At 65.0% G+C, this 55,814-nt stretch carries 55 protein-coding genes, 2 tRNA genes, 1 pseudogene and 2 riboswitches (1 of these 60 running past the window's edge); of the genes and pseudogenes, 30 read left to right on the top strand and 28 right to left on the bottom strand.

What is annotated here, in order from left to right; translation table 11 throughout:
- The 4 genes from dnaA to mutM all read right to left on the bottom strand — a co-directional run.
- Positions 1-1,320, bottom strand: the 5' portion of a protein-coding gene (gene dnaA, locus ACN0V4_RS19695) for a chromosomal replication initiator protein DnaA (protein ID WP_417679305.1). The gene continues 87 nt to the left of window position 1, outside the view; only the first 1,320 of its 1,407 coding nucleotides appear in the window; it begins with the start codon at positions 1,318-1,320; the stop codon falls past the left edge of the window.
- A 553-nt stretch (positions 1,321-1,873) separates the two neighbouring features.
- Complete coding sequence (gene rpsT, locus ACN0V4_RS19690; protein ID WP_417679303.1) at positions 1,874-2,137, bottom strand: 30S ribosomal protein S20; 264 nt, start codon at positions 2,135-2,137, stop codon at positions 1,874-1,876.
- Between the two features lie 276 nt (positions 2,138-2,413).
- Entirely contained in the window at positions 2,414-3,190 is a 777-nt protein-coding gene (locus ACN0V4_RS19685; RefSeq protein WP_417679301.1) for an enoyl-CoA hydratase, read from the bottom strand.
- Positions 3,191-3,255: 65 nt separating this feature from the next.
- Positions 3,256-4,107 carry a bifunctional DNA-formamidopyrimidine glycosylase/DNA-(apurinic or apyrimidinic site) lyase gene (gene mutM, locus ACN0V4_RS19680; RefSeq protein WP_417679299.1) on the bottom strand — a complete coding sequence of 284 codons (852 nt, stop codon included), beginning with the start codon at positions 4,105-4,107 and terminating at the stop codon, positions 3,256-3,258.
- Between the two features lie 87 nt (positions 4,108-4,194).
- Here mutM and ubiE point away from each other — a divergent pair, with 87 nt between their 5' ends.
- Together ubiE and ubiB are read left to right on the top strand one after the other, a co-directional pair.
- Positions 4,195-4,947 (top strand): bifunctional demethylmenaquinone methyltransferase/2-methoxy-6-polyprenyl-1,4-benzoquinol methylase UbiE, encoded by a 753-nt coding sequence (gene ubiE / locus ACN0V4_RS19675; protein WP_417679297.1) that lies wholly within the window; start codon positions 4,195-4,197, stop codon positions 4,945-4,947.
- Positions 4,944-6,479 (top strand): 2-polyprenylphenol 6-hydroxylase, encoded by a 1,536-nt coding sequence (gene ubiB, locus ACN0V4_RS19670; protein WP_417679295.1) that lies wholly within the window; start codon positions 4,944-4,946, stop codon positions 6,477-6,479. Before ubiE ends, ubiB begins: the two co-directional genes overlap by 4 nt.
- Here ubiB and ACN0V4_RS19665 read toward each other — a convergent pair whose 3' ends face one another.
- Complete coding sequence (locus tag ACN0V4_RS19665) at positions 6,480-7,115, bottom strand: LysE family translocator (RefSeq protein ID WP_417679293.1); 636 nt, start codon at positions 7,113-7,115, stop codon at positions 6,480-6,482. It lies immediately after the preceding gene.
- Between the two features lie 170 nt (positions 7,116-7,285).
- Complete coding sequence (locus tag ACN0V4_RS19660; protein WP_417679291.1) at positions 7,286-8,461, bottom strand: acetyl-CoA C-acyltransferase family protein; 1,176 nt, start codon at positions 8,459-8,461, stop codon at positions 7,286-7,288.
- Between the two features lie 320 nt (positions 8,462-8,781).
- Here ACN0V4_RS19660 and speB point away from each other — a divergent pair, with 320 nt between their 5' ends.
- The 7 genes from speB to ACN0V4_RS19625 all read left to right on the top strand — a co-directional run bounded on the left by speB (position 8,782) and on the right by ACN0V4_RS19625 (position 15,349).
- Positions 8,782-9,735 (top strand): agmatinase, encoded by a 954-nt coding sequence (gene speB / locus ACN0V4_RS19655; RefSeq protein WP_417679289.1) that lies wholly within the window; start codon positions 8,782-8,784, stop codon positions 9,733-9,735.
- A 97-nt stretch (positions 9,736-9,832) separates the two neighbouring features.
- Positions 9,833-10,879, top strand: a complete 1,047-nt coding sequence (locus ACN0V4_RS19650; RefSeq protein WP_417679287.1) for a polyamine ABC transporter substrate-binding protein — start codon at positions 9,833-9,835, stop codon at positions 10,877-10,879.
- A gap of 10 nt (positions 10,880-10,889) precedes the next feature.
- Positions 10,890-11,744 (top strand): ABC transporter permease, encoded by an 855-nt coding sequence (locus ACN0V4_RS19645; protein WP_417679285.1) that lies wholly within the window; start codon positions 10,890-10,892, stop codon positions 11,742-11,744.
- A complete protein-coding gene (locus ACN0V4_RS19640) occupies positions 11,744-12,517 on the top strand; it encodes an ABC transporter permease (RefSeq protein ID WP_417679283.1) in 774 nt (257 codons plus the stop codon). The genes ACN0V4_RS19645 and ACN0V4_RS19640 overlap by 1 nt, the downstream gene beginning before the upstream one ends.
- On the top strand, positions 12,514-13,542 hold the full coding sequence (locus ACN0V4_RS19635) for an ABC transporter ATP-binding protein (RefSeq protein ID WP_417679281.1): 1,029 nt from the start codon (positions 12,514-12,516) through the stop codon (positions 13,540-13,542). The genes ACN0V4_RS19640 and ACN0V4_RS19635 overlap by 4 nt, the downstream gene beginning before the upstream one ends.
- Positions 13,539-14,267 (top strand): MBL fold metallo-hydrolase, encoded by a 729-nt coding sequence (locus tag ACN0V4_RS19630; protein ID WP_417679279.1) that lies wholly within the window; start codon positions 13,539-13,541, stop codon positions 14,265-14,267. The genes ACN0V4_RS19635 and ACN0V4_RS19630 overlap by 4 nt, the downstream gene beginning before the upstream one ends.
- 140 nt (positions 14,268-14,407) lie before the next feature.
- On the top strand, positions 14,408-15,349 hold the full coding sequence (locus tag ACN0V4_RS19625) for a LysR family transcriptional regulator (protein WP_417679277.1): 942 nt from the start codon (positions 14,408-14,410) through the stop codon (positions 15,347-15,349).
- 169 nt (positions 15,350-15,518) lie between these two features.
- On the opposite strand, the gene ACN0V4_RS19620 is transcribed toward ACN0V4_RS19625, so the two are convergent.
- A tRNA-Lys gene (locus tag ACN0V4_RS19620) sits at positions 15,519-15,594 on the bottom strand.
- 38 nt (positions 15,595-15,632) lie between these two features.
- Positions 15,633-15,708: transfer RNA gene (locus tag ACN0V4_RS19615), tRNA-Lys, on the bottom strand.
- A 209-nt stretch (positions 15,709-15,917) separates the two neighbouring features.
- Between ACN0V4_RS19615 and dapF the strand changes: the two genes are divergently transcribed.
- The 3 genes from dapF to ACN0V4_RS19600 are packed head-to-tail and all read left to right on the top strand — an operon-like array spanning position 15,918 to position 18,216.
- Complete coding sequence (gene dapF / locus ACN0V4_RS19610; protein WP_417679275.1) at positions 15,918-16,766, top strand: diaminopimelate epimerase; 849 nt, start codon at positions 15,918-15,920, stop codon at positions 16,764-16,766.
- A complete protein-coding gene (gene mtaB / locus ACN0V4_RS19605) occupies positions 16,763-18,019 on the top strand; it encodes a tRNA (N(6)-L-threonylcarbamoyladenosine(37)-C(2))-methylthiotransferase MtaB (RefSeq protein WP_417679273.1) in 1,257 nt (418 codons plus the stop codon). Before dapF ends, mtaB begins: the two co-directional genes overlap by 4 nt.
- A 20-nt stretch (positions 18,020-18,039) precedes the next feature.
- Positions 18,040-18,216, top strand: coding sequence for a hypothetical protein (locus tag ACN0V4_RS19600; protein WP_417679271.1), 177 nt, complete (start codon positions 18,040-18,042; stop codon positions 18,214-18,216).
- A gap of 174 nt (positions 18,217-18,390) precedes the next feature.
- Here ACN0V4_RS19600 and ACN0V4_RS19595 read toward each other — a convergent pair whose 3' ends face one another.
- From ACN0V4_RS19595 to ACN0V4_RS19575, 5 genes are all read right to left on the bottom strand, one after another.
- The gene (locus ACN0V4_RS19595; protein WP_417679269.1) at positions 18,391-19,185 is read right to left on the bottom strand and encodes a cytochrome c1; all 795 of its coding nucleotides are present in this window, start codon (positions 19,183-19,185) and stop codon (positions 18,391-18,393) included.
- Between the two features lie 17 nt (positions 19,186-19,202).
- Positions 19,203-20,555 (bottom strand): cytochrome b, encoded by a 1,353-nt coding sequence (gene petB, locus ACN0V4_RS19590; protein WP_417679267.1) that lies wholly within the window; start codon positions 20,553-20,555, stop codon positions 19,203-19,205.
- Between the two features lie 15 nt (positions 20,556-20,570).
- On the bottom strand, positions 20,571-21,134 hold the full coding sequence (gene petA / locus ACN0V4_RS19585; protein ID WP_417679265.1) for a ubiquinol-cytochrome c reductase iron-sulfur subunit: 564 nt from the start codon (positions 21,132-21,134) through the stop codon (positions 20,571-20,573).
- 213 nt (positions 21,135-21,347) lie between these two features.
- Positions 21,348-21,947, bottom strand: coding sequence for a glutathione S-transferase (locus ACN0V4_RS19580; RefSeq protein WP_417679263.1), 600 nt, complete (start codon positions 21,945-21,947; stop codon positions 21,348-21,350).
- A 65-nt stretch (positions 21,948-22,012) separates the two neighbouring features.
- Positions 22,013-22,630 carry an FMN-binding negative transcriptional regulator gene (locus tag ACN0V4_RS19575; RefSeq protein WP_417679261.1) on the bottom strand — a complete coding sequence of 206 codons (618 nt, stop codon included), beginning with the start codon at positions 22,628-22,630 and terminating at the stop codon, positions 22,013-22,015.
- Positions 22,631-22,685: 55 nt separating this feature from the next.
- Positions 22,686-22,841: riboswitch (FMN riboswitch) on the top strand.
- A 76-nt stretch (positions 22,842-22,917) separates the two neighbouring features.
- Between ACN0V4_RS19575 and ACN0V4_RS19570 the strand changes: the two genes are divergently transcribed.
- The gene (locus ACN0V4_RS19570) at positions 22,918-23,364 is read left to right on the top strand and encodes a 6,7-dimethyl-8-ribityllumazine synthase (RefSeq protein WP_417679259.1); all 447 of its coding nucleotides are present in this window, start codon (positions 22,918-22,920) and stop codon (positions 23,362-23,364) included.
- Positions 23,365-23,592: 228 nt separating this feature from the next.
- Here the strand turns inward: ACN0V4_RS19570 and ACN0V4_RS19565 are convergent, their stop codons facing one another.
- The 3 genes from ACN0V4_RS19565 to thiB are packed head-to-tail and all read right to left on the bottom strand — an operon-like array spanning position 23,593 to position 26,799.
- Positions 23,593-24,291: an ATP-binding cassette domain-containing protein gene (locus tag ACN0V4_RS19565; RefSeq protein ID WP_417679257.1), complete on the bottom strand. Its 699-nt coding sequence runs from the start codon at positions 24,289-24,291 to the stop codon at positions 23,593-23,595.
- Positions 24,278-25,837 carry a thiamine/thiamine pyrophosphate ABC transporter permease ThiP gene (locus ACN0V4_RS19560; RefSeq protein ID WP_417679255.1) on the bottom strand — a complete coding sequence of 520 codons (1,560 nt, stop codon included), beginning with the start codon at positions 25,835-25,837 and terminating at the stop codon, positions 24,278-24,280. The genes ACN0V4_RS19565 and ACN0V4_RS19560 overlap by 14 nt, the downstream gene beginning before the upstream one ends.
- A complete protein-coding gene (gene thiB / locus ACN0V4_RS19555) occupies positions 25,813-26,799 on the bottom strand; it encodes a thiamine ABC transporter substrate binding subunit (RefSeq protein WP_417679253.1) in 987 nt (328 codons plus the stop codon). Before thiB ends, ACN0V4_RS19560 begins: the two co-directional genes overlap by 25 nt.
- 34 nt (positions 26,800-26,833) lie before the next feature.
- Positions 26,834-26,933: riboswitch (TPP riboswitch) on the bottom strand.
- A gap of 277 nt (positions 26,934-27,210) precedes the next feature.
- Between thiB and aroC the strand changes: the two genes are divergently transcribed.
- Genes aroC through ACN0V4_RS19540 form a run of 3 tightly spaced genes read left to right on the top strand, consistent with a single transcriptional unit; the run spans position 27,211 to position 29,922 of the window.
- Positions 27,211-28,326, top strand: a complete 1,116-nt coding sequence (aroC, locus tag ACN0V4_RS19550; RefSeq protein WP_417679251.1) for a chorismate synthase — start codon at positions 27,211-27,213, stop codon at positions 28,324-28,326.
- Entirely contained in the window at positions 28,319-28,981 is a 663-nt protein-coding gene (locus ACN0V4_RS19545; protein WP_417679249.1) for an HD domain-containing protein, read from the top strand. The genes aroC and ACN0V4_RS19545 overlap by 8 nt, the downstream gene beginning before the upstream one ends.
- Positions 28,978-29,922 (top strand): AEC family transporter, encoded by a 945-nt coding sequence (locus ACN0V4_RS19540; RefSeq protein WP_417679248.1) that lies wholly within the window; start codon positions 28,978-28,980, stop codon positions 29,920-29,922. The genes ACN0V4_RS19545 and ACN0V4_RS19540 overlap by 4 nt, the downstream gene beginning before the upstream one ends.
- 157 nt (positions 29,923-30,079) lie before the next feature.
- On the opposite strand, the gene ACN0V4_RS19535 is transcribed toward ACN0V4_RS19540, so the two are convergent.
- Positions 30,080-31,582: a malonate--CoA ligase gene (locus ACN0V4_RS19535; protein ID WP_417679246.1), complete on the bottom strand. Its 1,503-nt coding sequence runs from the start codon at positions 31,580-31,582 to the stop codon at positions 30,080-30,082.
- 95 nt (positions 31,583-31,677) lie between these two features.
- Here ACN0V4_RS19535 and ACN0V4_RS19530 point away from each other — a divergent pair, with 95 nt between their 5' ends.
- Both ACN0V4_RS19530 and cobO read left to right on the top strand, forming a co-directional pair.
- A complete protein-coding gene (locus tag ACN0V4_RS19530) occupies positions 31,678-32,613 on the top strand; it encodes a DMT family transporter (RefSeq protein ID WP_417679244.1) in 936 nt (311 codons plus the stop codon).
- 52 nt (positions 32,614-32,665) lie between these two features.
- Positions 32,666-33,271 carry a cob(I)yrinic acid a,c-diamide adenosyltransferase gene (gene cobO / locus ACN0V4_RS19525; protein WP_417679242.1) on the top strand — a complete coding sequence of 202 codons (606 nt, stop codon included), beginning with the start codon at positions 32,666-32,668 and terminating at the stop codon, positions 33,269-33,271.
- Positions 33,272-33,274: 3 nt separating this feature from the next.
- Here the strand turns inward: cobO and ACN0V4_RS19520 are convergent, their stop codons facing one another.
- From ACN0V4_RS19520 to ACN0V4_RS19505, 4 genes are all read right to left on the bottom strand, one after another.
- The gene (locus tag ACN0V4_RS19520; protein WP_417679240.1) at positions 33,275-33,517 is read right to left on the bottom strand and encodes a hypothetical protein; all 243 of its coding nucleotides are present in this window, start codon (positions 33,515-33,517) and stop codon (positions 33,275-33,277) included.
- 265 nt (positions 33,518-33,782) lie between these two features.
- The gene (locus ACN0V4_RS19515) at positions 33,783-35,354 is read right to left on the bottom strand and encodes an alkaline phosphatase D family protein (protein ID WP_417679238.1); all 1,572 of its coding nucleotides are present in this window, start codon (positions 35,352-35,354) and stop codon (positions 33,783-33,785) included.
- Between the two features lie 448 nt (positions 35,355-35,802).
- Positions 35,803-37,200: an aspartate aminotransferase family protein gene (locus ACN0V4_RS19510; protein ID WP_417679236.1), complete on the bottom strand. Its 1,398-nt coding sequence runs from the start codon at positions 37,198-37,200 to the stop codon at positions 35,803-35,805.
- Between the two features lie 67 nt (positions 37,201-37,267).
- On the bottom strand, positions 37,268-37,975 hold the full coding sequence (locus tag ACN0V4_RS19505) for a GntR family transcriptional regulator (RefSeq protein WP_417679234.1): 708 nt from the start codon (positions 37,973-37,975) through the stop codon (positions 37,268-37,270).
- A 141-nt stretch (positions 37,976-38,116) separates the two neighbouring features.
- Here ACN0V4_RS19505 and ACN0V4_RS19500 point away from each other — a divergent pair, with 141 nt between their 5' ends.
- From ACN0V4_RS19500 to ACN0V4_RS19480, 5 genes are all read left to right on the top strand, one after another.
- Complete coding sequence (locus ACN0V4_RS19500; protein ID WP_417679232.1) at positions 38,117-39,205, top strand: polyamine ABC transporter substrate-binding protein; 1,089 nt, start codon at positions 38,117-38,119, stop codon at positions 39,203-39,205.
- 76 nt (positions 39,206-39,281) lie between these two features.
- The gene (locus tag ACN0V4_RS19495) at positions 39,282-40,409 is read left to right on the top strand and encodes an ABC transporter ATP-binding protein (protein WP_417679230.1); all 1,128 of its coding nucleotides are present in this window, start codon (positions 39,282-39,284) and stop codon (positions 40,407-40,409) included.
- 4 nt (positions 40,410-40,413) lie between these two features.
- On the top strand, positions 40,414-41,304 hold the full coding sequence (locus ACN0V4_RS19490; protein ID WP_417679228.1) for an ABC transporter permease subunit: 891 nt from the start codon (positions 40,414-40,416) through the stop codon (positions 41,302-41,304).
- Positions 41,301-42,119: an ABC transporter permease subunit gene (locus tag ACN0V4_RS19485; protein WP_417679226.1), complete on the top strand. Its 819-nt coding sequence runs from the start codon at positions 41,301-41,303 to the stop codon at positions 42,117-42,119. The genes ACN0V4_RS19490 and ACN0V4_RS19485 overlap by 4 nt, the downstream gene beginning before the upstream one ends.
- Positions 42,119-43,447 carry an NAD(P)/FAD-dependent oxidoreductase gene (locus ACN0V4_RS19480; RefSeq protein WP_417679225.1) on the top strand — a complete coding sequence of 443 codons (1,329 nt, stop codon included), beginning with the start codon at positions 42,119-42,121 and terminating at the stop codon, positions 43,445-43,447. The genes ACN0V4_RS19485 and ACN0V4_RS19480 overlap by 1 nt, the downstream gene beginning before the upstream one ends.
- Here ACN0V4_RS19480 and ACN0V4_RS19475 read toward each other — a convergent pair.
- A complete protein-coding gene (locus ACN0V4_RS19475; RefSeq protein ID WP_417679223.1) occupies positions 43,426-44,304 on the bottom strand; it encodes a phosphotransferase family protein in 879 nt (292 codons plus the stop codon). The genes ACN0V4_RS19480 and ACN0V4_RS19475 overlap by 22 nt on opposite strands.
- A 140-nt stretch (positions 44,305-44,444) precedes the next feature.
- On the opposite strand from ACN0V4_RS19475, the gene ACN0V4_RS19470 reads away from it, so the two are divergent.
- From ACN0V4_RS19470 to ACN0V4_RS19440, 7 genes are all read left to right on the top strand, one after another.
- The gene (locus ACN0V4_RS19470) at positions 44,445-45,059 is read left to right on the top strand and encodes a ribonuclease D (RefSeq protein WP_417679221.1); all 615 of its coding nucleotides are present in this window, start codon (positions 44,445-44,447) and stop codon (positions 45,057-45,059) included.
- A complete protein-coding gene (locus ACN0V4_RS19465) occupies positions 45,056-46,024 on the top strand; it encodes a KpsF/GutQ family sugar-phosphate isomerase (protein ID WP_417679219.1) in 969 nt (322 codons plus the stop codon). Before ACN0V4_RS19470 ends, ACN0V4_RS19465 begins: the two co-directional genes overlap by 4 nt.
- An 18-nt stretch (positions 46,025-46,042) precedes the next feature.
- On the top strand, positions 46,043-46,645 hold the full coding sequence (lptC, locus tag ACN0V4_RS19460) for an LPS export ABC transporter periplasmic protein LptC (RefSeq protein WP_417679217.1): 603 nt from the start codon (positions 46,043-46,045) through the stop codon (positions 46,643-46,645).
- Between the two features lie 3 nt (positions 46,646-46,648).
- Complete coding sequence (locus tag ACN0V4_RS19455) at positions 46,649-47,143, top strand: LptA/OstA family protein (protein ID WP_417679215.1); 495 nt, start codon at positions 46,649-46,651, stop codon at positions 47,141-47,143.
- Positions 47,143-47,901 carry an LPS export ABC transporter ATP-binding protein gene (gene lptB, locus ACN0V4_RS19450; RefSeq protein ID WP_417679213.1) on the top strand — a complete coding sequence of 253 codons (759 nt, stop codon included), beginning with the start codon at positions 47,143-47,145 and terminating at the stop codon, positions 47,899-47,901. The genes ACN0V4_RS19455 and lptB overlap by 1 nt, the downstream gene beginning before the upstream one ends.
- 259 nt (positions 47,902-48,160) lie before the next feature.
- On the top strand, positions 48,161-48,736 hold the full coding sequence (gene hpf / locus ACN0V4_RS19445) for a ribosome hibernation-promoting factor, HPF/YfiA family (protein WP_417679211.1): 576 nt from the start codon (positions 48,161-48,163) through the stop codon (positions 48,734-48,736).
- Positions 48,737-48,782: 46 nt separating this feature from the next.
- Positions 48,783-49,244 (top strand): PTS sugar transporter subunit IIA, encoded by a 462-nt coding sequence (locus tag ACN0V4_RS19440; protein ID WP_417679209.1) that lies wholly within the window; start codon positions 48,783-48,785, stop codon positions 49,242-49,244.
- Between the two features lie 13 nt (positions 49,245-49,257).
- On the opposite strand, the gene ACN0V4_RS19435 is transcribed toward ACN0V4_RS19440, so the two are convergent.
- The 6 genes and pseudogenes from ACN0V4_RS19435 to ACN0V4_RS19410 form a co-directional block, all read right to left on the bottom strand.
- Entirely contained in the window at positions 49,258-50,697 is a 1,440-nt protein-coding gene (locus tag ACN0V4_RS19435) for a nodulation protein NodH (protein ID WP_417679207.1), read from the bottom strand.
- A 6-nt stretch (positions 50,698-50,703) separates the two neighbouring features.
- Positions 50,704-52,410, bottom strand: a complete 1,707-nt coding sequence (locus ACN0V4_RS19430) for a beta-1,6-N-acetylglucosaminyltransferase (RefSeq protein WP_417679205.1) — start codon at positions 52,408-52,410, stop codon at positions 50,704-50,706.
- Positions 52,407-53,417 (bottom strand): glycosyltransferase family 2 protein, encoded by a 1,011-nt coding sequence (locus tag ACN0V4_RS19425; protein WP_417679203.1) that lies wholly within the window; start codon positions 53,415-53,417, stop codon positions 52,407-52,409. Before ACN0V4_RS19425 ends, ACN0V4_RS19430 begins: the two co-directional genes overlap by 4 nt.
- 49 nt (positions 53,418-53,466) lie before the next feature.
- Positions 53,467-54,720, bottom strand: a complete 1,254-nt coding sequence (locus ACN0V4_RS19420) for a glycosyltransferase family 4 protein (RefSeq protein WP_417679201.1) — start codon at positions 54,718-54,720, stop codon at positions 53,467-53,469.
- Entirely contained in the window at positions 54,680-55,663 is a 984-nt protein-coding gene (gene galE / locus ACN0V4_RS19415; RefSeq protein WP_417679199.1) for a UDP-glucose 4-epimerase GalE, read from the bottom strand. The genes ACN0V4_RS19420 and galE overlap by 41 nt, the downstream gene beginning before the upstream one ends.
- Positions 55,664-55,687: 24 nt before the next feature.
- Positions 55,688-55,814, bottom strand: a pseudogene (locus ACN0V4_RS19410) (UTP--glucose-1-phosphate uridylyltransferase); the annotation flags it as partial.

Genomic DNA, 55,814 nt, shown 5'->3' with positions numbered 1-55,814 from the left:
ATGCATCACCGTGGTATGATCGCGTCCGCCAAAGCGGCGGCCAATCTCCGGCAGCGACCGGCTGGTCAACTGCTTGCACAGGTACATCGCCACCTGCCGCGGCCGAGCGTAGGAGCGCAGCCGCTTCGGCCCGATGATGTCCGAAAGCCGAATGTTGTAATAATCCGACACCTTGCGCTGAATCTCCTCGATGGTGATCTTGCGCTCGGAGGCGCGCAGCACATCGGCCAGACAATCCTGCGTCAGCTCCATGTCGATCTCGCGCCCGACCAGCGAGGCGAAGGCGAACAGCCGGGTCAGCGCCCCTTCCAGCACGCGCACGTTGGTGCTGATCCGCTGGGCGAGGAATTCCAGCACCCCGTCGGCGATCCTCAGATCCGGATAGCTGGCGCGATACTGCTGCACCTTGGTCTGCAGGATGCCGAGGCGCAGTTCGTAATCGGTGGGATGCAGATCGACCACCAGGCCACATTGCAGCCGCGACTTCACCCGGTCTTCCAGATCCTTGATCTCGCCCGGCGCGCGGTCGGCCGAAATGATGATCTGCTTGTTCTGATCCACCAGCGCGTTGAAGGTATGAAAGAACTCTTCCTGCGTGGAATCCTTGCCGGCGATGAACTGCACGTCATCCACCATCAGCACGTCGACCGAGCGGAACAGATGCTTGAAATCCATCATCTTGCGTTCGCGCAGCGCTTGAACGAAGCGGTACATGAACTGCTCCGCCGACAGATAGAGCACGTTCAGCTCGGGCCGTCTGGCGCGCAGCTCCCAGGCGATGGCGTGCATCAGGTGGGTTTTCCCCAGACCAACGCCACCATAGAGCACCAGCGGATTGAAGGTCACCGGGCCGCCCTCGCCAACCCGGCGGGCGGCAGCATGCGCCAATTCGTTCGGCTTGCCGACGACAAAGGTGTCAAAGGTGAACCGCGCGTCCAGCGGCGCCGCCTGCAGCGCCTCGACCACATTCTCGGGCTCCACCTCGGAAACGGAACCGGGATATTGCACTTCGGCCACCGCCGGCGCCGTGACGGCGGGCGCAGGCTGCGACGACGGCACCGCCGGACGAGCGCCGGAATTCGCCGCCACGCGGAAGGCCAGACGCTGCACCGAGGCGCCCGACATTGTCAGCTCGTAGAGAATCAGATCGGAAAAGTTCTGGTTGACATAATTGCCCATGAAACTGGTCGGGACAGTGAACACCGCGACCCCATCCTGAAGCTCTGCGAACTCCAGCGGCTCGATCCAGGTCTTATAGTTGTTCTGGCCGACCGTTTTCAGAAGCCGTTGTCTTAGCTGTCCCCATTTTTCTTGCGTCATCCAGCGCCTCATATCCCGAATTTCGGCCTTGCGACCTGTTCATATCATTGACCGGGTGCTCCCGGCGGGACTCACATCACAGGATAATCATGCACCTGCCACCTGAACGGCAGGCGTCATCCCCTAACGGGACAACATGGCAATATGACAGAATTCAGCAAACACGTTGCCCGACAGCGGGCAGGACACACCCCATCATACTGCTATGCACTCAATATCATGACAGGGCCGTGCAACCAGCGAGACACTGATACACAGCAGATCAAAGGGCCTCGGTTGAACCCGAAACCTCTTGAATGAATGTCTCATACCGTCCCGATGCCCGTCGGTCCGCCACGAAACCAGCCTGTCCCCCCAAGCGAGTGAATCGCACAGACAGGGATACCAACACCCGGCGGAGAGCGGCAATGAAACTATGATGTTGACTCCGCCTTTCACCCCAAAGAATCTCTCGCGCTTGAGGAAAGCTGCAACACCTGTCGGGCAACGAAAAAGGCGCTGCGAAACGCAACGCCTTTACACTAAATGCTTTCAGGTCGAACGCCGCGGGCGCTTAACCCAGGGCCTTCACCCGGGCCGACAGACGGGACATTTTCCGAGAAGCGGTGTTCTTGTGGAACACGCCCTTGGTGACGCCACGCATCAGTTCGGGTTGGGCAGCGCGCAGAGCGGCCAGAGCGACGTCCTTGTCGCCGGAAGCGATAGCTTCCTCGACCTTGCGCAGGAAGGTACGGATGCGCGAGCGGCGTGCTTTGTTGATGGTGAAGCGAGTCTCGTTCTGACGAGCGCGTTTCTTGGACTGGGGCGAGTTTGCCATGGGTTCGGACCTTTTCGGGTTCGGTTACGTCAAAAGCGCATGGGCCAAACCCGACCTCCGACCCCGGGCCTCAGCCCTCAGGATAGAGTGATTCTGGCCAGAGCGGGCCGCACACGCATGTATAGCGGCGCTGATTATTCCCTTTGCCCGGCTTTGCCAAGCCCAAAATCCCCACCCCCGCAAAGCAGCGGGGCGCCCGCCCATCGGCGCGCGCCCCAGCTTCGGTCTTGCAAAATGCTCTCGCCGAAGGCCGCGCGCCGCCTGGGCGCGCCCGCCTCACTTGTCGCGAAACTGCGGCTGGCGTTTTTCCAGGAAGGCGCCCATGCCCTCCTTCTGATCCTCGGTGGCGAACATCGAGTGGAACACCCGGCGTTCGAACAGCATGCCCTCGGCCAGGGTGGTCTCGAACGACCGGTTGACCGATTCCTTCGCCGCCATCAGCGAGGGCATGGATTTCTCGGCGATCTTCTGCGCCGCGCCCATCGCCTCTTCGATCAGCTTCTTGGCCGGCACCACGCGGCTCACCAGCCCGGCGCGTTCAGCCTCCTCGGCATCCATGAAGCGGCCGGTCAGGTTCATGTCCATCGCCTTGGCCTTGCCCACGGCGCGGGTCAGCCGCTGAGTGCCGCCCATGCCGGCGATCACACCCAGATTGATCTCCGGCTGGCCGAATTTGGCAGTCTCGGCGGCGATGATGAAATCGCAGGCCATCGCCAGTTCGCAGCCGCCCCCCAGCGCATAGCCCGCCACCGCGGCGATCACCGGCTTGCGGGTCGCAGCGATCCGCTCGATCGCCTCGGCGAAAAGGTTCTGGGTAAAGACCTCGACGAAGCTCTTTTCCGACATCTCCTTGATATCGGCACCGGCCGCAAAGGCCTTTTCCGATCCGGTGATGATGACGCAGCGCACCTTATCGTTGTCGTCCGCATCGGCCAGCGCCTGGCAGAGTTCCCCCAGAAGTTGGGAGTTCAGCGCGTTCAGAGCCTCGGGGCGGTTCAGCTTGATGAGGGCGACGTGGTCGTCCACTTCGACGTTGATCGTCTCAAAGGCCATGTGCTTTCGCTCTCGCTTGTTGCAGTTAGCTGCGATTCCTTACCATGCGGGCGCCGTGGTTCAAGCTATCTTTGGCAGGAGGGGCAGTAGAAGGTCGACCGTCCCGATTGCACCTTGCGGTTGATCACCTGATCGCATCCCGGCGTGTGACAGGGCTCGCCCTCGCGCCCGTAGACATCGAAAGAATGCTGAAAATATCCAAGCTCTCCATCGGCTTGGCGGAAATCCTTCAGCGATGATCCGCCCGCCAAAATGGCCCGTTCCAGCACATCGCGGATCGCCGGAACCAGGCTGGCAACCCGGGCCGCGGAAATCTGCCCGGCCTTGCGCAGGGGCGAGATGCCGCAACGGAACAGCGCCTCGCAGACATAGATATTGCCAAGCCCGGCGACGATTCCCTGATCCAGCAGCGCCGATTTGACCGGCGTGTTCTTGCCCCGGAAGGCCGCGATCAGATAGGCCTCGTCGAATTCGTTGCCCAGGGGTTCCGGCCCCAGCACCGACAGCAGCTTGTGCTGATCGGCCGTTGCCGTCTCCATCAGATCCATCGCTCCGAAGCGGCGCGGATCGTTGAAGGTAATGCGCGCGCCATTCTCCATGTGAAAGACCACGTGATCGTGCTTCTGCGCCGCCGGGTGGTCATGCACGAACCGCCCCAGCGGATCGCCCGAGACCGTCATCCGCCCCGACATGCCCAGATGCACCAACAGCGTCTCGCCCGACTCCAGATCGGCCAGCAGGTATTTCGACCGCCGCCGCAGCTGCAGCACCCGCTGCCCCGTCAGCCGTTCCGCCATCCGCTCGGGGAAGGGCCAGCGCAAATCCGGCCGGTTGACCTCGACCCGCGCCATCACCTGCCCCTCCATCACCGGGGCCAGACCGCGACGAACCGTCTCGACTTCGGGTAATTCCGGCATTCTGTCGCTCCTGATCCACCGGGCCGCATTGTGCCTGCCCGTGCGCGCCTTATAACAAGGGCGGATCGCAAGGAACGGCAAGACCCCATGGCAGACCAGACGGACAAGACAACCCACTTCGGATTTCAGACCGTGCCCGAGGCCGAAAAGGCCGGACGCGTGCAGGGCGTGTTCAACTCGGTCGCGTCGAAATACGACATCATGAACGATGTGATGAGCGTCGGCATCCACCGGGTCTGGAAGGATGCGATGATGGATTGGCTGGCGCCGCGCCCCGGCCAACGCCTGCTGGATGTGGCCGGCGGCACCGGCGACATCTCCTTCCGTTTCCTGAAACGCGCCGGCCACGGCCATGCCACCGTGCTCGATCTGACCGAACCCATGCTGGTCGAGGGCCGCAAGCGGGCCGAGGCGGCACAGATGGCCGACAGTCTCGACTGGGTGGTGGGCGACGCCATGGCGCTGCCCTTCGACGACAATACCTTTGACGTCTATACCATCTCCTTCGGCATCCGGAACGTGACCCGGCCGCAGGATGCGCTGGCCGAAGCCTACCGCGTTCTCAAGCCCGGCGGCCGGCTGATGGTGCTGGAGTTCAGCCAGCTTCCCAACCCGGGGCTGCAAAAGCTCTATGATCTCTACAGCTTCAACGTCATCCCGCGGATGGGCAAGCTGATCGCCAATGATTACGACAGCTATCAATATCTGGTCGAATCGATCCGCAAATTCCCCGATCAGGACACCTTCCTGTCGATGATCCGCGCCGCCGGCTTCGAGAACGCCAAATACCGCAACCTGTCGATGGGCATCGCGGCGCTGCATTCGGGCTGGAAACTGTGAGGGGTCCGCATAACCTCTGGCGCCTGATCCGCACCGGCGCCACCTTTGAGCGCACCGGCGCCATGAGCGTGGTGCTCGATGCCTTCGAGGCACCGCGTTCCCTGCGCATCCTCGCCCATGTTCTCGGCAAGCCCTTCATGTGGCTGGGCTACAAGGGCGACCCCGAGATGCCGCCCGCCACCCGCGCGCTCACCGCCCTCGGGCCGGCCTATATCAAGTTCGGCCAGGTGCTTTCGACCCGGCCCGACGTGGTCGGCGACGATCTGGCGCAACAGCTCCGGGTGCTGCAGGACCAGCTCCCGCCCTTTCCTCGCGCCGTCGCCAAGGCCGAGATCGAGAAAGAGCTGGGGATTTCGGTCGATGAGGCCTTCTCGGAGTTCTCCGACCCGATCGCGGCGGCCTCGATCGCCCAGGTGCACCGCGCCCGGCTGGCCGACACCGGCCAGGACGTGGCGGTCAAGGTGCTGCGCCCGGGCATCGAACGCGCCTTCCGCCGCGATGTCGACGCCTTCTATTTCGCCGCCCGGATCATCGAGCTGTTCGCGCCCGGCGCCCGCCGGCTGCGTCCGATGGACGTGATCACCCATTTCGACGGCGTGGTCCGGGGCGAGCTGGACCTCAGGCTCGAAAGCGCCTCCGCCTCGGAGTTCGCCGCCAATACCGCCGAGGATCCGGGCTTCCGGGTGCCGCGGATCCTCTGGCACCTGTCGGCGCGGCGGGTGATGACGCTGGGCTGGGCCGACGGCATCGCGCTTGGCGACAATGACGCGCTGGACGCCGCCGGGCTCGACCGCGCGGTGCTGGGGGAACGGGTGCTGACGCTGTTTCTCAGCCACGCCCTGCGCGACGGCTTCTTCCACGCCGACATGCACCAGGGCAACCTCAAGGTCGGCCGGGATGGCGATATCATCGCCTATGACTTCGGCATCATGGGCCATATCGACGAATACACCCGCCGGGTCTATGCCGAGATCCTCTATGGCTTCATCCGCCGCGACTACAAGCGTGTGGCCGAGGTGCATTTCGAGGCGGGCTATGTCCCCGCCAACCGTGACGTCGACGAATTCGCCCGCGCCCTGCGCGCCGTGGGCGAGCCGATCTTCGGCATGGACGCGACCCATATCTCGATGGGCCGGCTGCTGTCCTACCTCTTCGAGGTGACCGAACGCTTCGGCATGGAGACGCGGACCGAACTGATCCTGCTGCAACGCACCATGGTGGTGGTCGAAGGGGTGTCGCGCTCGCTCAACCCCCATATCAACATCTGGGAAGTCGCCAAGCCGGTGGTCGAGGATTACATCAAGCAATCCATCGGCCCGCGCGCGGTGCTGAACGATCTGGTCAAGACCGCCAAGGTCATGGGCCGCTTCGGCCCGCGCCTGCCCGGCCTGGTCGAATCAGCCCTGATCGCCCAGACCCACCCGGCGCCTGCGCCGGTGAAATCCCGTCGGGGCGCGATCGTTGCCGCCGGCCTGGCCGGCCTCGTCCTTGGCGCGGCGATTGCCACAGCGCTGGTCCTGATCCTCGACTGATCAGGCCCGGCGCAGCGCCGCCAGGGCCGCCTGCCCCAGAAACAACGCCCCGGCGCCGCCGATCACCCCGGCGGCGGCCCGATTCAGCCGGCGCAAGGCGGCAGGCTCGGCCATCAGCCGGCGCGCCCGGCCCGCGAGCAGCGCATAGGGCAAGAGCACGACATAGAGGATCACCAGCGTCAGCGCCGCGAGCCCGGCCCATTCGCCAAACCCCACCGCGTTCAGATCCAGAACCGTGGGCAGCAATGCCAGATAGAAAACGATCGTCTTCGGATTGCCCAACGTCACCATGAAACCGGCCAGCAACGCCCGCCCACCCCGCCGCGCCCCCAGCGCATGCACCTCGGTCAACCCGCCCCGGCTGGTCCAGAACGCCCAGGCGATATAGAGCAGATAGGCGCCGCCCAGGATCTCCACCAGCAGGAAGGCCCCGGCAAAGACCTGCGCCACCGCGGCGAGCCCGGCGACCGCCACGGTCAGATAGACCAGATCGCCCAGCGCAATTCCCGACAGGAAGAACAGCGACGCCCGCTGATCGCCACCCAGCGCCTGCCCCACCAGGGCCGCCACCCCGGGGCCCGGAATGACTGCGGCGATCGACAAGGCGGCCGCATAGGCCAGAAAGGGCGCGATCATGTCCTTCTTGCCTGTCTCCTCAAAGAAAAGGGGCGCGACCACCGCGCCCCTGTCCCTGTCCCGATCTTTTGCCCAGGTCTTTTTCTAGCTGAAAATATCCTCGGGGGGCCGGGGGCGAAGCCCCTGCCCGGACCGGGCAAACGGGGGGCAGACAGCCCCCCGTTCCGGCCTCAGATCATCTCGATCGCCAGGGCGATGCCCTGACCGCCGCCGATGCACATGGTAATCAGCGCCTTCGACCCGCCAGTCCGCTCCAGCGCATACATCGACTTCACCGTCAGGATCGCACCGGTGGCGCCGACCGGGTGACCCAGCGCGATGGCGCCGCCATAGGGGTTCACCTTGGCCGGATCGAACCCCAGCTCGTTGCCGACGGCGAGCGCCTGGGCGGCAAAGGCCTCGTTCGATTCGATCAGATCGAAATCGGCGACGCTCAGACCGGTCTTCTTCAGCAGGAGCTGCACGGCGGGGATCGGGCCGACGCCCATCACCTCGGGGCGCACGCCGGCGACGGCATAGCCCAGCACCCGCGCCTTCGGCTTCAGCCCGGCGCGATGGGCGGCGTCAGCGGTGGCCAGCACCACAGCGGCCGCACCGTCGTTGATGCCCGAGGCGTTGCCGGCGGTCACGGTGCCGTCCTTCTTGAACACGGTCTTCAGCCCGGCCAGCGCCTCAGCACTGGTTTGCTTGGGATGCTCGTCGACCTTGAAGTCGACCATGTCGCGCTTCACCTTCACCGGAACCGGCACGATTTCCTTTTCGAAATAGCCCGCCTCGATCGCCGCCGCCGCCCGCTTCTGGCTCTCGAGTGCAAAGGCATCCTGCGCTTCGCGGGTGATGCCATGCTCCTCGGCGACATTCTCGGCGGTCACCCCCATGTGGCCGGTGCCGAAGGGGCAGCTCAGCGCGCCCAGCATCATGTCGAGCGCCTTGATATCGCCCATCTTGGCGCCCCAGCGCGCCTGCGGCAGGATGTAGGGAGACCGCGACATCGCCTCGGCACCACCGGCGAGGGCGAAATCGGCATCGCCCAGCATCAAGGACTGCACCGCGCAGACGATCGCCTGCACGCCCGAGCCGCAGAGCCGGTTCACGTTCATCGCCGGCGTACCGTTCGGCACCCCCGCCTGAATCGAGGCCACCCGCGAAATATACATGTCGCGCGGCTCGGTATTGATGACATGGCCAAAGACCACATTGCCGATCTGCGCCGGCTCGACCCCGGCGCGCTCCATCGCCGCCTTCGACACGATGGTGGCGGTGTCGATCGGCGCGATGCCGGCGAGCGAACCGCCAAAGGTGCCAATAGCGGTGCGCGCGCCGTCCAGGATTACGATCTCGGTCATGACTTTACGTCTCCTCGTCCAGATTCGCGCGCATTATGGAGAGGTGGATCGGGAATGTCTGCCCATTACGTTGTGGCAAAATCACCCGGGCGATGCGATGGCGCCAACCGCTCAGGGGGGCGCTGCCCCCCGGCGCGGCCTGGCCGCGCCTCCCCCCGGAGTATTTCGGCAGAGAAGAAGCAGCGGGCGCCCCTGGTTATGCCGAAGAATGCGGCGCCGCGCGCAGGATACTTTGAAATTCATAGCTGCAAAGTTTTTAACTTCGTCATTTTTCCACCTGAGTGGTTTCGGCCATGCTGCCTCCGAATGGAGGCTCACTCATGACCAGAACACTCAACCAGCCGCTCGGCGGCGATACCATGCCGCGCACTGGCGGCCCCAACACGATGATGCGGCTGCCGATGGCCGACAGCGCCGCGGGGCTCGATGCCTGCTTCCTCGGGATTCCGATGGATATCGGCGCCTCGAACCGTTCGGGCACCCGGCTGGGACCGCGCCAGATCCGCGACGAGAGCCGGATGATCCGCCCCTATAACATGGCGACCGGCGCCGCGCCCTTCGAACATCTGCAGGTGGCCGATATCGGCGATGTGCCGATCAACCTCTATGATCTGAAGAAATCGGTCGAGATCATCGCCGCGCATTACCGCGACGTACTGGCCCATGACGTGATCCCGCTGACGCTGGGGGGCGATCATACGCTGACCTGGCCGATCCTGCGGGCGATCAAGGAAAGGCACGGGCCGGTGGCGCTGATCCATGTCGACGCCCATTCCGACACCAATGACACCATGTTCGGCGAGAAAGTCGCCCATGGCTGCCCGTTCCGCCGCGCCTGGGAAGAGGGCTGTCTGCAAAATGACAAGGTGTTCCAGATCGGGCTGCGCGGCACCGGCTATAGCCGCGAGGAATTCGACTGGGGCCGCAAGCAGGGCTGGACCTGTATCCAGGCCGAGGAGTGCTGGCACAAGTCGCTGACGCCCCTGATGGCCAAGATCCGCGAAAAGATCGGCGATGCGCCGGTCTACCTCAGCTATGACATCGACAGCCTCGATCCCGCCTTCGCGCCGGGGACCGGCACCGTCGAGGTCGGCGGGCTGACCACCATGCAGGGCTTGGAGATCATTCGCGGCACCGCCGGGCTGAACCTTGTGGGGGGCGATCTGGTCGAGGTGTCGCCGCCCTATGATCCGATGGGCAATACCGCGGTGATCGCCGCGAATTTCCTGTTCGAAATGCTCTGCGCCCTGCCGGGCGTGCCGCAGGGCCGCTGAGGACGGGGGGCGCAGCGCGCCCCTTTCCGCCGATCGCGGGGTTGGATCGCAAACACGGCATCGCAAGAACATGCCGATCACCCAAAGGGAGACTGAGATGAAGCTGAAATACACCACTGCCGCCGTGGCGCTGCTGGCCGGGATGGCGGGACCGGCGCTGGCCAAGGATCTGAACGCGCTGATCTGGTGCGACCACGCCGATCCGGCGCTGCTGGAGCCTTTCGAAAAGGCGCATGACGTTCGCGTCAACGTGAAGGAATACGAGGGCACCGCCGCCGGGCTGACCATTCTGGAACAATCCCGCCCCGGCGATTGGGACGTGATGGTGATCGACGCCGTCGATGTCGGCCGCGCGGTCGAACGCGATCTGCTGGCGCCGCTGCCCGATACCATGGCGCAGGCGGATTATTTCCCGCAGGTCGTGATGACGAACAACAACAGCGTCGATGGCGTCACCTATGCGGTGACCGAGAAGTTCGGCTATAACACCATCGCCTATAACAAGGCCAAGGTGGACCCGAAGGATATGCAAAGCCTCGCCTCGCTCTGGTCCGGCAAGTACGACGGTCGCATCGCGCTTTATGACTATTACCTGCCGGTCGAGGGGATCGTGGGCCTGGCGCAGGGCATCAAGACCTCCGAGCTTGACGCCGCCGCGCTGGGGCAGATCAGGGACCCGCTCTTCGCACTGAAGAAGGCCTCGAAACAGGTTTCCGACGTGGTGGCGAGCCAGACCGCATTGGCCACCGGAGAGGTCGACATCCTAGTCGGCGGCGGCGAATGGCTGACGGCGGTCCTGAACGCAGAGAACCCCGATCTGGACTGGACCATTCCCGACGAAGGTGGGCTCCTTTGGGCGCAGTCCATCGCGGTCCTGAAGGACAGCGCCGACCCCGAGCTGGCGCTGGAATTCGTCAAATACATCACCTCGCCCGAGGGTCAGGCACGGCTGGCGACATCGTCATGCTATTGGGGAATGCCGGCCAACAGGAAAGCGGGCGACTATCTGAGCGACGATCAGAAGGCGATCCTGCGCTGGGACGAACAGCCCGACTATCTGGCCCGCGCGCAGATCTATCCGGTTCCTGATGCCGAAACCGATGCGGCGATGCAGGATCTGTGGACCGACATGATCCAGAACTGAGACCAGCGTCATGAGCATCGAACGCATCGAAAAAGGTCAGGGGGCGGCGCTTGTCGCCCCGGCGCTCCTGTGGACGCTGGCGTTTTTCCTGCTGCCCTTCGCCGCGATGGTCTGGATGAGCCTGTCGCATCTTGAGGGGCGCACGGTCGTGCCGGGGCCGGACCTTGGCAATTACCTGCGGATCGCCACCGAACCCTCGCTCTGGCGCGGAGTGGTGGTGTCGCTGGAGATCACCGCGACCGTGACGGTGCTGTCGGTACTGCTGGCCTGGCCCTTGGCCTGGATCATCGCCACCAGGGTGCCGGCGCATTGGCGGCGGCTGGCGCTGCTGGTCGCGGTGCTACCGTTCTGGACCTCTTACGTGGTGCGCTCCTATTCCTGGGCGCTGGTGCTGGGGCAGAAGGGCGTCGTGATGAACGCGCTGATCTGGCTGGGGGTGCTGAACGAGCCGATCCAGATCATGGCCACCCGCAGCGCCACGGTGATCGGCTTCGTCCATTTCTTCGTCATGCTGCTGACGCTGACGATCTATTCCAATCTGGTGCAGCTCTCGCCCAACTATGCCCGCGCGGCCGAGGATCTGGGCGCTTCGAATTGGCAGGTGATCCGACTGGTGATCCTGCCCCTGACCCTGCCGGGGGTGGTGACCGGGGCGTTTCTGACCTTCGTTCTTTGCATCGGCGATTATATCACGCCGCAGATTCTTGGCGGCAACAACGAACTCAGCCTGCCGCAGCTCATCATGCTGCAACTGGGGCGGCGGGGCGATTATCCGATGGCCTCGGCGCTGTCGGTGGTGCTGATGGCGCTGGTGACGCTGGCCTATGCCGGCTGCGCCCGCTGGCTGAAGATGGAGCGGGTCTGATGTCGCGCCTTCTCTCCTGGGTCTATCTGGTGGCCCTTTTCACCTTCATCCTGCTGCCGGTGGTGGTGCTGGTGGTTTTCTCCTTCCAGGACGGCCGGCTGCCGGTGCCGCCGCTGAAGGGCGTGACGATCGAGTGGTATGCCAAGGTCCTGTCCGACCGCGACCTGATGGCGGCGCTTGGCAATTCTATGATCGTCGCGCTGGGGTCGTCGCTGATTGCGCTGGTGCTGGGCTTTCTGGCGGCCTCGGGTCTGGCCCGGGTCGCCCTGCCGGGCTCGACGCTGATGCGCGGCGTGCTGATCGCGCCGATGACGGTGAGCTATCTGATCATCGCCTTGGGGCTTTTGCAGATGTTCAACACCATAGGTCTCCGCCCATCGCTGATGGCCACCGGGATCGGCCATGTGGTGATCAACCTGCCGCTCTGCTTTTCGATCCTCTATGCCGCCATGGGCGAACACCAGCGCAACGCCCTGCGCGCGGCCCGCGATCTGGGCGCCCGGGAATGGCAGGTGCTGCTGCTGATCTCGGCCCCGATGCTGGCGCCGGCGCTGGCGGCGGCCTTCTTCCTGTCCTTCACCTTCAGCTGGGACGAATTCATCATCGCCTTCCTGCTGACCCGTTTCGACGTCACCCTGCCGGTCGAGATCTGGTCGATGCTGCGCTCAGGGCTCTCGCCCGAGACCAACGCCATCGGCTCGCTGGTCTTCCTCGTCTCGATGGTGGTTGTGCTGATCCTCGAATTCACCCTGTTCAGAAAGGCCCGCAAATGACCGCAGATGTCGAAATCTCGGGCGTGCTGCACCGCTTCGGCCCCTTCACCGCCCTGCATCATGTCGACCTGAAGATCGCGGCGGGGGAATTCATCGTGCTGCTCGGCCCTTCGGGCTGCGGCAAGACCACGCTTTTGTCGATCCTCGGCGGGTTCCTGACCCCCAGCGAAGGCAAGGTGGTCATCGGTGGCCACGACATGACCCGGGTGGCGCCCAAGGACCGGCCCACCACCACGATGTTCCAGGACTATGCCCTCTTCCCGCACATGAGCCTGCGCGACAACGTGGCTTTCGGCCTCAGGATGCGCGGCGTCGGCCGGGCGGAGCGCAACGCCAAGGCGATGGAAATGCTCGAGATGGTGGGCCTCGGCGACAAGGCCGGCCGTCGACCGCATGAGCTATCGGGCGGCCAACGCCAGCGGGTGGCGCTGGCGCGCGCGCTGGCGGTCTCGCCCGACGTGCTGCTGCTGGATGAGCCGCTCGGCGCGCTCGATCTCAAACTGCGCCGGCAGATGCAGGATGAACTCAAGGCAATCCAGCGCCGCGTCGGCACCACCTTCGTCCATGTCACCCATGATCAGGAAGAGGCCATGGCCGTCGCCGACCGCATCGTGGTGATGAATCAGGGCCGGATCGAACACTGCGGCACCCCGGAGGAGGTCTATCTGACCCCCGCCACGCTCTTCGCCGCGAATTTCATGGGAGAGGTCAACCGTATCCCGGTCACCCCCGCAGGTGCCGGCGTCTCCAGTCCGCTGGGACTGCTGGCACTCGCCCCGACGGAAGGCACGCTCTGCCTGCGGCCCGAAAACGTCGGGCTCTCCGGCGATCTGGCGCTGGGGCCGGCAAAGCTGGTCGAGGCGGCCTTCTTCGGCAGCCACCACCGGTGCCATTTCGCCCCGCTCGCCGCCCCCGATCTGCGGTTGGTGGCGCATCTGCCACAGGGCGCCCATCCGCAAATCGGGGCAGAGGTTCAGCTCTTCGCCCGCAACCCGGTGATCCTGACCGAAAGGCAAGCCGCATGACCCGCATCGCCCCCAAGGACTGGTATCGCATCCGCCCCGTCGGTGACGGGCTGACCTGGATCGACGAGCCCTGGATTCAGGAATTCTATCGCTGCAACATCTGGCATGTGCGCGGCCGCGACCGCGACATGATGGTCGACAGCGGCATGGGCGTGGTCAGCCTGCGCCAATGGGTGCCGCTGGTCAGCGAACGCCCGCTCGACGCGGTGGCGAGCCATACGCATTTCGACCATATCGGCTGCCATCACGAATTCCCCTGCCGGCTGTGCCACAGCGCCGAGGCCGATATCCTCGCCCACCCCAGCCGCGCCAACACGCTCGCCGATCCCTATGTCACCGACGAGATCTTCGATGCGCTGCCCGATGTCCCTTACAGTTCGACCAGCTATGCGGTGAAATCGGCGCCGGCGACGCGGGTCCTCGAGGATGGCGATGTGATCGACCTGGGCGACCGGGTGTTCGAGGTGATCCACACCCCCGGCCATAGCCCCGGCGGCATCGCGCTGTGGGAGGCCGCCACCGGCGTGCTGATCTCGGGCGACATCGTCTATGACGGCCCGCTGGTCGAGGAGACCTATCATTCCAATGCCGAAGATTACGTCCGCTCGATGAAACGGCTGCGCGACCTGCCGGTCAGGATCGTCCACGGTGGCCATTTCCCCTCCTTCTCGGGCGAGCGGCTGCGCGGGCTGATCACCGACTGGCTGACGGCAAAGGGCGCCTGAGCCGCCATCCGTGATGGCTTGCGCGGGAACGGCGGGGAACTATGGTCGGACACGGGGGACTGATTTCTGAGACGCGGCGCGGCAGGGCATCCGCCCCTCTGACAGGGCAGCGGCAGCAGGGGGCGCAGGCGTGGATGCAATTGGCCGGCACGGATATCAGGCTCTTGCGGGTCTTCGACGCGGTGGTGCGCCATCACGGTTTTGCCGCCGCCCAGGCCGAGCTGAACGTCAGCCAGTCGACCATCTCAAGCCAGATCTCGGCGCTGGAGGATCGCCTTGGCGTCACCCTCTGCCGTCGTGGCCGCGCCGGCTTTCGCCTGACCCAGAAGGGCGAGGCGGTGCATGCCGCCGTGGTCCGGCTGCTGGCGGCGATGGACGGCTTCGTGTCGGAAACCGCCGGGCTGCGCGGCAATCTGACCGGCACCATCCGCATCGGCGTGGTCGACAGCGTGGCGACCGATCCCGATTTCCACCTCCCCCAGGCGATCGCCGCGCTCGAGGTGAAATCCCCCGCCATCCGCTTCGATCTGGCGCAGGGATCGCCGCAGGATCTGCAATCGCGGGTGCTCGACGGGACGCTGCATCTGGGCATCGGCTCCTTCCCGCATAAGGTGAAGGGGCTGCGCTATCAGCATCTATATGACGAGACCAATCACCTTTATTGCGCCCGGGGCCACCGGCTCTGGTCGGTCGGGGATGCACAGCTTTCCCCCGATTTCGTCGCCTCCCTGCGCGCGGTCGGGCGCAGCTATTGGCGCGAGGATCACTGGAACAACCGCGATTTCCCGAATTCCACCGCCATGGCGCAGGGGCTGGAACAGCAGCTGATCATGATCCTTTCCGGCGCTTTCATCGGCTATATGCCGGGACATGCCGCAGCGCCTTGGGTGGCGCAGGGCCGGCTGCGGCCGATTCTGCCGCAACATTTCATCTATACCTGTCCCTTCGACGTGGTGACCCGCCCCGGCGCCCATCTGTCCCCCCTCGCCCAGGCGCTGATCGCCGAGATCGAAACCGCCTATGCCGCCGCTGGCCGCCCGATCGAACCAGCCCAGGGGGAAGGCGCCCAGGAACGGCCCTGAACGCCATCGGCTGCGACGGCCGGAATGACCCATCGCGGGGGCTCAACCGCCTTTCGGCAAGCCTATCTAATTCATTGAAATTTCGGCATGAAATGCGAATCCCAAACGCCGTGAGCGGCCTGCGCCGTTCACGAGGTCATCACATATACGTCTTGGAGATCGGAGAGAATGGTGAGCCGTGTAGGGTTCGAACCTACGACCCGCTGATTAAGAGTCAGCTGCTCTACCAACTGAGCTAACGGCCCATTCTCTTCGGCTGCAATAGCAGTCGACCTAGTCTGAGTGGTGAGCCGTGCAGGATTCGAACCTGCGACCCACTGATTAAAAGTCAGTTGCTCTACCAACTGAGCTAACGGCCCACTCTATCCGGCGGATTTGGTGCCCCGCGCGGTGTCGCTTCCTAGGCTAGAACCATCAGGGATTCAACGCCTAAAACGCAGCCAAGTGCGGGAATTTTTCAACCCCGCGCCCGGATGGCGGCGTACGTAAAAGCCCCGTGCTCCTGGGTCAAGCCCCAAAACGCAGGATTCCACGCGCGACACTGGATTCCCCATCGGCGCAGGTCTATATGCCCGCCATGACCCAGAGCGCGACACAGACCCTGCCCTTCATGAAGATGCACGGACTCGGCAACGATTTCGTCATCATCGACGCACGCCTGCAGCCCGTCTACCTGCCGCCGCGGCTGGTCCAGGCCATCGCGCACCGCAACTTCGGCGTGGGCTTCGACCAGCTCGCCGTGATCCACCCCGGGCGGGACGGCGCCGACGCGCATCTGATCTTCTACAACGCCGACGGCTCCACCTCGGCCGCCTGCGGCAATGCCACCCGCTGCATCGCCCGCCATCTGATGACCGAAACCGGCCGCGACGCGCTGACGCTGACCACCGAGCGCGGCAGGCTCTATGCCCGCGACGCCGGCAATGGGCTCACCTCGGTCAACATGGGGCAGCCGCAACTGCGCTGGGACGAAATCCCGCTGGCGCATGAGATCGACACGCTGCGCCTGCCGATCGAGGGAGAGCCCACCGCCACCGGCATGGGCAACCCGCATTGCACCTTCTTCGTCGAGGATGCCGAGACGGTGGATCTCGAGGCGCGCGGCGCCGCGATCGAACACCATCCGCTCTATCCGCAGCGTACCAACGTGCAATTCGCCAGCCTGATCGGCCCCGATCATCTGCGCATGCGGGTCTGGGAACGCGGCGTCGGGCCGACGCTGGCCTCCGGCTCCTCCTCCTGCGCCACGGCGGTGGCGGCGGCGCGGCGCGGGCTGACCGGCCGCAAGGTGACCATCGAACTCGACGGTGGCACGCTTCAGATCGACTGGCGCGACGATGGCGTCTGGATGACCGGCCCGACAATGCATGTCTTCTCCGGGCAATTCACCCCCGAGTTCCTGAAGAGCGTCGGATGAGCGCGCCCGTCTTCACCACCCTTGGCTGCCGGCTCAACACCTATGAGACCGAAGCGATGAAGGAACTCGCCCGCGAGGCGGGGGTGGAGAATGCGGTGATCGTCAATACCTGCGCGGTCACCTCCGAGGCCGTGCGCAAGGCGCGGCAGGAAATCCGCCGGCTGCGCCGGGAAAACCCCGAGGCGCGGATCATCGTCACCGGCTGCGCCGCCCAGACCGAACCGGAAACCTTCGCCGCCATGGCCGAGGTCGATCAGGTCATCGGCAATACCGAAAAGATGCAGCCCGCCACCTGGGCCGGCATGGCCGCAGATTTCATCGGCGAGACCGAACGCGTGCTGGTCGACGACATCATGTCGGTGACCGAAACCGCCGGCCATCTGATCGACGGCTTCGGCACCCGGTCGCGCGCCTATGTCCAGGTGCAGAATGGCTGCGATCACCGCTGTACCTTCTGCATCATCCCCTATGGCCGCGGTAATTCCCGCTCGGTCCCCGCCGGGGTGGTGGTCGATCAGATCAAGCGGCTGGTCGGGCGCGGCTATAATGAAGTCGTGCTCACCGGCGTCGACCTGACCAGCTGGGGCGCCGATCTGCCCGGGGAACCGCGCCTGGGCGATCTGGTGATGCGCATCCTGCGGCTGGTGCCGGATCTGCCGCGCCTGCGCATCTCCTCGATCGATTCGATCGAGGCCGACGACAATCTGATGCAGGCGATCGCCACCGAACCCCGGCTGATGCCGCATCTGCACCTGAGCCTGCAGCACGGCGACAACCTGATCCTCAAGCGGATGAAACGCCGCCACCTGCGCGAAGATGCGATTCGCTTCTGCGAAGAGGCCCGCCGCCTGCGCCCCGGGATGACCTTCGGCGCCGATATCATCGCCGGTTTCCCGACCGAGACCGAAACGCATTTCGAAAACTCGCTGAAGCTCGTCACCGACTGCGACCTGACCTGGCTGCACGTCTTCCCCTATTCCAAACGTCCCGGCACCCCGGCCGCGCGCATCCCCAGCCAGGTGAATGGCGCCGTGATCAAGGACCGCGCCGCCCGGCTGCGCGCGGCAGGCGATGCCCAGGTTGACAAGCACCTGGCGCAACAGATCGGCCGCCAACATCACATCCTGATGGAAAACCCGCATATGGGCCGGACCGAGCAATTCACCGAAGTCCGATTCGCCACCGCCCAGACCGAAGGCGCCCTGGTCACCGCCACCATCATTGGCAGCGACGGCACCCAGCTTCTGGCCTGATCCGCGCAAAGGTCCCCCCGATGGCGCTCATCCTGTTTCTGCACGGCGCCTCGAGCAGCGGCACCTGGACCCCGGCCGCTTACCCCGACTGGCGCGCCGCCCGGCCCGGCTTCTTCTCCGGGTTTCACCGCGCCCTCGCCCGGCGGCAAGCGCCCCTGCCCCGCTCCACCTTCTTCGCCGCGCCCAAAGCGCCCTGAAAACGCCTGGCGGCCACGGCCCGCGCAGCGCGACATCCCGCCTTTTTCTAGCTGCAAATATCCTGGGGGTGAGGGCCGCAAGACCCGAGGGGGCAAAGCCCCCTGCCCCGCCCCAAAAGAAAACCCCCGCCGATGGGGCGGGGGGTCTCGGTTCATTTCGTCAGAGCGTGGCGATCAGGCGCTGTGTTTCTTGCCCTTGATCGGCGCCCAGATGCGCTTGTTGGTCAGATAGAGCAGCGCCGCCAGGATCACCAGGAAGATCACCCCGACCAGCCCGGTCTGCTTGCGCGCCATCATCTTCGGCTCCGCCGCCCACATCAGGAAGGCGGCGACATCCTGCGCCTCATGATGCAGCGAATTGGGATGGCCGTCGGCGAATTCCACGTCCTCACCCGCCAGCGGCGGTGCCATGGCGATCCAGCCGGTCGAGAAGGCGTGGTTCTCATAGAAGACCTTGCCCGCCTCTTCCTTCTGCTCACCGGTGAAGCCGGTCAGGATGGCGACGATATATTCCGGCCCGCCGATCCCGTTGAACAGCTGGCTGATCCCGGTGCCCAGCGGCCCGTGGAATCCGGCGCGCGCCTTGGCCATCAGGCTGAGGTCGGGTGCGCCGGCCGAGGTATTGGCCGGGAAGTTGTCGGTGGGATTCGCCGGGCGGGTATCGTCAAGCTCGGGGTCGAAGACCTCGAAGTTCTGCTCCGCATAGGCGCGCACCTGGTCTTCCGGCAGCGCCGGCCCGCCCTCGTCCGCGAGCGAGCGGATCGGCACGAACTTCATCCCGTGGCAGGCGGCGCAGACCTCGGTATAGATCTGCAGCCCGCGCTGGAGCTGGTTCTGGTCGTATTTGCCGAACGGACCCTCGAAGGAGAAGGCGACATCCTCCATATGCCCGCCGGCGCCGGCCGCATGACCCGCCACCGGGCTCAGCGCCAGGGCAAGGGAGGCGGCGATCGCAAATTTCTTCAGCATCTTATCCATCCCTTCTCTCACTCGGCCGGAGCCGCTTCGGCCCCGGACACGTCGGCCTTCGAGGATGCCGTGCCATAATGGGCGTTGAAATCCTCTTCGATGGTGGCGGGAATGGGGCTGGGCTTTTCGATGACGCCGAGGACCGGCAGGATCACCAGGAAGTAGGCGAACCAATAGGCCGCCGCCACCAGCGAGATCGAGGCATAGGGCTCTTCCGCCGGCATGCCACCCAGCCACATCAGCACGAAGAAGTCGATGACCAACAGCAGGAACCACCATTTGAACATCGGCCGATAGGCCCCCGAGCGCACCGAGGAGGTGTCGAGCCAGGGCGCCAGGGCCATCGCCAGGATGGCGCCGAACATGGCGATCACCCCGAAGAACTTGGCGTCAACGATGCCACCGGTGACGAAGGAGGCGAATTGCACGATCCAGACATCCGAGGTGAAGGCGCGCAGGATCGCGTAGAACGGCAAGAAGTACCATTCGGGCACGATATGCGCCGGCGTCGCCAGCGGGTTCGCCTCGATATAGTTGTCGGGGTGGCCCAGATAGTTCGGCATGAAGCCGACCACCGCCCAGAACACCACCAGCACGATGGCGAGACCGACGAAGTCCTTGATCACGAAATAGGGCCAGAACGGCAGCGTGTCCTTCTGCGCCTCGGCCTTCGACCCGCGGCGCACCTCGACCCCGGTGGGGTTGTTGTTGCCGGTGGTGTGGAAGGCCCAGATATGGACGATCACCAGCGCGGCGATCACGAAGGGCAGCAGATAATGCAGCGAAAAGAAGCGGTTCAGCGTGGCGTTCGACACCGCCGGCCCGCCCAGCAGCCAAGTCTGCAGCGCCTCGCCCACGAAGGGGATGGCACCGAACAGCCCGGTGATCACCGTCGCGCCCCAGAAGGACATCTGCCCCCAGGGCAGCACATAACCCATGAAGGCGGTGCCCATCATCAGCAGGTAGATCAGCATGCCGACGATCCAGGTGATCTCGCGCGGGGCCTTGTAGGACCCGTAGAACAGGCCACGGAAGATGTGGATATAGACGGCGACAAAGAACAGCGAGGCGCCGTTGGCGTGCAGATAGCGCAGCATATAGCCGCCGTTCACGTCGCGCATGATATGTTCGACGCTGGCGAAGGCCAGATCGACATGCGGGGTGTAATGCATCACCAGCACGATGCCGGTAACGATCTGCAGCCCCAGACAGAAGGCCAGGACAATGCCCCAGATCCACCACCAGTTCAGGTTTTTCGGGGTGGGGATCATCAGCGTGTCATAAAGCAGCCCGACGATCGGCAGACGGCTGTTCAGCCACTTTTCTGCACCGGTCTTGGGCTCGTAATGGTCGTGCGGAATTCCGGACATGAGAAGGAGCCTCCCTTACCCCAACTTGATGGTGGTTTCGTCGACGAATTCCGCCAGCGGAATCGGCAGGTTGCGCGGCGCCGGCCCCTTGCGGATACGGCCTGCGGTATCATAGTGCGAGCCGTGGCAGGGGCAGAACCAGCCGTCGTAATCGCCCGAGTTGTTGCCCAGCGGCACGCAGCCCAGGTGGGTGCAGACTCCCATCATGACCAGCCATTCGCCGGCCTCGTCGAGGGTGCGGTTCTGGTCGGTGGCCGGCGCGTCGCCGGACAGGTTGCTGTTCTCGGCGTTCTGATCCACCAGCGCGCTCAGCTCGACGGCGCGGCCTTCCTCGATCTCCTTCTCGGTGCGGCGGCGGATGAACACCGGCTTGCCGAGGAACTTGATGGTGATCTGGGTGCCGGTCTCGACCCCGCTGACATCGACGCGGATCGAGGACATCGCCTGCACGTCGGCCGAGGGGTTCATCTGGTTGATCAGCGGCCAGATCGCGGCACCGGCGGCAACTGCCCCCGCCCCTGCGGTGGCGTAAAAGAGGAAATCTCTCCGGGTGCCTTCGTTGTCTTCTGCGTGGGACACGAGGTTTCTCCAAATTCCAGGCCCGCGAGGGGCAATGAGCGCAGGCATCACTGGCGTGATGCCCTCAGTCTTAGCGTGCGTAGTTACCGATCAGAACGCCTGCCGTCCAGCCACCTTGGTCATTCCAGGTCGCTTTCAAGAGGTCTCCTGACGCAGAATGGTCACATATGCGTGACCGATCAAGCCCCTTAATTTTATGGCTCAAATTCATCTTTAGGGCCGGGTCGCCACCATCGAGGGACGCATCTCGAACTCGGCGTACCAGGCGGCGAGCTCCGGGCATCTCTCCCGCCAGTCCCGCGTCGGATGGCGGAAGTCGAGATAGCCCAGCGCACAGCCCACCGCGATCTGGCCAATGTCGAGCGGCCCAGACAGCCGATCCATCATCCGGTCGTTGATCGCGCGAATCCCGCCGAAGGCCTTGCCCCATTGCGCCTCGACCCAGGGGGCATAGATCATCTCTTCCGGCCGCACCCGGCCCTCATAGACCATCAGCACGGCGGCCTCGAGAATTCCGTCGGCGGTGGCCTCGAGCGTCAGCACATCCCAGATCCGATCCTCGGGATAGAGCCCCGCAGCGACCCGCGCATCGAGATATCGGGTGATCACCCGGCTGTCGTAGATTGTACGACCGTCCTCCAGTACCAGTGCCGGAATCTTGCCCAGCGGATTGGCCGCCCAGACCTCCTCCGCCGTCTTGACCGGCGTGGTGGCCACCGGGATCTCCTCGATCTCCCCCTCCTGGCCGGTCTCGATCGCCACCACCCGCACCTTGCGCACGAAGGGCGAGGCTGGCGACATGATCAGCTTCATCAAAACGAACTCCTCCTGTCGTTTCCGGGACGACCCTAGGCGCAGCCTCGGCCGCTGTCTACTGTCTACACCTGCCGCATCAACCGGACGAGCGCCGCCAGCTCCGCCCCGATCCCGGCGACCTCGATCCCATCGGCGGCAGCCAGGCGCGCAGCGGCGTCCTTGTTCTGGCCCAGCTTCCAGGTGCCATCCACCGCCTCGACCCTCAGCCGTACCGGAACGATCGCCCGCATCATCCGCTCCAGGGCCTGCGGCTCCATCTTGGCACTGCGCCAGGGCGCCTTGGGCAAAAGCCGCTCTTCGAACAGATCTGACAGCCGGTCGAGCAGCGCCGCCAGCTCCTCCTGCGGGCGCGGCTCCAGCACGCCGGTCAGATGCACGGCGACATAATTCCAGGTCGGCACCTGATCGTCGATCCCGTACCAGTCGGGCGAAACATAGCTGTCAGGCCCGCTGACGGCGAGCCGCGCGGCAAGCGGCGCCGTGAGCGCCCGCGCGATCGGATTGGAGCGGACCAGATGCAGATCGGCCACCTGCCCGTCCTCCGACAGGACAAAGGGCACATGGCTCAGCATCGGCGCGGCCTCCGCCGCCGACACCGCCAGAACGCCAAAGCTGCGCGCCCGGGCAAAGGCCAGGTTTTCCGCCGCGCTGGCGGTATGAAAGACCGGATTTGGATGCATCGCGACGTCTCCTTCGCGACAGTCTTGAAAGCTCCCGCGCGACTTGGCAAGCTGAAGGCGTTCTCAGGGCGGGGTGAAATTCCCCACCGGCGGTATGCGGGGCCAGACCCCGTGAGCCCGCGAGCGGCCCCTTTCGCAACCGATCGGGGTGTCAGCAGATCCGGTGAGACGCCGGAGCCGACGGTCACAGTCCGGATGAAAGAGAACGTGCGCCCCGCCCGGTCCGCCGGAGGGGACGCCCGTGATCGCCTTGGGTGACGTGTCTGAACCTAAAGGAGAGATCTGAAATGACACCCACCCGCTTCGCCTTTGTCAAAGCCCAGTGGCACGCCGATGTGGTCGACCGCGCGCTTGACGGCTTCCTGCAACTGATCCCCGCCGATCAGGTCGATGTCTTCGACGTGCCCGGCGCCTTCGAGATGCCGCTGCTCGCCCGCGATCTGGCGGCGACCGGCCGATATGCCGCCGTGGCCTGCGCCGCGCTGGTGGTCGATGGCGGCATCTACCGCCACGACTTCGTCGCCCAGGCGGTGGTTGACGGGTTGATGCGCGCCGGGCTCGACACCGGGGTGCCGGTGCTCTCGGTTTCGCTGACGCCGCACCATTATCAGGAAACCCCGCAGCATACCGAGTTTTTCCGCGCCCATTTCGTCCAGAAGGGCCGTGAGACCGCCGAGGCCGCGCTCGCCATCACCAGGGCCCGCGCCGCTCTTCTGCCGCTGGCCGCGGAATGATGCCGCGCCGGAGGGACAACCCTCCGGCCGCTCATCGCTGACGCTCCTGGCTCGAATTGCGGTCGCGCGAAGCGTCGCATTTTGCGATTGCCGTGTTTCGCAGATCAATGCCCCCGTTCGCGGCTGAAAACGGTCCACTGGACCGTTTTCCGGGCGCAGCTCACCCCCGTCTTTTTCTAGCCTTAAATATCCCGGGGGAATCGCCGCAGGCGATGGGGGCAGCGCCCCCTACCCTTCCCCCAGATAGGCCCTGAGCACCGGCGGCGGGGTATCGAGCAACACCGCCACCGGCTGCGGCGCCGATGCCACCCCATCGGCCACCAGAATGGCCTGATCGGCGATCCGCCGGGCGTCGGCGGGGTCGTGGCTGATCATCATCAGCGTGGCGCCGCTCTCTTCCGCCAGCTCGGCGACCAGCTCCAGCATCTCCACCTTCAGCGCCGGGCCCAGCGCCGCGAAAGGCTCGTCCAGCAACAAAAGCGGCTTGCTCTGCAGCAATACCCGCGCCAGCGCCGCCCGGCTCTGCTGCCCGCCCGACAGCTCGGCGGGCCGGCGCGCCTCCAGCCCCTCCAGCCCGACCCGTGCCAGCGCCTGCCGCACCCGATCCCAATGCGCCGACGTCAGCCGCAGATCGGGACTGAGCCCGAGACCCGCGTTCTGTGCCACGCTCAGATGCGGAAACAGGTTGCCGTCCTGAAACAACATCGCCACCGGCCGCGCGCCCGGGGCGTCACGGCTGATGTCGCGCCCGTCCCAGAGGATCCGCCCCGCCGCCAGATCGCGAAACCCGGCGATCGCCTCAAGAAGCGTGGTCTTGCCCGCCCCCGAAGGGCCGATCACCGCCACCCGCGCCCCGGTCTCGACCTGCCAGTCGGCGCGCAGGGTGAAATCGCCCGACCGGATCTGCACCCCCTCAAGCCTCAGCATGGCGGCGCCCTCCGCGGTCGAAGAGCCAGAACACCAGCACCGAAAGCGCCAGCAACAGCAGCGCCGCGCCGGCCGCAGCCTCCATCCGATAGGCGCCCATCAGGCGATAGATCTGCAAGGGCAAGGTGGCGACCTCCTGATCGGCAAAAAGTGCGATGACCCCCAGATCGCCCATCGACAGCGCCGCGGCAAGACCGGCGGCGAAACCGATCTGCGGCCGCATCCGGGGCCAGAGCACCAGCCGCAGAAACCCCAGGCGCCCCATGTTCAGGCTGAGCGCCAGACGCCCGAAATCGCCGATCACCGCCCGCGCCTGCGGCACCAGGATGCGCAGCGCGAAGGGCAGCGCCATCAGCGCGTTGACCAGCGCCGTCACCGGCAGCGCCAAGGCCGCCGGATCGGCAAAGGGATAGATCACGATGAAGGCGCCGGTGCCGATCACCAGGGGCGACACTGCCATGCCCAGAAGCCCGGCGCCCTCGACCCAGCCGGGATGACGCACAAGCGCCACCGCCACCGCCATCGGCAGGGCGATCAGCAGCAATATCACCGTGCTGCCCGCCGCGATCAGCAGCGAATTCAGCGCCGCCCGCCAGACACTGGCCGGCAGGGCAGAGAGGCCTGTCACGCCCTCGGCCGTGATGGCGGCAAGCGGCAGCAGCAGGAACAGCGCGGCGAGCCCGATCGCCAGCCAGTCCTGAACCTTCAGCCCCCGGCCGCCGGCATCCCATCGCCGGATCGCGCGATCGAGGCCGGCGCCGAAGCCTTCCCCCATCGCCGCGCGCAGGGCCAGCGCGGCAGCCGCGCCGGTCAGGGCGATCTGCAGCACCGACAACAGCGCCGCACGGCCCAGATCGAAATCGAAGCGGAAGGCCTGATAGATCGCCAGCTCCACCGTCGTCGCGCGCGGGCCGCCCCCCAGCGTCAGCGCCACCGCGAAGGAGGTGAGGCAGATGGCGAAGATCACCGCCAGCGCCCCCGGCGCCACCCTGCGCAGCATCGGCCATTCCAGCAACCGCCAGATCGCCGCCGGCCCGGCGCCAAGCTGGGCGGCCAGACGAAACCGCTCTGCCGGGATTTCCTGCCAGCCCTGCAGGATCAACCGTGTCGCCAGCGGCAGGTTGAAGAAGACATGTGCCAGCACCACCCCATGCAGCCCATAGATGCGCAGCGGCGGCAGGCCGACCAGGCCCAGGCCCTGGCTGATCCAGCCCGAGCGGCCGAAGACGGCCAGAAGCCCCAGCACCGCGACGATCACCGGCAGGATGAAAGGCGCCCCCATCAGCGCGATCAGCGCGGCGCGGCCCGGGAACCGCCGTCGCGCCAGGGCCCGCGCCACCGGCAGGGCGAACACCACGCTCAATCCCGCCGACAGCGCCGCCTGCAGCACGGTAAAGCGCACCGCCTGCCAATCGGCGGGCCCAAGACCGATCCCGGTCTCCGCCCGCCAGAATACCGCCGCCAGCGCGCCGAGGATCAGCACCGCGACGCCAAGCGCCGCGACGATCCCCGGCGCCGGGCTCAGCGGCCGAGCGCGGCGAGCCATTCGGCCAGCGCCGGATCGCGCAGCGCCGCCGCCTCATCCGGCGAGAACAGCAGCGCCTTCTTGGGCTGGGTCAGGGTTTCGAACCCCTTGGGCAGCCCCTCGGCCGGGGTGACGGCGGGATACATCCAGTTGGTGGTCGGGATCACCGACTGGAAGGCGTCGGTCACCATGAACTGCAGGAACTGATCCGCCAGCTCCGGCTGATCGGAGGCCGCCAGCTTGCCGGCGACCTCGACCTGCATGTAATGGCCCTCGTCAAACAGCGCGGTGGTCTTGCTGTCGTCGCCTTCCGCGATCAGGTGATAGGCCGGCGAGGTGGTATAGGAGAGCACCATGTCGGCCTCGCCATCCAGGAACAGCCCGTATGCCTCGGACCAGCCCTTGGTGACGGTGACGATATTGTCGGAAAGGCCTTTCCAGATCGCCGGAGCCTCATCGCCATAGGCGGCCTTCACCCACATCAACAGACCCAAGCCGGGGGTGGAGGAACGCGGATCCTGGATCACGATCTTCAGATCGCTGTCGGCGAGTTCGCGGAAACTGTGCGGCGCGGCCAGATCGCGGTTCTGCACGAAGGCGAAATAGCCCCAGTCATAGGGGATGAACTCATCATCCGACCATTCGACCGGCAGGCTGTAATCGGCTTTGACCGAGACCGGCGCGAACAGCCCGGTCGACCGCGCCGCCGCGGTCAGGTTGGTATCGAGGCCAAGCACCACATCGGCCTCCGACCGCTTGCCCTCGAGCCGCACCCGCGCCAGCAGCGCGGCACCATCGCCGGCGGCGACGAATTTCAGATCGCAACCGCATTGCGCCTCGAAGGCCTTCTCGATCGCCGGGCCCGGGCCCCATTCGCTGACGAAACTGTCATAGGTATAGACGGTCAGCACGGGAGTCTCGGCGGCGGCCATCTGGCCTGCTGCGCTGGTGATCAGTCCCGCTGCAAATGCAAGATACTTCATGGCATCCTCCTTTGCGGCGTCGGGGCAAGGTGGAGGCATGTCCATAAACCTTCCCTCCGCCGGTATGAGCCGGTTCAGGTTCAACGGGTTCGCGCAATGCATCTCAGCCCGATCAGGCACCCCGAGGTGGCGCCGACCCTATGCGCGGGGAGGATATGAGGCAAGCGGATTGACGGCTCGGGCCCCGGTCCCTGATCGGAACGCGCCTGCGGCGCGTGCCTCCGGCGGCCGTATTTGGGCCGAGAAGAAGCTGGAGACCCGCCCGGATTTGGCTGCCGGAGGCACGCTGTCAAAGGGCGGTATCCGCTGGCGGCCCGGCCTTGGCTGCCCCGGCCCGGTCGGCACCAGCCCGTGAATCCGCTTGAGCCACACGGCGCGCGCCGCTAATCACCGCAGCAAAGGAGAGCCCCCATGTCCATCAATACATTCGGCCATCTCTTCCGCGTCACCACCTGGGGCGAAAGCCACGGGCCGGCGCTTGGCGCCACGGTGGACGGCTGCCCGCCGGGCATCGCCATCGACGAGCCGATGATCCAGCGCTGGCTGGACCTGCGCAAGCCCGGGACCAGCAAATACACCACCCAGCGGCGCGAACCCGATGCGGTCAGGATCCTCTCCGGCGTCTTCGAGGGGCGGACCACCGGCACGCCGGTGCAGCTGATGATCGAGAACACCGACCAGCGGTCCAAGGACTACTCCGAAATCATGGAGAAGTTCCGCCCGGGTCACGCCGATATCACCTATTGGCAGAAATACGGCATCCGCGATTATCGCGGCGGCGGGCGATCGTCGGCGCGGGAAACCGCGGCGCGGGTCGCCGCCGGCGGGCTGGCGCGCGCCGCCCTGTCGGACCTGGCGCCGGGGATCGAGATTCAGGGTTACATGACCCAGATCGGGCCGCACGGGATCGATCGGGCGCGCTTTGACGCCGAAGCGATCGGCCAGAACCCGTTCTGGTGCCCGGATGCGGAAGCGGCGGAGACCTGGGCCGGGTATATGGACGCCCTGCGCAAATCCGGCAATTCGGTCGGCGCCATCGTCGAGGTGGTGGCGCGCGGCGTGCCCGCCGGCCTTGGCGCGCCGATCTATGGCAAGCTCGACACCGATCTGGCCGCTGCGATGATGTCGATCAACGCCGTCAAGGGCGTCGAGATCGGCGAGGGCATGGCCGCCGCGCTGCTGACCGGCGAAGAGAACGCCGACGAGATCTTCATCGGCCCGGACGGCAAACCGGCCTATTCCTCGAACCACGCCGGCGGCATTCTGGGCGGCATCTCCACCGGGCAGGAGATCGTGGTGCGCTTTGCGGTGAAACCGACCTCCTCGATCCTGAAGACACGGGCGACCATCACCAAATCCGGGCAGGAAACCGAGATCATCACCAAGGGGCGGCACGACCCCTGCGTCGGCATCCGCGCGGTGCCGGTGGGCGAGGCGATGATGGCCTGCGTGATTCTCGACCATATCCTGCTGAACCGCGGCCAGATCGGCGGCGCGGTGGGCGAGACCCGGGGCCGCATTGGCTGACCTCGACGGGTTGCGCGCGCGGCTGCGGCAGATCGCGGCCGATGGCATGGCGCAGGACAGCGCCCATGATCTGACCCATCTCGACCGGGTCTGGGCCAATGCCCGCGCCATCGCCGGGAACGATGTCGACGGAGAGGTTCTGCTGGCGGCCTGCTATCTGCACGATCTGGTCAACCTGCCGAAGGACAGCCTCGACCGCGCCCGCGCCTCGACCCTCGCGGCCGAGGCGGCGGCGCCGGTCCTGCGCGATCTGGGGTTCGGCGAAGACCGGATCGCCGCCGCCCAACACGCCATCGCCGCGCATAGCTTCTCGGCCGGCATCGCGCCGGAAACGCCAGAGGCGCGGGCCCTGCGCGACGCCGACCGGCTGGATGCGCTGGGGGCGGTGGGCATCGCGCGCTGCTTCGCGGTCTCGGGCGCCCTGGGCCGCGCGCTCTATGATGCCGCCGATCCCTTCGCCGCGGCGCGCGATCTGGATGACCGCCGCCAGACGCTCGATCATTTTCGCGTCAAGTTGCTGAGGCTTCCAGCCGATATGCTGACCGAAGGGGGGCGTACCCTTGCGCAGACCCGCGCCGCGCGCATGATCCGCTTTCTCGAAGACCTCGCCGAGGAAATCGGCGCCGACCTGCCGCCAGACTGGGCCGCTTCATGAGTGACATCATCAGCATCACGGCGCCGATCTATGCCGCCGTCCTGATCGGCTATATCGTGGTGCGTATCGGCTGGTTCACCACCCGCGACATGCAGATGCTGGGGCAATATGTGCTGAACCTGGCGCTGCCGGCGCTGCTCTTCACCTCGCTCGCCACCCGGCCGCTCACCGCGGTGCTGCAGACCGATTACCTGCTGGTGATGGTGGTTGGCGGGCTTGTGACCATGGCGCTCAGTTTCAGCTGGTTCACCCTTGCCGCGCCCGATCCGCTGCGCCGGGCCCTGGCGGTGATGGGATCGGCCTGCCCGAACTCGGGCTTCATCGGCTATCCGGTGATGCTCTTGATCTTTCCCGATCAGGCCGGCGTCATCCTGGCGCTGAACCTGCTGATCGAGAATGTGGTGCTCATCCCCACCGGGCTGGTGCTGATGGATCTGGCCTCGGGTCGCGCCGGGCTGTCGCCGTTCCGGCTGATCATCGGCGTGCTGAAGGCGCTGCTGCGCCGCCCGATGGTGATCGGCATGATCGCCGGGCTGATCGTCTCGGCCACCGGGTTTGAGCTGCCGGCGCCGATGCTGCGCCTGAGCGGCATGTTCGGCACTTCGGCCGCAGCGCTGTCGCTGGTGGTGATCGGCGGCTCGCTGGTCGGGCTGCCGCTGAAGGGCAACAGGCAACTCGCCGGCCAGATCGCCGCCGCCAAGCTGCTGCTGCATCCGGCGATGGTGGCGCTGGCCGCCGCGTTGCTGCCGACGCTCGGCCTGATCGTGCTGGCGCCCGAGATGCGGATCGCCGCGATCCTGTCGGCGGCGATGCCGATGTTCAGCATCTATCCGATCCTGGCGCAGGAACGCGGGCTTGGCGGCGCGGCCGCCATCGCGCTTTTGCTGGCGACCGCCTTCGCCTTCGTCACGCTGAACGTCTTCCTGGCCTGGCTGACCTGAGGCCCGGCAGCGACCCAAGAGGGGGCTGCCCGCCCCCGTCGCCCTGACGGGCGCCTCCCCCCGGCCGTATTTTCACCGAGAAGAAGCCTGGGCGCGGCCCCACCGCTTCTTCTCGTTCCAAATACGGCAAGACCTGCGGCCGCCGCCGGGCGCAGCCTCAGCCGAGAAGCTCGGCATAGGTGTCGCGCAGCGCCTTCTTCTGCACCTTGCCCATGGTGTTTCTGGGCAGCGCGTCGACCATCACGATGGTCTTGGGCTGTTTGAACTTGGCGAGCTGCCCGTCGAGCGCGGCGGCGATCGCCTCGGGCGTGGTCCCATCGCCTTCCTGCACCACCACGGCGACGACGCCTTCGCCGAAATCGGGATGCGGCACGCCGATCACGGCGCTTTCCAGCACGCCGGGCAGATCGTCGATCAGGCTTTCGACCTCTTTCGGATAGACGTTGAAACCGCCGGTGATGATCAGATCCTTGGCGCGGCCGACGATGCTGACATAGCCGTCGGCGTCGATCATCGCCATGTCGCCGGTGATGAACCAGCCGTCCGGGCGCAGCTCCTCGGCCGTTTTCTCGGGCATCTGCCAATAGCCCTTGAAGACATTGGCGCCCCGCACTTCGAGCACGCCGATCTCGCCCGCCGGCACCTCTTTGCCCTCATGCATCACCCGCGCCTCGACGCCCGGAAGCGGAAAGCCGACGGTGCCGGCGCGGCGCTCGCCCTCATAGGGGTTGGAGCAGCTCATGTTGGTCTCGGTCATGCCATAGCGTTCGAGGATGCGGTGGCCGGTGCGCGCTTCCCATTGCTCATGGGTATCGACCAGCAGCGGCGCCGAGCCGGAGATGAAGAGCCGCATGTTCGCGGCGCGCTCTCGGGTCAGGCGCGGATCGGCGAGAAGCCGGGTGTAGAAGGTCGGCACCCCCATCAGCGCGGTGGCCTGGGGCATCGCCTTGAGGATCCCGTCGGCGTCGAAGCCTTTCAGGAAGATCACCCGCGCCCCGGCGAGCAGCGCCACATTGGTGGCGACGAAAAGCCCATGGGTGTGGAAGATCGGCAGCGCATGGATCAGCACGTCTTGATCGGTGAACTGCCAGTAGTCCTTGAGCATCTCGGAGTTCGAGGCAAGGTTGGCATGGCTCAGCATCGCGCCCTTCGATCGCCCGGTGGTGCCCGAGGTATAGAGGATTGCGGCCAGATCGTCGGGGCCGCGCGGCACCGGGGTGAAGCTGCCGCGCCCGACCACAGCGTCGATCAGCGTGCCCTGCCCCTTGGCATCGAGCGTCATCACCCGCGCGTCGCCGGCAACCGCTTCGATCGCCTCGTATTTCGCCGGATCGCAGACCACCACGCGCGGGGTGGCATCGCCGAGGAAATAGGCGACCTCGGGCGTGGTATAGGCGGTGTTCAGCGGCAGGAAGACCGCCCCAGCCATCACCGTGCCGAGATAGAGCTGGATCGCCTCGATGGTCTTTTCCACCTGTACCGCCACCCGGTCGCCGGGGTGCACCCCCATCGCCACCAGCGCCGCCGCATTGCGCTCGGCGCCGGCGAAAAGTTCGCCGAAGGTCATGCTGGCGCGGGCCGGGAAGGTGGCGAAATTGCGCGTCTCATGGCCGACCGAGGCGGCGTGCAGGCGGGCGATCAGATAGTTGTCGTCATACATGGGGGGCTCCTTCTCCTTCCTGCCTTTTTGCGCCCGAACCTCATGCAAAATCAAGCGATTGATCTTTTCAGACAACCGTGATCAGGCTCACGTTCATGGCACAGTCCCTCACCTCGCATCGTCCCGGCCTTGCAATCACGCTGAAACTCAGCTCGATCTTGCTGTTTTCCATCATGTCGGCGCTGATCAAGGCCTCCTCCGACGCGGTGCCGCCGGGCGAGGCGGTGTTCTTCCGCTCGTTCTTCGCCATCCCGGTGATCCTGATCTGGATCGCCGCGCGGGGCGAGCTGCGCAGCGGTCTGGTGACCGAACGACCGATGCTGCATTTCTGGCGCGGCGTGATCGGAACCGCGTCGATGGGGCTGACCTTTGCCGGGCTCGGCCTTTTGCCGCTGCCCGAGGTCACCGCCATCGACTATGCCACGCCGATGCTGGTGCTGGTGCTGGCGGCGGTGATGCTGGGCGAGAAGATCCGGCTGATCCGCATCTCGGCGGTGGTGATCGGCATGGTGGGGGTGCTGATCATGCTCTGGCCGCGACTGGGCAGCACCACGGCGGACAGCGCGGCGACGCTTGGCGCGATGCTGATCCTCGGCGCCACTGCGCTGAAGGCGCTGGTGCAGATCCATATCCGCCGGATGGTCGAGACCGAGCGAACCTCGGCCATCGTGTTCTATTTCTCCTCCACCGCGGCGGCGCTGGCGCTGCTGACCATCCCCTTCGGCTGGGTGATGCCCGACGCGCTGACCGCGACGCAGCTTGTCATGGCCGGGCTGGTCGGTGGCGCGGCGCAGATTCTGCTGACCTCCTCCTATCGCTTCGCACCGGCCTCGATGTTGACGCCCTATGAATACAGCTCGATGCTCTTCGCCATCCTGATCGGCTATCTCTGGTTCGACGAGGTGCCGACGCTGATCATGATGGCCGGCGCCGCGCTGGTGATCGCCGGCAACGTGCTGGTGGTCTGGCGCGAACATCATCTGGGGCTGACCCGCGCCAAGGTGCGCGCGGTGAGCGATCCCAAGGGGTGACGCCGGCGCCCGAGGCGCTATGTTCCACCCCGAAGATCAGGAGGATATGCCGATGACCGAGACCGACACCGAGACCCACAAGGCGAAGATGCAGAAGCTGCAGGCCGAGCATCGTGCCAAACTGGCCGAGGCCGGCGATCCCGAACGCGGGCTGGTGCTGGTGCATACCGGCAAGGGCAAGGGCAAGTCGTCCTCGGCCTTCGGGGTGGTGGTGCGGGCGCTGGGGTGGCGCAAATCCGTCGGCGTGGTGCAGTTCATCAAGGGCAACTGGATCACCGGCGAGCGGCAGTTCTTCGAACGCCTCGGCGGGGTTGTCTGGCACACCATGGGCGAAGGCTTCACCTGGGACACCCAGGACCGCGACCGCGACATCGCCGCGGCACAGGCCGCCTTTGCCAAGGCGCGCGAGATGATGGAGAGCGGCGATTTCGATCTGATCGTGCTCGACGAGATCAACATCGCCCTGCGCTATGGCTATCTCTCGGCCGAAGAGGTGCTCGAGGGGCTCAGGGCCCGCTCCGACCGCACCGGGGTGATCCTGACCGGCCGCGACGCGCCGGCCGAGATCTGCGATTACGCCGATCTGGTCACCGAGATGACCGAGGTGAAGCACCCGTTCCAGGCCGGCATCAAGGCCCAGCGCGGGGTGGATTTCTGAGCTTCAGTCGCGGCGGCGGAAGGCGATCAGCCCCGCCTCCGCCGCGATCCGATCCTCGCTGGCCCGCTGCGCCGGACCCGATTGGCTGGATCTGGTCCCGAGGGAGACCACATTTGGCTGCGACCGGATATGCGCCTGTTGCCGGCAGGTCTGCGCGATGGCCGAAAGAAGCCGCGGCGAGAGGCCACAGCCGAAGCCTTCGGCGGCGCGATGCATCGCCAGCAGATCATCGAATGGATCCCGCATCTTTGCCTCTCCCGCCTGGGACGCCGGCTGCGGCGTCCGGTTCGTTTCCGGGATGACGGCGGGTTTCCCTGGCGGCTTGCGCCGGATCCCCCACGGGCCACCCCGAAAGGTTGAATTCCCAAGGGCTGGACGCGGGTGGCATCTGGCGTTGCGGATTATCTGACAAAAAGAATCAGAATTTGCAAGGGGCGACTCCCCGAAATGCGAAACGCCCCCGCAGATGCTGCGAGGGCGTCCGGCATCGGCCGATCCGGGGAGATCTGGATCAGAGCGACTGTTCCGCCGGGTCGAGGGTGATCGACCACAGTTCGGTATCGCCCACGTCCATCAGCCGCACGGTCATCTGCTGGGTGGCGCTGTCGATATCGACGATGCCGAAGAACTGCATCCCGGCCGAGGGCGGCAGGTTCACCTGACCCTCTGCCGGCGCCTTCACGAATTTCACCTCGGGGCCGAAGGTCATGTCCATCGCGTTCGGGCCGAAGGTGCCGGCATGCAGCGGGCCGGAGACGAATTCCCAGAAGGGTGCGAACTCCTGGAACTGCGCCTTGGACGGATCGTAATAATGCGCGGCGGTGTAATGCACATCTGCCGTCAGCCAGACGGTATTGGCGATATTGGCGTCCTTGATGAACCGCAGCAGATCGGCGATCTCAAGCTCGCGGCCCTTGGCCGGGCCGTTGTCGCCATTCGCCACCGCTTCCGCCCCCGAGGAGGTTTTCCAATCGTCCCAGACGATCAGCCCGATCGGCATATCGGCGGCGATCACCTTCCAGGTGGCCTTGGAATTGGCCAGCTCGCGCTTCAGCCAGGCGACCTGCTGGGCGCCGAGGATACGGCTTTCCGGCGTCATCTCGGTTTCCATCGCGGCGCCGTTCGGGCCGCGATAGCTGCGCATGTCGAGGAAGAAGACATCGAGCATCGGACCATAGGCGATCTTGCGATAGACCCGACCCGGTTCCGCCGGGGTGTAGGAGATCGGCGTCATCTCGTGGAAGGCGCGGGCGGCGCGAGAAGACAGCACATGGATCGATTTTTCGGTGTAACGGTCGTCGCCGCTCAGATCCTTGGAATCCGACCAATTGTTCAGGACCTCGTGGTCGTCCCACTGGAAGAAGGTCGGCACCGCGGCGTTCATCGCCAGCACGTGTTCGTCCATCAGGTTGTATTTCCACTGGCCGCGATATTCGTCCAGCGTTTCGGCGACCTTGCGCTTTTCGTCGGTCAGAACGACGTTCTTCCAGATCACCTTGCCATCCTGAACGACCTCATCCTGCATGGCGCCATCGGCATAGATGGTGTCACCGGAATGCAGGAAGAAATCGGGTTCGTGCTGCATCATGGTGCGATAGGTGCGCATGCCCTGATCGTCGATCCCCCAGCCCTGACCGGCGGTGTCACCCGACCAGACGAAACGGACCGACCGGCGCGACGCCGGAGCGGTGCGGAAATGGCCGACGATCGGTTCGGAAACCGCGTTGATGTCGTTCAGGTCGGCGGCAACGAAGCGATAGAAGATGTCCTGATCCGCCGGCAGCCCCTCGACCATCCGCTTCACAGCGAGATCACTGGTCGGCATCGCGGTCAGCGGCGCCAGCTGGCGAGCATTGGCGAAACTCTCGGTGGTGGAGACTTCCATCATTACCCGCGCCGGACGGTCGGTGCGGGTCCAGATCATGCCGGAATTGGTGGTCACATCGCCGGACTGCACCCCATGGGTGAAGACCGGGCGCGACGCCGCGCGAGACAGCGAGGGCATCGCCAGCGAGGCGGCGAAGGCGGTGCCGCCGGCCAGCACGGCGCGACGGCTGGGGCGGAGAAGGCGTTGGGGGATCATGGCTGACGTCCTGAAGGATGAATGGCTTGAGACCCGAACCGAAGGGCTTGAAACGCTACGCGAAAACCATGGGGCCGATCTGTAAGGCTTTGCCAAAAGATCAGTGATGGTTTCGAGAACCCTTTGTGACATTCAGGCCGGGGTCCAGGGATCGCGGCCTCCCCCGGGATTGAGACAGACCCAGATCATCCGGCTCAGAGCAGCCATGGTCAGCCGTTCCGGGGATTCGCACGGCGTTTCCAAGCCTACGCTCACCTCACGGTCTTCTCGTCCCGTAAAAGATGAAACTGCCTCATGAGCCCGCTCAAGACGAATGACTTTGCGCCGCCTTGTCCACCCCCGCCCTTGTGACAAGGCACGCCTACCCGGCCCCTGTAGACCGGCCTAAATGAAAAACGGCGCCGGGGTCATCCCCGGCGCCGTCAGGTCGAAAGTTCCGGATCCGAGCTTACGAAGCGGCCTTCAGCAGCCCCTCGTCCTTGGCCCGGGCATAGGCTTCGTCCAGCGCCTTGCGGGCGCGTTCCGCCAGCAGGTCGATCTCCTCCGGCTTGATCACCAGCGGCGGAGAGATGATCATCCGGTCACCCACATGGCGCATCACCAGATTGTTGGCAAAGCAGCGCTCGCGGCAGATATACCCCACAGTCCCCGCCTCGGCGGCGAAGGTGGCGTGGGGTTCCTTGTTCGGGCTCAGCGCCAGCGACCCCATCATGCCGATCAGCTTGGTCTCACCCACCAGCGGGTGATCGGCCAGCGCGTGCCATTTCTCGGCCAGATAGGGGCTGGCAACCGTCTGCACATGTTCGACGACACCCTCTTCCTGCATGATCCGCAGGTTCTCCAGCGCCACGGCGGCGGCCACCGGGTGACCCGAATAGGTATAGCCGTGGTTGAACTCCACACTGTCGAGCACCGCGGCAACCTCGTCCGAGACGACCGAGCCGCCGATCGGCTGGTAACCCGAGCTGAGACCCTTGGCGATCGTCATGATATCGGGGCGGATGCCCATGGTCTGGCTGCCGAACCAGTTGCCGGTGCGGCCGAACCCGCAGATCACCTCGTCGGCGATCAGCAGGATTTCGTATTTGTCGCAGATGCGCTGGATTTCCGGCCAATAGGTTGCCGGCGGGATGATCACGCCGCCGGCGCCCTGCACCGGCTCGGCGATAAAGGCGGCGACGCGATCCTCGCCCAGCTGCAGGATCGCCTGCTCCAGCTCCTGCGCGCGGGCCAGGCCGAAGTCTTCCGGGCTCATCTCGCCACCGGCGGCCCACCAGTTGGGTTCGTTGATATGGTGGATATCCGGGATCGGCAGACCGCCCTGGGCGTGCATCGCCGTCATCCCGCCCAGCGAGGCGGCGCCGACGGTCGAGCCGTGATAGCCGTTCTTGCGGCCGATGATGATCTTCTTGCCCGGCTTGCCCTTCACGTCCCAATAGGTGCGCACCATCCGCAGGTTGGTGTCATTGGCCTCGGACCCGCCGGAAGCGAAGAACACGTGGTTCAGATCGCCCGGCGCCAGTTCGGCGATCTTGGCGGCCAGCGCGATGGCGGGCACATGGGTGGTCTGGAAGAAGGTGTTGTAATAGGGCAGTTCGCGAATCTGGCGGGCGGCGACCTCGGCCAGCTCCTCGCGGCCATAGCCGATATTGACGCACCACAGCCCCGCCATGGCATCGAGGATCTCATGCCCCTCGCTGTCGGTCAAAAAGACACCTTTGGCGCGGGTGATCACCCGCGCGCCCTTGGCGGCCAGATCGGCCCCCGTGGTGAAGGGGTGCATGTGATGGGCTGCGTCCAGGGCCTGAAGCTCGGCGGTGGGCAGGTGATTTGTGATGGCAGGCATCGCGGAACTCCTGGCTAAATCGACACTTGGCCTGAAGATATGATCAAATTCCGCAGTGTCAATCGAATCAGGACGGAACGAAACGTTCCGCCTGCACCGCGATCATCATTTGCACGCCCTGATCCACGTCCTGCTCAATTGCCAGGCCAACACCTTCGACATCGCCGACCCGCAGCGCGGCCAGCATCTCCTTATGGCGGTCGGGCAGATTCTGGGTGCCGAAGCGGCCGCAAACGACCCGCAGCGACGGCCCGAAGCGCAGCCAGAGCCGTTCGGCCATCTCGGCCAGCAGCGGCGCATGCGAATGGGCATAAAGCACCGAGTGGAACCGATAATTCTGCAGCAGATAGCCCGAGACATCGCCGGCGACGATGGCGGAATCCAGTTCCGCATCAATCTGTTCCAGCTCAGCCACCAGCTCCGGAGAGGAAAAGCGCACGGCGCGACGGGCCAATTCGGCCTCGATGGTCTTGCGCACGAAAATCAGTTGCTCGACGTCCTCTGCCGACAAAACGGGCACCGAAACCCGGCGATTCCCCTGGAACATCAGCGCCCCGTCGGAAATCAGCCGGCGGATCGCCTCGCGTACCGGCGTCATCCCGGCGCCCAGCGAATCAGTCAGCCCCTGAATCGTCACCGCCTGCCCCGGCGCCATCTCTCCGAACAGGATCTGGGCCCGGAGTTTCTGATACACCTGCTCATGCACCGGCGCAGCGGCGACTGCCTTTGCGGCCGGTTTGCGGGCATTCTCCGCCGGTTTTTTGATCAAATTCACTTGACTTGTTCCAATCCAAATGACGACGCTTGCGCTGTGCGGATCCGCGTGAAAACATAACTTGTGCCAACAAAGAAGGCAAAAAACTTGATCAAATGCCGGGCGCGGGACTAACCCAAGCCCTCTCGGGGAGCCATATTAATGACCTTTAAATCGCTCACTGCAACTGCGATCCTCGCCCTGGGTGTCGCCGTTGCCGCCCAAGCTGAGGAAGTCCGCGTCTATAACTGGTCGGATTATATCGACGAAAGCCTGTTGACGAAATTCCAGGAAGAGACCGGCATCAAGCTGATCTACGATGTCTTCGACAGCAACGAGGTGCTGGAGACCAAGATGCTGGCCGGCGGCTCGGGCTATGACGTGGTGGTGCCGACCGGCACCTTCCTGCAACGCCAGATTGCTGCGGGCGCGTTCCAGAAGCTGGACAAGTCGAAGCTGCCGAACATCAAGAACATGTGGGATGCGATTTCGTCGCGCACGGCGAAATACGACCCCGACAACCAATATGCCATCAACTACATGTGGGGCACCACCGGCATCGGCATCAATGTCGCCAAGGTCAAGGAAGCCCTGGGCGAGGACGCCCCGATCGACAGCTGGGATCTGGTCTTCAAGCCGGAGAACATGGAAAAGCTGGCCTCTTGCGGGGTGTATTTCCTCGACGCGCCGACCGAGATGATCCCGGCCGCGCTGAAATACATCGGCGAGGATCCGGACAGCCACGACCCCGACGTCATCGCCAAGGCCGAGCCGGTCTATATGGCGATCCGCCCCTATATCCAGAAGTTCAACTCGTCCGAATACATCAACGCGCTGGCCAATGGTGACATCTGCGTCGCGGTCGGCTGGTCGGGCGACGTGCTGCAGGCGCGTGACCGCGCGGCCGAGGCCGACAACGGTGTCGAGATCGCCTTCAACGCGCCGAAGGAAGGCGCCCAGATGTGGTTCGACATGATGGCGATCCCGACCGATGCGCCGAACCCCGATGGCGCCCACAAGTTCCTGAACTTCATCATGGACGCGCAGAACATGGCGGCGGCGTCGAACTATGTCTATTACGCCAACGGCAACCTGGCCTCGCAGGAATTTCTCAACGAGGACGTGATCGGCGACCCGGCGATCTACCCCTCGGCCGAGGCGATGGACAACCTGTTCACCACCACACCTTATGACGCCAAGGTGCAGCGGGTCGTGACCCGCCTGTGGACCAAGATCAAATCGGGCACCTGATCCCGAACAACGGGCGGGTCCAGGAAACGGGACCCGCCCTTTTTCCTTGTCCGGAACATATCGGGGGCCTCTGCCAGTGAACTCGACGAAATTTGCGCCCTGGGCGGATCCAGAGGCGAAACCGCTGATCCGTTTTCAGAACGTCACCAAGCGGTTCGGAACCTTCACAGCGATCGACAACCTGTCGCTGGATATCTACGAACGTGAATTCTTCGCGCTCCTCGGCCCCTCGGGCTGCGGCAAGACCACGATGATGCGGATGCTGGGCGGGTTCGAGAACCCGACCGAAGGCCGGATCGAACTGGCCGGCAAGGACATCTCGGGGGTGCCGCCGAACAAGCGCGCGGTGAACATGATGTTCCAGTCCTACGCGCTGTTCCCGCATCTGACGGTCTGGGACAATATCGCCTTTGGCCTGCGCCGTGACCGGATGCCCAAGGCCGATCTGGAGGCGCGCGTGGCCGAAATGCTCAAGCTGACCCGGCTGGAGAAATTCGCCAAGCGCAAGCCGCATCAGATCTCGGGCGGACAACGGCAGCGGGTGGCACTGGCGCGTAGCCTGGCCAAGGCGCCGAAGCTCCTGCTGCTCGACGAACCACTGGGCGCGCTCGACAAGAAGCTGCGCCAGGACACCCAGTTCGAACTGATGGACATCCAGGAAAAGACCGGCACCACCTTCGTGATCGTCACCCACGACCAGGAAGAGGCTATGACGGTGGCCTCGCGGGTGGCGGTGATGGACGAGGGCCAGCTGATGCAGGTCGCCACCCCGGATCGCATCTATGAGACCCCCAACAGTGTCTATGTCGCCGACTTCATCGGGGATGTGAACATCATCGAAGGCACCGCGACCCCGGACGGCGACGACACTTACAAGATCGACTGGGCCGCAGGCCAGATGCCGATCAGCGCCGCCTCGACCCGCCCCTTCTCGACCGGGGAGAAATGCTATCTCGCCATCCGGCCGGAGAAGGTGACGATCTCGGCCGAACGTCCCGAGGGCGCGATCAACGCGGTGCAGGGCCGGGTGCTCGACATCGCCTATCTCGGCAATATCTCGACCTATCACGTGGAACTGCCCTCGGGCGCGGTGATCAAGGCGCAGACCGCCAACACCCGCCGCATCTCGCGCCGCAGCTTCACTTGGGAAGATTCCGTCTGGCTGTCCTGGACGGTCACCGGCGGCGTCCTTCTGGCGGAGTGAGCTCATGCGCCGATTTCTCCTGATCGCGGTTCCCTATCTCTGGCTGCTGGCGCTGTTCCTGGTGCCCTTCATCATCGTCCTGAAGATCTCGCTCAGCGATACCGCGCTGTCGATCCCGCCCTATACGCCGACGCTGGATCTTTCGGCCGGCTGGCAGGGGATCAAGGCCTTCTTCAACGATCTGGATTTCGAGAATTTCGTCTTCCTGACCGAAGATTCGCTCTATTGGAAAGCCTATCTCTCCAGCCTGATGATCGCGTCCTTCTCGACCGTCCTGACGCTGATGGTGGGCTATCCGATCGCCTATGGCATGGCCCGCGCGCCCGAGGAATGGCGCCCAACCCTGATGATGCTGATCATCCTGCCGTTCTGGACCAGCTTCCTGATCCGGGTCTATTCCTGGATGGGCATCCTCAGCCAGGAGGGGTTCCTGAACCAGTTCCTGCTGTGGATCGGGCTGATCGACCAGCCGCTGATCATCCTGAACACCAAGATCGCGGTCTATATCGGCATCGTCTATACCTATCTGCCCTTCATGATCCTGCCGATCTATGCGGCCCTCGATCGGCTGGATGAATCGTTGATCGAGGCGGCCGAGGATCTGGGCTGTTCGCGGCTCTCGGCCTTCTGGCTGGTGACCATCCCGCTGTCCCGGAATGGTATCGTCGCCGGCTGCTTCCTGGTGTTCATCCCGGCGCTTGGTGAATTCGTCATCCCGTCGCTCCTGGGCGGCTCGGGCACGCTGATGATCGGCAAGGTGCTGTGGGAGGAATTCTTCTCGAACCGCGACTGGCCGGTGGCCAGCGCCGTGGCGATCGTTCTGCTGGCGATCCTGGTGATCCCGATCGTACTGTTCCAGCGCAACCAACAGAAACAGGCGGAGGCAGAGCAATGAACAGGCTGAGCTGGTTCAACACGGTGTCCCTGACGCTGGGATTCGCCTTTCTCTATATCCCGATGGTGATCCTGGTCATCTACAGCTTCAACGAAAGCAAGCTGGTGACGGTCTGGGCGGGCTTCTCGACCAAATGGTACGGTCAGCTTCTCAAGGATCAGGCCTTTCTGAATGCCGCCTGGGTGACGCTGAAGGTGGCGGTCATGTCCTCGACCATCGCCACGGTGCTGGGCACCATGGCCGCCTATGTGATGGTGCGCAGCGGGCGGTTCTTTGGCCGCACCCTGTTTTCCGGCATGATCTATGCGCCGCTGGTGATGCCCGAGGTGATCACCGGCCTGTCGCTGCTGCTGCTGTTCATCGGCCTCGGACTGGACCGCGGCGTGATAACCATCGTCTTGGCCCATACGACCTTTGCGATGTGCTATGTCTCGGTGGTGGTCTCCTCGCGCCTGGTGACCTTCGACAAGTCGCTTGAGGAAGCCGCGCTCGATCTCGGCTGTACCCCGGCCGAGGCCTTCCGGCTGGTCACCCTGCCGATCATCGCCCCGGCGGTGGTCTCGGGCTGGCTGTTGGCCTTCACCCTGTCGCTCGACGATCTGGTGATCGCCTCCTTCACCTCCGGCCCCTCCTCCACAACCCTGCCGATCAAGATTTTCTCCGCCGTGCGTCTGGGCGTCTCGCCCGAGATCAACGCGCTGTCGACGGTGATGATCGGCATCGTGACCATCGGGGTGATCGCCACTTCGCTGATCACCAAGTCCCAGAAGGTTCGTCAACAGCGCGACGAACAGGAAGCTGCACGCGCACAGTAATGAAACACATATTCGGAAATTACGCCTATTCCGCAGGGCCGCGGGCCGGCTGCTGGTGGGATGAGACCATCGAAGCCCCCGCCTGGCCGCAAGCAAAGGGTGATCTGACCGCGGATGTCGCCATCATCGGCGCCGGCTTTACCGGCCTGTCCGCCGCGCTGCATCTGGCCGAGGCCGGCGTCGATGTCGCCGTGGTCGACGCCGAATATCCCGGCTGGGGCGGCTCGGGGCGGAACGGCGGCTTCTGCTGCCTGGGCGGCGCCAAGCTGAGCGGCGACAAGATGGCCCGCGCCTATGGCAAGGATCAGGCCGAGGAGTTCTATCGCGCCGAGATCGCCGCGATCGACCTGGTGGCCGACATCCTGCGGCGGTTCGGCATCGACGCCGACACCCATTCGCACGGCGAAACCCAACTGGCCCATTCGCCGCGCGCCATGGCACGGCTGCGCCGGCAGGCCGCCGCCGATCCCGCGGCCGAGCTGACGGAACCCGAGGATCTGGCGGCGCAGGGGCTCCTGGCCGTCGGCATGACCGGCCCGTTCCACGGCGCGCTGACGCTGCGCCAGGGCTTCGGCCTGAACCCGCGCAAATATGTCTTCGGCCTGGCCGCCGCCGCCCAGGGCGCCGGCGCCCGGCTCTATCAGAACAGCCCGGCGGGCCGGATCACCCGCCAGGGCAACCGCAACGTGATCGCCCTGCCGCAGGGCAGCCTCAGCGCCGATACCGTGCTGATCTGCACCAACGGCTATTCCAGCGACGATCTGCCCGACTGGCTGGCCGGCCGCTATATCCCAGCGCAATCGACCGTGCTGGTCACCCGGCCGCTGACCGATGCAGAACTGACGGCGCAGGGCTGGACCAGCGATCAGATGTCCTATGATACCCGGCACCTGCTGCATTACTTCCGGCTGATGCCGGATCGGCGGTTCCTGTTCGGAATGCGTGGCGGGCTGACCTCCACCCCCGCGGCCGAGGCCGCCTCTCGCGCGCGGGTGCGGCGCGATTTCGAAACCATGTTCCCCGCCTGGGCCCATGTCGAAAGCCGCAATAGCTGGTCGGGCATGGTCTGCGTGTCGCGCAACCAGGTCCCTTTCACCGGCGCGGTGCCGGGGATGCCGGGCGTCTTCGCCGGGCTTGCCTATCACGGCAATGGCGTCGCCATGGGCAGCTATGCCGGCAGCCTGTTGGCAGCGCTGGCGCAAGGCCGCCGGCCCGACACCCCCTATCCGGAGTTCATGAGCCAGCCGATGGGCCGGTTCCCCTTCGGCCGGTTCCGCCGCATCGTGATGCCGCCGGCCTATCTGGCCTATTTTTTCAAAGACCTCTGAAGCGCCGACACCTCCAGCGCCAGACCCTCGGCATAGGGGGTCTGGCCGCGCCCGGCCTGCAACTGGCAATAGGCCGCCATCCGCCAGTGAAACCAGGGGAGAAGCGCGCGCAAGCGGGCGATGACCCGGCCGTCGGGATAGGCGGCCAGAAACGCCTGCTCCTCCGCCGGGTCGAGCGGGGCGCCGCGATAGATCAGTTGCATGGCGGGCGACAGGAAGATCGCCAGATCCGCGGCCGGATCGCCCAGCGCCGGACATTGCCAGTCGATCAGCGCCGCCCCCTTCGGCCCGACGACGATATTGGCGGGCACCGGATCGCCGTGGATCAGCACGCGCCTGCCGGCGGGCGCGACCTCCCCCTTCGGCTCCAACGCCGCCAGGCCAGCATCATCGGGGCAAAGCGCCAGGATTTCCCGGCCCTGCCCCGCCAGTGCCGCGCTGCCGTCGGGGCCTGCCGGCAGATCGGGCGGCGGCTGACGATGGAGCCCTCCCAGCAGGCGCCCCACCGCCCCGGCCCCCTCGACCCACCGCTCGCCCGGCAGATGGCGATAGAGCACCCAGGGCGCTTGTCCTGCGGGCTCGGCCGCGACCAGCTCGGGGGCCAGCCCGATCCCGGCCAGGGCGATCAGCGCCGCAGCCTCGCGGCCGGCATCATTGGCGAAGATCGGCGTCGCCGCCGAGGGATCGTAGAGCTTCAGGACCAGCCCGCCGGACAACCGCCAGACCCGGTTCGACCGGCCGCCCGCCAGGGCCTCGGCCCCCTCCCCCGCCAACAGACCGCGCAGCCGCAGCCGCGCGATCAGATCGGCGGGCGGGGGCGACGGCGGCGGCGGGATATCTATCTGGGTCTCTTGCATCGCGGTCCGGTTCCGGAGAGGTCGCAGCATTCCCCGGAACGCGCTCGCCCGCAAGACCCCGGCCACAGTTGAGTTTGCCCGGCAAAGCGCCTATTTCGGGCCAGAGAGCCAAGGCAGATGGCCCAGAAAAGGATCCCGACGTGGCAAACCATCTTTACAAGAACGACCTGCCCGACGGGCTCGACCTCGGGCCGATCGTCGCCATCGACTGCGAAACCATGGGGCTGAACCCGCATCGCGACCGGCTTTGCGTGATCCAGCTGTCGGGCGGTGACGGCAATGCCCATATCGTGCAGGTCGCCAAGGGCCAGACCCAGGCGCCGAACCTCTGCCGCATGCTGACCGATCCCAAGGTGCTGAAGCTGTTCCATTTCGGCCGCTTCGACATCGCCGCGATGTACAACGCCTTCGGTGCCCTGGCCGCGCCGGTCTATTGCACCAAGATCGCCAGCCGACTGGTACGCACCTATACCGACCGCCACGGGCTGAAGAACCTGACCTCCGAACTGATCGGCGTCGATATCTCGAAGCAGCAGCAGATGAGCGATTGGGGCGCCGAAGAGCTGACCGGCGCGCAACTGGACTATGCGGCCTCGGACGTGCTCTATCTCCACCGGCTGCGGGAGGAGCTGAACAAGCGCCTCGCGCGTGAGGGGCGGACCGAGATCGCCCAGGCCTGTTTCGATTTCCTTCCCCATCGGGCGCTTCTGGATCTGGAAGGCTGGCCCGAAATCGACATCTTCGCCCACGCATGACCGATACAGCCACCTTCCTCGACACCGCCCGCCAGGTGATCACCGACGAGGCCCGGGCGCTCGACGTCCTGGCCGAGGCGCTGGACGACAAATTCGTCCGCGCGCTGAAGCTGATCCTCACCGCCAAGGGCCGGATCATCGTCAGCGGCATCGGCAAATCCGGCCATATCGGCCGCAAGATCGCGGCGACGCTGGCCTCGACCGGGACGCCGGCGCAATTCGTCCACCCGGCCGAGGCCAGCCATGGCGATCTGGGCATGATCGCCAAGGGCGACGTGGTGCTGGCGATCTCCAATTCCGGCGAGGCGCCGGAGCTGGCCAATCTGGTCGCCTATACCCGCCGCTTCGACATCCCGCTGATCGGCCTTTCCAGCCGGCCGGACAGCACGCTGATGACCCAGGCCGACGAACATCTGCTGATCCCCAACCGGGGCGAGGCCTGCGGTTTCGGCATGGTGCCGACGATCTCCACCACGCTGACGCTGGCGATGGGCGACGCGCTGGCGGTGGCGCTGATGAAATACCGCCACTTCGGCCCGGAGAATTTCCGCGACTTCCACCCCGGCGGCAAGCTGGGCGCGCAACTGAGCAAGGTGCGCGACCTGATGCATGTGGGCGAGGCGCTGCCGATGGTCGCCGCCGACACCCCGATGAGCGAGGCGCTGCTTGAGATCAGCCGCAAGAGCTTTGGCGTCGCCGGCGTCACCGATGCCTCGGGCGCGCTGATCGGCATCATCACCGACGGCGACCTGCGCCGACATATGGCGGGCCTGCTGAGCCAGACCGCCAAGGATGTGATGACCGCCAATCCCACCACCATCGGCCCCGACGCGCTGGCCGAACAGGCCGTCGCGGTGATGAACCGGCGCAAGATCACCTGCCTGTTCGTGGTCGACCCCGCCGGGTCGCGCAATGCGGTGGGTCTGTTGCACATCCACGACTGCCTGCGCGTCGGTCTGGGCTGAGAGGGAGCGGAGGGAAGGATGGATCGTCATTCCCGACTGGTGGCCTATTTCAAGGTCATTCTGCCGCTGGCGGCGCTGTTCCTGCTGTCGACGCTGTTCCTGTTGTCGCGCAGCATCGCCCCCACCGGCACCACCCCCTTCGCCGAGAAGGATATCGAAGCGCGGGTGCGCGGCCAGCAGATCACCGGCGCCTTCTTTTCCGGCATCACCAATGGCGGCGACGAGATCACGGTAAGCGCCAGCACGGCCCATCCCGCCAGTGCCGGCGGCAGTGCCGATGCCGAGGAGCTGCAGGCGCATCTGACACTGGCGAAGGGCGGGGAAATCCGGCTGAAATCAGACGCTGGCACGCTCAATCCGGCCGGCGACCGCGCCAGTTTCACCGGAAACGTGCGTATCACCACCTCGACCGGCTACACGGTGACGACGCAGCAGCTCGACACCGGGCTCGACACCTTCTCGGCCGAAACACCCGGACAGGTTGAGGGAACCGGCCCCTTCGGCAATTTCACCGCCGGGCAGATGCAAATCGGCGCAAAAAACAAGGACGCCCCAGTCCATATGCTTTTCACCAAGGGCGTAAAACTGGTATACGATCCGCGAAATCCCGAGAAAGACTAACCAGTGCACTATATCCGTCTTTTGTTTCTCACCCTTGCGCTGGCCCTCGGAGCGGGTGCGACGCAGGCCCAGGAAACCCGCGTCGCCTTCGGCAACAGCAAGGCCGACACCTCGGCCCCGGTCGAGGTGACCGCGGACAACCTGGATGTGAACCAAGCGGACGGATCGGCAGAGTTCACCGGCGACGTGCTGGTGGTGCAGAACGAGATGCGGCTGACCGCCGCCCGCGTCTTTGTGGTCTATGACCGCGACCAAAGCCGGATTGCCCGGCTGGAGGCGACCGGCGACGTGGTGCTGGTCAGCGGCCAGGATGCGGCCCAGGCCGATCGGGCCGATTACAGCATCGACGCCGGCACCATCGTGATGACCGGCAACGTGCTGCTGAGCCAGGGCCCCAGCGCGCTGAGTTCCGAGAAGATGACGATCGAACTGGGCAGCGGCACCGCCCGGCTGACCGGACGGGTCAAGACCATCCTCAACCAGAATGGCAGCAAGTGATGGCAACGCCGGAACTGACCGTCACCCAGGGCTCCTTGGGGCTGCGCGTCGAGCGGGTCCGCAAGTCCTATCGCAAGCGTGTCGTGATTCGGGATGTGTCGATGACGCTCGACCGCGGCGAGGTGGTGGCGCTGCTGGGTCCGAACGGCTCGGGCAAGACCACGACCTTCTATGCCATTGCCGGGCTGGTCTTTCCCGAGGCCGGCACGGTGACGCTGGATGGCCAGGCGGTGACCACCCTGCCGATGTACCGCCGCGCCCGCATGGGCATCGGCTATCTACCGCAGGAAATGTCGATCTTCCGTGGCCTCAGCGTCGAGGACAATATCCTTGCCGTGCTCGACATCTCGGCGCGCGATCCCCTTGCCCGCCGCGAAAGGCTGGAAGAGCTGTTGTCGGATTTCTCGATCGAACACCTGCGCCGGGCACCGGCGCTGGCGCTGTCGGGCGGCGAACGCCGGCGCGTGGAAATCGCCCGTTGCCTGGCTGCCGACCCGAAATATCTGCTGCTGGACGAACCCTTTGCCGGGGTCGACCCGATCAGCGTGGGCGATATCCGCCACCTCGTCGCCGATCTGAAAAAGCGCGGCATCGGCGTTCTGATCACCGATCACAACGTGCGCGAGACGCTGGAGATCATCGACCGCGCCTATATCCTGCATGACGGTCAGGTGCTGATGTCGGGCACCCCGACCGAGGTGGTCGAGAACGAAAACGTCCGCCGCGTCTATCTTGGTGACAGTTTCCGCATCTCCTGATCCCGGCCGCCGCTGGCGCCGCTCCGCTGATCCTCCGGATTTTATGCGCCGCGACGCAAGGATACGTTGACACCCGCCCGAGATCTCGCCTCAAATGAAGTCATGGCACGCGTGCGACCCCTTGCGAATTCCGGTCCGGCCTTCACTTCCAGGCCCGGTCGTGCCGTTTTCGCCGCGATGCCAGTCTCAACCACCCGCAACTGACGCAAGGCCGGGGAATATCCCGGTCATGCCGGGTGCATAATGAAAAGGAGAGCACATGCGTTACCAAATCAGCGGACGGCAGATCGACATCGGCACGGCCCTGCAAACCCATGTGGAGGAGCAGCTCGATGCCGCGATCACCAAGTATTCCGACAATCCGATCGACGCCATTGTGATCTTTTCGCGCGACGCCTACGAATTCGTCTGCGAAGCGACAGTCCATCTTTCCACCGGGTTGACCGCCAAGGCCAAGGGCAGCGCAACCGAGATCTATGCGGCCTTCGATGCCTGCTGCGAGAAAATGGAAAAGCAGATGCGGCGCTATAAGCGTCGTCTGAAAGACCACCACCGGGATCGTGCGGAACCTGTTGAACTTATGGGCGCAGCCTCGTATATCCTCGCCGCGGAAGAACAGACCGATGAGGAAGAGCCCGCGACGCTCCAGCCCATCATCATCGCCGAGATGGAGACGAAGATTCCCTCGCTCTCTGTCGGCGAAGCGGTGATGCAGATGGAGCTGGCGGGCGCCCCGGTGCTGATCTTCCGGAATGAAAGCAAGGACGGGTTGAACGTCGTCTATCGCCGTGATGACGGCAATATCGGATGGATCGACCCGCAAACCGGAAACTGATAGCATAAGGCGCCGGACAACCGGCGCCTGAGCGGAGCAATCTCTGATGGCATTAGCGAGCATCCTCAAGCCTGAGGCCGTGAAAGTTTTTTCTGCTGTCTCCAGCAAGAAACGACTGTTTCAGGAAATTGGAGATCTCGCCCAAAGTGCCTATGGCCTGGACGCCCAGGCCACCGTCGACGCTCTGCTGGAACGCGAAAGCCTTGGCCCCACCGGTGTGGGCCATGGCGTCGCCCTGCCGCATGCGCGGATGCCGGGACTGAACGGCGTTGTCGGCACCTTCGTGATGCTGGAAAAGCCGATCGACTTCGGCTCGGTCGACCGCCAGCCGGTCGACATCGCCTTTTCGCTCTTCGCGCCGGAAGATGCCGGGGTCGAACACCTGAAGGCGCTGGCGCTGGTGTCGCGGACGCTGCGCGATGCCTCGCTTTGCGCCAAGCTGCGGGCCAATCCGGATCCGGCGACGCTTTACACCCTGCTGACCGAAAGCCACACCCTGGCGGCCTGAGCCGCCGGGCCGGTCAACCGGCCCGCCAGGGTCCGAAGCCGAACATCATGTAATCACGCTGATAGACATCGGCGACGAGCGTTTTGATCTCGTCGTCGTAGATGTCTTCCAGCCCAAAGGGCTGATCCGGCGCCCCCGGTTGCGGCGCGACCGAAGCATCGCAACCGATCTGCCGCGCCAGCCGCGGCAGCGCCTCGGCCAGTTCCTCCTCGCGCAGCACCAGATCGGGCAAGGCGAACTCTCCGAACCCCGCAAGCACCTGCGCCTGGGTGCCCCAGGCCGCGTCAATCCGCACCGGCGTCTGCCCGGCCAGGTTCATCTTGAGAAACTCAAGAAAGGCCGCAAAGGCCGCGCGGTGATCGGCCCGGCTAAAGCTGGCATCGGGGGATTTCTGAGGGATCGGCAGCTTGAACTTCTTGCGCAGCAGCTCGCGGATCTGGCGATAGCTGCCCTTGCCCTCGTTCAGGATCTTGTCGCAGAACACATGATGCGCCCGCGCCGCCGGGTGACGCAGCACGGTAAAGCTGCGGTGGCCCGGGTGCTGGCGCTTCCATTGGCGCAGCTCCTTCTGGGTCATCTTGGTTGGCAGTTCCTCGACCGCAACACCCTCGAGCGCCGCCAGCCAATCCACCACCTCGGCCTCGGGCCCGCCGCGCACCGGCAGATAGAGCAGCGGCACGTCGACCCCCGCCACATAGCTGGGCACCGCCGGCCCGCGGCGGGGTTCGAAATTCGGCGTCCGGGTCAGGTTGAACCGGTCAAGACCAGAGAGCGCCTGTGCCATCTCCTCGGGGTTGTCGACCTTGTCGATCACCGCACCCGGGTTTTGCGGCTTCAGCGACTGGTCAAGCTCCTCAAGCCGCGCCACAGCCCCCAGCCAGCGCGCCAGCCCGTTCATCACGCCCAGATCCTGCAGGTCCTCGTAAGCGACGTAAAAGGCCGTCTGCCCGCTGGTCTGCAACCGGTTCAGAAGCTGCACCTGAAACGCCTGCAAGGCGGCGACATGCGCGGCGAATTCCTCCGCCTCGAAATGCGCCAGCGCCTCTTTCCGCCGCTTCACATCGGTCAGTTTCCACTGGCCGGTGGCCTGGGCGATCTTCCACGACACATAGCTGTCCAGGGGATTGCGGGTCAGCACGATCTTGGCGCAACGCGGATCATCCAGCAGGGTGTCGAGCACGCGTGGATCGTGATCGTGGAAATAGCGAAACCCGCCCAGCGCGCCAGGTGTCGCCCGGACCGCCGCAAGCAGCCGGTCGGGATCGGCATCGCGCTGCGCCTGGGTCACGTCGAGGATCGCATCGCGGTTGGGATAGCCGATGAAATGCGGATTGAAGGCCTCGCCATGGCAGGCCACATCGTCAAGCGCGTTAAGGTTCACTTCGAGAAAGTTGGACCCTGTCCGCATCTCGGCGAAGATCACGAAATAATCGAAAGCAGTGGTTGCGGTCATCAACGATCACCGCACCAGATAGGGTTTTCGTGCCGGTTTCTTCACTGCGACCTGTCCCTGTTCCACTGGGAAATCCCCCATCAAATAGGGGTGCATCCCCTGGTTTTTCAGATTTTGCAGGAACTGGCCGAACCCGTCCAGATCGGCCATCTTCGGCGCCTCGGCCAGATGCTGGCGCATCGCCGCCGGCCGGATTTCGTCAAGGATGGTCTGCAAGGGCTCCATCGGCGCCTCAATGAATTCGGCCATGTTCCAGATCCGCACCCGCGCCTTCACATAGGTCGAGCGCAGGATATCCAGATGCTTGCTCTCGATCCGCTGCAGCCGCGCCGCCTCTTTCCTGAGCTCGGCGAAATTCGCGTTCGAGCGAAACAGCGGCACCGCCCAGGCGCCGGTGATAACCGAGATCTGGGCATTCGGATCGCGGGCGATGATCCAGTTGATCTTCTGGTTGTCGGCCGGGCCGAACTGGAAACACTGCCGCTCGCCCCGCATGTTCCAGATCAGGCTGGTCAGAAAGCCCTTCGGGTCATAATCCCGCGTCGCGGCGCTGTCCGACAAGGCGCCGTTCATCAGATGCTGGCCGCCGGCGAATTCCACGCGGTCAGCCGCGAAAAGATGGCCGTGCACCCGCGCGCCGGTGGACTTTGCCAACCAGCCCTCGAAGTTATCGAACAGTTCGGCAAAGCCCTGGAACACCGAATAGGGGTGCGAGGTGATGCCGTTTTCCCAGCCATGGTTGGGAAAACGGCTTTGCATGTAAAGCCCCGGCCGGCCGCGCGTGCGCCGCTCCACCGCCTTGGCGAACAGCCGGTCGATCTTGCCCGGGTTCGGTTCGGTCCGCTTCATCGCGCCGTCGCTGTCGGTCAGAAAAGCCTGATACAGCCGGTCGGCCCGCGGCCAGATCTTGCGGGCGACGAAACAATCCGACCGGCGCAGAAGCTGCAGGTGATCGTCATAGAAGATATGCGGCTTGCCCTGGAAATCGAACTTGGACAGGGTCAGCGACCGGCTTTCGATATTGGTGGAATAGCGCCGCGCCAAGGTCTGGAAATAGCTTTCATCGGGAATCCAGACCCGGCGAAAATACCGCTCGTACACACCGCGACGCGGGTCCTCCAGGATCGCCGACAGGGTCTGGCGCGTCAGACACCACCACTGGCTGCCCATATGCGGCACCAGCCCTTCGGGAATGTGCCGCTTGATCCCCAGCCGCCGCTGCAATTCGACATAGCGGTCGAACAGATAGCGCTGCCGCTTCCATGAGAATGGAAATCGCAGGGTAAAACGTTCCTCGTCCAGCCCGCCCACCGTCCAGGGCACATCGGCGGTGGTGGCGCTTTCGATGAAATCGGTGCGCGACCGCATCGAGAGATAATCGATCAGTTCCTGCACCGGGCGCAGCGGCAGGCAGGATCCGGAGGCGAGATAGACATGCCCCACATCGGGAAACTGCGCCAGCATGAGTTCCGCCGCCGATTGGGTCGCCGCCACGATGCCCCAGGTGCCCCATTCACAGCGGTGCCGCGTGCTGAACAGGATCAGCGGGTCGTCAGCCACCGCTTGGGCGAAGGCGCGATAGACCCGGCGAGACACATTGCGATCCACGTGGATCACCACCGGACAGCCTGCCGCCGTCCAGTGCCGCGCCACCTGTTCGGCCCGGTTCAGCGCGGTATGCACCAACATGATGATGCCGACGCTGCTGCTCATGCCCAGTTGCCCTTGGACATCAGCCCCAGAATCTCAAGCTGGCGCCAGTTGATGTATTTCTCCGACCACTTGCACCAAAGCTCGGGATCGTCCTTCAAGCTCTCGGCATAGGCCTTGTATTCGACCGAGGCCGCGTAATGCTGCTTGCGCTCCAGCTCCTCCGCCGCCTTGGTCGAAAAGGTATCGAGGAACTTGGCGTGCAGCAGGATGCCACTTGCCTTCTCTCCTCCCCATTCGTCGTAGACCAGGTTCAACCCGCGCGGCAGCAGCATATGGGTCGAGCTGGCATAGGTGTATTTGCGATCCCATTTGACCAGCGGGATCTTGTTGAGCGCCGGCGCCTTTTCCGGCGCGTCGGGAAAGAACACCCGGCTGCGCGGTCCGCCCTGAATCCACAGGTTGCCATAGCGCTTGTTCCGCTTCAGCGAATAGTTCCCGCTGTCGAACCAGCGGGCGATCTCGATCGGATCCTGCCCTTCGCGATAGGGCTGCGCATCAAGCCGCCCCTTCGGATACATGTCCAGCAACATGGCCGAGAAAGACTTGATCGACGAGGCATCAAGCCAGTCGGTCAGCGCCCTGAGCGGCCTTGTATCGCAGAAGGGATAGATCAGGAATTCATCCGGATCGACCACCAGGCACCAATGGCCATGGCCGTACCAGCGTTGCAGCCAGTTCAGCCAATCCACCCCGAAGCGCGACCGCTTGTAGCTGGCGGTGGTCGACCACAGCGAAACATCGGACTGATCCTTGAGATAATCGGCCGATCCATCATCGCTGCCATTGTCGACGATCAGGAAATGATTGATCCCAAGACCACGATAATACTGCAGAAAATACGGCAGCCGGATGCGTTCGTTGCGCAGGGTCGAAAACAGCAGGATATCGTTCGACCGGATCGAGGCGGTGCGATTGGCGACGTCCGTCAGCTCACGCCGCTTGCGAAAGGCGCGGATGCGCCAGCGCTGCCGCTGCAACCTGAGGCGATATGACTGCCATACGCCCAAACCGAACCCTTTTCACATCTACCGCAGATCGCCCGCTCTTCCGCGCCTATCAGGTTAACCTTAAGACGAGGTTGAAGTGATCCTCCCAACTGGGAGGGGTAAAATCCGCTACTCTCACTGCCTCATGTTGCGCCAAACGGGCTGTTTCCAAGCTCTTTATAGCGCTTAACCATTGATACAGATCAGATTCTTTCGCGTAAACTGGAATGTTGCCCAGCACCTCGCGAATTGCCGGCAGATCGGTGGCGATCACCGGCACCCCCAGCGCCGCAGCTTCCATCGGGGGCAGGCCATAGCCCTCGGCCCGGCTGGGAAACAACAACCCTGTCGCCCCGGCCAGCACTGCGGCGATCTGGCCATCGTCCAGCCCCGAAAGCTCGCGCACCGGGCCATCCGGCGGCAAGGCGTCGAGCCGGGCAAAGACCGCCTCGTTGTTCCAGCCGCGCGCGCCGCAGATCAGCAGGGCCGGCGCCTGCGCGCCCATCTCCTCCCAGAGGTCGAGCAGCACATCATGCCCCTTGCGCGGCTCGATGGTGCCAAGCGCCACGAAATAGGGCCGCGCCGGATCGACGCCCGCCGGCAGATCGCCGGGACTGGGCAACTCCACCCCCAGATGGGCGACCACCCCGGGCGGCAACAGCCCCCAGGCCTGCATGTGATGTTCCACCCGGGCGCGGGTATCGGCGGAATTGTAGATCACCAGATCCGCATGCGCCCGCACCCGCTGCAGCTTGGCCGCGAACTCCTCTGCGACCCCGGGGCGCTGGTACTGCGGGTAATCCAGCGGGATGGCGTCATGGATCAGCACCGCGATGCGCCCGGCGCCGCCCTGCCGCACCGCGCGCAGGGTCATCGCCGTCAGATCGCTGTGCCCGACGTTGAGATAGGCGAAGCCATTCGGCAGATACCGCCTGAGCATCCGCGCCAGCCCGCGCGGCCGGCTGCGGGCCAGGGCGCAGCGGCGCAGATCGCTTTCCGCCCGCCTCAGCGGCTCGGCCCGCACGCTGAGCCGCGCCAGAAGGTCAGGACGCCCCCAATCCGCTGCCCCCGACAGCCGGGCGGCGATCTGGTCCACCCCCTTGGGGCCCAGCAGCACGTAACCCAGGGTGGTCCGCACCAAAGCAAAAAGCGGCACGCTCTCGTGCGAGAGGTGCCGCAAATAGGCCAGTTCCACCCGGTCGACCCCGGTGGGACGCCGTCCCGCCCGACGGATCAGCCGGGTCAGATCCAGCAGTCGCGCCGGGACGGGCGCCAGTGGAATGCTATTTTTCGTAGTGTCCAGTTTGGTGCCATCTCCAGGCATCGGCGATCATTTGATCCATCTTAGACCGATCCGGTCTCCAACCCAACTCTTTCTCGGCCCGGACCGATCCGGAGACCAGTTTGGTCGCATCGCCACCGCGCCGCGGCCCTTCGGAATAGGGAACCTCGCGATTGGTCACCGTACGGGAAGCGTCGATCACCTCGCGCACCGAAAAGCCCGAGCCGGTGCCGAGGTTGAACACCCGGCTTTCCTTGCCCGCCTCCAGCCACTTCAGCCCCAGCACATGGGCGTCGACCAGATCGCAGACATGGACGTAATCGCGGATACAGGTGCCGTCCGGCGTGTCGTAATCGGTGCCATAGATGGTCAGCGCCGGCCGCTTGCCGTCGATCGCCTCCAGCATCACCGGGATCAGATGAGTCTCGGGGCGGTGATGTTCCCCCACCTCGCCCTTGGGATCCGCGCCCGCGACGTTGAAATAGCGGAAGATCACCGCGTTCAGACCATAGGCCGCGCCGAAGTCGCGCAGGATATCCTCAACCGCGCGCTTGCTGGCGCCATAGGCGTTCAGCGGCTCCTGCGGAGTGTTCTCGTCCAGCACCACATTGTCATGTTCGCCATAGGTGGCGCAGGTCGAGGAGAAGACGAAGTTCAGGCAGCCCGCGGCGCAGGCCGCCTCGATCAACGTCAGCGATCCGCAGACGTTGTTGCGCCAGTAGCGGCCCGGTTCGCTCATCGCCTCGCCGACCTGGCTGAGCGCGGCGAAATGCATCACCGCCACCGGCTGATACTTGGCGAAAACCTCGTCCAGCCGGGCCCGGTCCGACAAGTCACCGCGTTCGAACGGGCCGAATTTCACCGCGTCTTCCCAGCCGGTCACCAGATTGTCGTAGGTGACAGGCGTATAGCCCGCCTGTTTCAATGCCTTGCAGGCATGCGAGCCGATATAGCCCGCGCCGCCCGTCACCAGAATATTGGTCATATCCCGCCTTTAGTCGTTGTTGCCTTACTGTGCGGCCTTGTCGAGATGAACGATCTCGTTGAGGAATTGGCGGAGCTCGTCGCGCAGGTCGTCGCGGGCGAGTGCGAAGGCCACCGTCGCCTGCAGGAACCCCGCCTTCGAGCCGCAATCA

Origin of the sequence: Pseudodonghicola sp. (assembly GCF_048268305.1) — a bacterium.
Taxonomy (GTDB): Bacteria; Pseudomonadota; Alphaproteobacteria; order Rhodobacterales; family Rhodobacteraceae; genus Pseudodonghicola.
Note: the sequence above shows the minus strand (reverse complement) of the source record. Positions and strands in the feature narration are given on the sequence as shown.

Coding starts and splice junctions, on each gene's coding strand:
- ACN0V4_RS19490 (WP_417679228.1), top strand. CDS start 40,414: ATGCGCCGATTTCTCCTGATCGCGGTTCCCTATCTCTGGCTGCTGGCG.
- ACN0V4_RS19530 (WP_417679244.1), top strand. CDS start 31,678: ATGGCACAGTCCCTCACCTCGCATCGTCCCGGCCTTGCAATCACGCTG.
- ACN0V4_RS19600 (WP_417679271.1), top strand. CDS start 18,040: ATGGCGCTCATCCTGTTTCTGCACGGCGCCTCGAGCAGCGGCACCTGG.
- aroC (WP_417679251.1), top strand. CDS start 27,211: ATGTCCATCAATACATTCGGCCATCTCTTCCGCGTCACCACCTGGGGC.
- cobO (WP_417679242.1), top strand. CDS start 32,666: ATGACCGAGACCGACACCGAGACCCACAAGGCGAAGATGCAGAAGCTG.
- mutM (WP_417679299.1), bottom strand. CDS start 4,107: ATGCCGGAATTACCCGAAGTCGAGACGGTTCGTCGCGGTCTGGCCCCG.
- ACN0V4_RS19420 (WP_417679201.1), bottom strand. CDS start 54,720: ATGCCTGGAGATGGCACCAAACTGGACACTACGAAAAATAGCATTCCA.
- ACN0V4_RS19580 (WP_417679263.1), bottom strand. CDS start 21,947: ATGAAGCTGATCATGTCGCCAGCCTCGCCCTTCGTGCGCAAGGTGCGG.
- mtaB (WP_417679273.1), top strand. CDS start 16,763: ATGAGCGCGCCCGTCTTCACCACCCTTGGCTGCCGGCTCAACACCTAT.
- ACN0V4_RS19650 (WP_417679287.1), top strand. CDS start 9,833: ATGAAGCTGAAATACACCACTGCCGCCGTGGCGCTGCTGGCCGGGATG.
- ACN0V4_RS19465 (WP_417679219.1), top strand. CDS start 45,056: ATGACCGATACAGCCACCTTCCTCGACACCGCCCGCCAGGTGATCACC.
- ubiE (WP_417679297.1), top strand. CDS start 4,195: ATGGCAGACCAGACGGACAAGACAACCCACTTCGGATTTCAGACCGTG.
- ACN0V4_RS19560 (WP_417679255.1), bottom strand. CDS start 25,837: ATGGCTCGCCGCGCTCGGCCGCTGAGCCCGGCGCCGGGGATCGTCGCG.
- ACN0V4_RS19685 (WP_417679301.1), bottom strand. CDS start 3,190: ATGGCCTTTGAGACGATCAACGTCGAAGTGGACGACCACGTCGCCCTC.
- ACN0V4_RS19430 (WP_417679205.1), bottom strand. CDS start 52,410: ATGAGCAGCAGCGTCGGCATCATCATGTTGGTGCATACCGCGCTGAAC.
- ACN0V4_RS19570 (WP_417679259.1), top strand. CDS start 22,918: ATGACACCCACCCGCTTCGCCTTTGTCAAAGCCCAGTGGCACGCCGAT.
- ACN0V4_RS19575 (WP_417679261.1), bottom strand. CDS start 22,630: ATGCATCCAAATCCGGTCTTTCATACCGCCAGCGCGGCGGAAAACCTG.
- ACN0V4_RS19540 (WP_417679248.1), top strand. CDS start 28,978: ATGAGTGACATCATCAGCATCACGGCGCCGATCTATGCCGCCGTCCTG.
- ACN0V4_RS19565 (WP_417679257.1), bottom strand. CDS start 24,291: ATGCTGAGGCTTGAGGGGGTGCAGATCCGGTCGGGCGATTTCACCCTG.
- ACN0V4_RS19535 (WP_417679246.1), bottom strand. CDS start 31,582: ATGTATGACGACAACTATCTGATCGCCCGCCTGCACGCCGCCTCGGTC.
- ACN0V4_RS19435 (WP_417679207.1), bottom strand. CDS start 50,697: ATGACCGCAACCACTGCTTTCGATTATTTCGTGATCTTCGCCGAGATG.
- hpf (WP_417679211.1), top strand. CDS start 48,161: ATGCGTTACCAAATCAGCGGACGGCAGATCGACATCGGCACGGCCCTG.
- ACN0V4_RS19510 (WP_417679236.1), bottom strand. CDS start 37,200: ATGCCTGCCATCACAAATCACCTGCCCACCGCCGAGCTTCAGGCCCTG.
- galE (WP_417679199.1), bottom strand. CDS start 55,663: ATGACCAATATTCTGGTGACGGGCGGCGCGGGCTATATCGGCTCGCAT.
- speB (WP_417679289.1), top strand. CDS start 8,782: ATGACCAGAACACTCAACCAGCCGCTCGGCGGCGATACCATGCCGCGC.
- dapF (WP_417679275.1), top strand. CDS start 15,918: ATGCCCGCCATGACCCAGAGCGCGACACAGACCCTGCCCTTCATGAAG.
- ACN0V4_RS19595 (WP_417679269.1), bottom strand. CDS start 19,185: ATGCTGAAGAAATTTGCGATCGCCGCCTCCCTTGCCCTGGCGCTGAGC.
- lptB (WP_417679213.1), top strand. CDS start 47,143: ATGGCAACGCCGGAACTGACCGTCACCCAGGGCTCCTTGGGGCTGCGC.
- ACN0V4_RS19660 (WP_417679291.1), bottom strand. CDS start 8,461: ATGACCGAGATCGTAATCCTGGACGGCGCGCGCACCGCTATTGGCACC.
- rpsT (WP_417679303.1), bottom strand. CDS start 2,137: ATGGCAAACTCGCCCCAGTCCAAGAAACGCGCTCGTCAGAACGAGACT.
- ACN0V4_RS19440 (WP_417679209.1), top strand. CDS start 48,783: ATGGCATTAGCGAGCATCCTCAAGCCTGAGGCCGTGAAAGTTTTTTCT.
- ACN0V4_RS19485 (WP_417679226.1), top strand. CDS start 41,301: ATGAACAGGCTGAGCTGGTTCAACACGGTGTCCCTGACGCTGGGATTC.
- petB (WP_417679267.1), bottom strand. CDS start 20,555: ATGTCCGGAATTCCGCACGACCATTACGAGCCCAAGACCGGTGCAGAA.
- ACN0V4_RS19635 (WP_417679281.1), top strand. CDS start 12,514: ATGACCGCAGATGTCGAAATCTCGGGCGTGCTGCACCGCTTCGGCCCC.
- ACN0V4_RS19480 (WP_417679225.1), top strand. CDS start 42,119: ATGAAACACATATTCGGAAATTACGCCTATTCCGCAGGGCCGCGGGCC.
- ACN0V4_RS19520 (WP_417679240.1), bottom strand. CDS start 33,517: ATGCGGGATCCATTCGATGATCTGCTGGCGATGCATCGCGCCGCCGAA.
- thiB (WP_417679253.1), bottom strand. CDS start 26,799: ATGAAGTATCTTGCATTTGCAGCGGGACTGATCACCAGCGCAGCAGGC.
- ACN0V4_RS19665 (WP_417679293.1), bottom strand. CDS start 7,115: ATGATCGCGCCCTTTCTGGCCTATGCGGCCGCCTTGTCGATCGCCGCA.
- ACN0V4_RS19515 (WP_417679238.1), bottom strand. CDS start 35,354: ATGATCCCCCAACGCCTTCTCCGCCCCAGCCGTCGCGCCGTGCTGGCC.
- ACN0V4_RS19640 (WP_417679283.1), top strand. CDS start 11,744: ATGTCGCGCCTTCTCTCCTGGGTCTATCTGGTGGCCCTTTTCACCTTC.
- ACN0V4_RS19645 (WP_417679285.1), top strand. CDS start 10,890: ATGAGCATCGAACGCATCGAAAAAGGTCAGGGGGCGGCGCTTGTCGCC.
- ACN0V4_RS19630 (WP_417679279.1), top strand. CDS start 13,539: ATGACCCGCATCGCCCCCAAGGACTGGTATCGCATCCGCCCCGTCGGT.
- ACN0V4_RS19475 (WP_417679223.1), bottom strand. CDS start 44,304: ATGCAAGAGACCCAGATAGATATCCCGCCGCCGCCGTCGCCCCCGCCC.
- ACN0V4_RS19500 (WP_417679232.1), top strand. CDS start 38,117: ATGACCTTTAAATCGCTCACTGCAACTGCGATCCTCGCCCTGGGTGTC.
- lptC (WP_417679217.1), top strand. CDS start 46,043: ATGGATCGTCATTCCCGACTGGTGGCCTATTTCAAGGTCATTCTGCCG.